Source organism: Streptomyces sp. NPDC000151 (genome assembly GCF_040301705.1).
Lineage (GTDB): Bacteria > Actinomycetota > Actinomycetes > Streptomycetales > Streptomycetaceae > Streptomyces.
The window spans coordinates 1-55,576 of record NZ_JBEPFC010000029.1 but is presented as its reverse complement, the minus strand read 5'-3'; the positions used below and the strand labels follow the sequence as shown (position 1 = coordinate 55,576).

The window sequence follows — 55,576 nt, the reverse complement described above, 5'->3', positions numbered from 1 at the left end:
CCCGCCAGCCGGCGCCGTCCCAGTAGCGCCAGGCGCGCGCTTCGGCGAGCCGGCCGACGGGGACCCGGGCGAGGTACGCCCGGGCGGCCGGGTGGTTGGTGGGGGCATCGCCGCCGTACACGTAGGTGTAGCGCCCCTCCGGTACGGCCGCCGTCCCGTACAGCACGCGGGCTCCGGGGTCGGGCACAGACGCGCGGTCGGCGACCGTGGTGACGCGTTCCAGGCGCAGCCGGGGCAGGGAGAGCGTGGCGACCTCGGTGGAGCGGGGCTCGCCGAAGAGCCAGGGGCCCGTTCCCGGGGCGCGGTTCCACAGCAGGACGCGGAGTACCCGTTCGGAGGAACCGGGTGTACGGGGTTCCACGCGCGCGGCCACCGGCCAGCGCCACGCCCCCGTCGGCGCGCGCCCACGCGGCGGGTCGGGGAAGTAGCCAGCGGGCCCGGCCGGAGTGTGGCGGACCAGGGTGTCGTACGGGCGTCCCGTCCGGTCCCCGACGACGAGGGAGTTGCGGAGCAGGGCGGGCGGGCCGCCGCCGTCGGCCTTCCGGCGCCAGGAGTGCGGCTGTCCCTTGGGGTTGGGCGGTCCCTCGACCCGGTCGAGGAAGGTGTCGGAGAACAGCCAGAGCACGCGGCCGTCGGGCAGCCGTACGGAGTGGGTGCCGTCGCCGCCCGTCCAGTCGTCCAGCCGGGAGTTGTCGTCGCCGTACCGGGCGAACGCGCTGGTGAGGCGGGGTTCGGGAGCCCAGGAGGCGATCTCCCTGGCGGCGCAGGGGGCGGCGTGTCCGCCTGTCGGTACGGTACCGAGCACGGCGGCCACGACGGTCGCGGCGAGCAGCGCCGCCAGGGCGGTGGTGCGCCGGGACACCTGGCCGACGGGACGTCTCATGCCCCGATCATGCCTCGGCGGGCCGCGCGCTTCGGTCCGACACAGGCTCTCAGTGGTGCCCGTCGTGTCCGGGAATCGTGCCGTCCGGCTTGGCGATCAGGAGCATGCCGGCCATGCCCATGTCGGAGTGGCTCTGGACGTGGCAGTGGTACATCCAGGCGCCGGCGCCGACGCCCTCGCCCGCCAGGAACTGGAAGCCGAAGGAGTCGGCCGGGCCGGTGATCTTGTTGTCGACGATCCGGCTGGGGTCGTCCGGGCCGGTCAGCAGGCCCGTGCGGTTGTCGGCCCAGCGGTGTCCGTGCACGTGGAACGTGTGGTAGTACTCGCCGTGCGTGATCATGATGATCTCGACGCGGTCGCCGATGGTGGCCTTGAAGTCGGGCCCCTTGGGCAGGTTGTTGATCGTCATGTCGTTGAAGACGATGGTGAACTGGCGGTCCGGGTCGGGCAGGATGTCGCCCTCCCTGCGGACCACGACCGGGCCGTAGAGGCCCTTGCGTATGCCGCCGGTGCCGTGTTCGGTGCCGACGACGTGGTCGTGGTAGTGCCAGTAACCGGCGCTGCCCGGGCGCCAGGTGCCGTCCTTGCGTCTGCCGGGGGTGTGCGTGCGCCAGGTGTAGGTGCGGGTGCCGCCCGGCTCGATGTGACTGCGGTTCATCTTCGTGCCGTCGCTGGCGGTGTCGTAGTCCACGCCGTGCACATGGAGGCTGGCCGCGACGTCGAGGGTGTTGGTGACCTCGATGTGCAGGGTGTCGCCTTCGGTGCACTCGATGAGCGGGCCGGGGACGGTGGCCTTGCCCTTTTCCAGGCCGTAGCCGAGCTTTCCGTCGGGGAGTTGCTCCATGTAGAGCTTCAGGTGTTTCACCTCGCCGCCGGCGCCTGCCCTGCGTACGGTCCCCTGGGGCGCGGCGGCCGTTGCCGCGGGGGCCAGGCCGATCGTGCCGAGTGCCGCGGCGGCGGCCCCGCCCGCGAACAGCCGGCGGCTGACCGCCCCGGGCACGGCGGTGTTGACGGAGTCCTCGGTCATCGTGCTCCCCTCGCAGAAAGCGCTCTCGGCAGTGAGCCGTCCGGAACGGTAGCGCCGTGATCTTCGTTTATCCACGCCAAGGACAAAGTTTGTTGACTTGCGGTCATAGCTCTTGGCGGGCCGCCGAAAGAGGTCTAGCTTCGTCGGCTGTCGCTGTGTGCTCACAGCTGTGTCCTCAGAGGGGTGGGTGAACCATGCGTCGCGCACCACGTCAGAAACGCACCACCACCGGGCGGCTGAGACGGACGGCCGGGCTGTCCGCGCTGGCCGTCACGGCGGCCCTGCTGGGCGGGACCCCCGCGCTGGCCGGGGCCCCGCCGGAACCGTCCGTACCGAAGCTCGCACTGCCCTCGCCGCCCGGCGGCGAGAACGTCCGCGTACTGGTCTTCCACGCCTCGGCGGGCGAGGAGCCGCCGACGGTGAACGCCGGCATCGAGGCGATCGAGAAGATCGGGCGGCAGGGGCCGGCCGCCGAGCACTTCGCGATCGACGCCACGGCCGACCCGTCGGTCTTCGCCAAGCCCCGGCTCGGCCGGTACAACGCGGTCGTCTTCCTGACCGGCGGCGGCGATGTGCTCGATCCCGAGCAGGAAGCGGGCCTGGAGAGCTACATGGAGGCCGGCGGCGGGTTCGTCGGCATCCACGACGCGGCCCGCGCCGAGCCGTACTCCGACTGGTTCACCGGCCTGATCGGCGCCCGCCCCACGGGCGGCACCGACAACATCCAGCGCGCCACCGTCGAGGTCGGCGACCGGGACAACCCGGCCACCAAGAGCCTGCCACTGGAGTGGAAGCGCCCCGACCGGTGGCTCAACTGGGCCGAGAATCCCAGCGGTTCGGTGCACACCGTGGCCCGCGTACGGGAGAACACCTTCCGGCCCGGCACGGGTGCGAACGGCGCCGACCATCCCATCTCCTGGTGCCGCGACTACGACGGCGGGCGGTCCTTCTACACCGGCATGGGCGGCACGGCCGCCGGCTTCCAGGAGTCCGACTTCCGGGCCCACCTGCGCGGCGCGCTGCTGTGGACCACCCGGCTCGCCCGCGCCGACTGCCGGGCGACCATCGCCTCGAACTACACCGCCGAGCGGGTCACCCGGCCCAACCAGCCGGGTCAGCACGACCAGATCGGCGAGCCGCACGGCGTAGTGACCGCCAAGGACGGCCGGGTGTTCTACATCGGCCGCGGCGGCGAGGGCTCGGACGCGCCCGTGATCACCGACTGGAACAACCCCGACATCGGCAAGGGCAAGGGCACCGTCCACGTCTACGACCCGAAGACACAGCAGGTCACGCTCGCGGGCGAGGTCACCGTCTTCGGCAACAAGGGCGGCGGCGACGAGCTGGTCAAGAACGAGGAGGGGCTGCTCGGCATCGAGCTGGACCCGCACTTCCTCGACAACGGCTGGGTGTACCTGCACTACACGCCGCACTCGAAGATCGACCGCGAGACGCACATGGCCGAGCGCCGCGTCTCCCGCTTCACCATGGACCTGAAGACGGACAAGCTGGACATGTCCTCGGAGAAGGTGCTGCTGAAGTGGCCGGTGCAGATCCACAGCTGCTGCCACGCGGGCGGCGGCATGGCCTGGGACTCCAAGAACAACCTCTACATCGCCACGGGTGACAACAACTCCAGCCAGTTCAGCGACGGTTACTCGGGCAACAACCCGCAGCCCAACTTCAAGGGCGTCTCCTTCGCCGACGCCCGCCGGACCGCGGGCAACACGAACAACCTCAACGGGAAGATTCTGCGGATCCACCCCGAGGACGACGGCACGTACACCCTCCCCGAGGGCAATCTCTTCACCGGCAAGGAGACCGCCGAGGGCGGCGGCAAGACCCGCGGCGAGATCTACGTCATGGGCGTCCGCAACCCCTCCCGGATCTCCGTCGACAAGAAGACCGACACGCTCTACGCGGGCTGGGTCGGGCCGGACGCGACCGACCCGAGCGAGACCTGGGGACCGGCGAAGTACGACACGTTCGCCACGATCACCCACGCCTCCAACCGCGGCTGGCCGTTCTGCATGGGCAACAAGCAGCCCTACCGCGACCGCAACCTGCCGGACCCGGGCAAGCCGCTGGGCTGGTACGACTGCGACAACCTGAAGAACGAGTCGCCGAACAACGACGGGCTGGTCAACATCCCGCCCGCCGAGGCCAACAACATCTGGTACTCCCCCGCCGGCGGCGGCCCGGACTTCCCGCGGGACGCCAACGGCGTGCCGAGCTACAAGAAGTCCGAGCAGAAGTTCCTGCTGCCCTGGCTCAAGGGCGGTGGGCAGGCCGCGATGGACGGCCCGGTCTACCGTTACGACGCCGCCACGGCGGGCAAGGACGCCTGGCCCGCGTACTGGGACGGCAAGTGGTTCGTGGGCGACTTCTACGACGGTGAGCAGCCGCGGAACGCGGTCGTCATGGACCCGAAGACGGCCGGTTCGGGCGGGCTGCCCGTGCACGCCGAGACCCTCGACAAGATCATTCCGGTCGGGGCCGACGGCATCCGCAACCTGATGGGCTGGACGTTCGCGCCCGACGGCTCGCTCTACGTCCTGGACTACGGGCGCGGCTTCTTCACCCACGACGGCAAGTCGGCGCTGTGGCACATCACGTACCACGGCGGCCCGGCGACTCCGCTCCCCGCTGACCTGGCCCGGAAGGCGGTCCGATGAACCGGCGGCTGACCGCTCTGCTCTCCGTCCTGTTCCTGCTGCTCGGGGTCGGCGTCACGACGGCCCACGGGCAGCCGGCGCCCGCCGAGGTGCAGCAGACCCTGACCTGGACGGCGGGCGACGACATCACCAAGTACGCCTCGGCGCCCACCACAGCCGTGGCCGGGAAGACGACCATCGTCTTCGAGAACAGCGAGGCCACCGGCAACACCATGGGGATGCCGCACACCCTGACCTTCGTCACCTCCGACCCGGAGTACAACCAGGACGTCAGCCTCAACATCATGGCGAATCCCGGTGACTCCTCCGGCGGCAAGCACACCGCCGAAGTCACGCTCAGCCCCGGCAAGTACCGCTACCACTGCACCATCCCCGGCCACGAGCAGATGCAGGGCATCCTCGTCGTCACCGACGGCGGCAACGAGGACACCACGGCGCCGGAGACCTCGGCGAAGGTCGAGGGACAGAAGAATGCCGACGGCGCGTACGTCGGCAGTGCCACCGTCAGCGTCTCGGCGACGGACGGCGGCTCGGGCGTGGACCGGATCGAGTACGCGGTGGGCGACGCCGGCTTCCAGCCGTACACCGCGCCCCTCGTGGTCGACCAGGTCGGCACGCACAAGATCCGTTACCGCGCTGCCGACAAGGCGGGCAATGTCGCGGCGGAGAAGTCGGTGGACTTCACCGTCGTCGCGCCGCCGACGGACGACACCACGCCGCCGGAGACCAGCGCGACCGTGACCGGCGAGAAGAACGCGGACGGCGCCTACGTCGGCATGGCGACGGTGACCGTCACCGCGTCCGACACCGGGTCCGGGGTCAACACCATCGAGTACGCGCTCGGGGACGGCGCCTGGCAGCCGTACACCGGGCCCGTCATGGTGCACGAGGCCGGTGCCCACAAGGTCCGCTACCGGGCCGCCGACAAGGCCGGCAACGCCGCGCCGGAGAAGTCCGTGGACTTCACCGTCGTCGCGCCGCCGCCCGAGGACACCACCCCGCCGGACACCGCGGCCAAGGTCGAGGGGGACAAGAACTCGGACGGCGCGTACATCGGGAAGGCGACGGTGACCCTCACGGCCACCGACGAGGGCTCCGGTGTGGCGAAGACCGAGTACTCGCTGGACGGCGGGCCGTATCTCGCGTACGAGAAGCCGGTGATCGTGGACCGGGTGGGATACCACTCGCTCGCGCACCGGGCGACCGACAAGGCGGGCAACACCTCGCCCGCGCGGACGGCCTCCTTCACCGTCGCCACGGGCGGCGGGGTGCCGGCGCCGCCCTGCCCGGAGCACGACGAGCGGCTGACCGTCATCGTCGGCACGGTCGACACCGGTGTACCGAACCGGGTCACCGGCAACCGCTGCATGATCAACGAGCTGATCGAGGACGAGAAGGACTGGTCCTCGCAGGCGCTCTTCCTCAAGCACGTCACGGAGGTGACCGACAAGCTCCTGAAGGAGGGTGTGATCGACAAGCGGGAGTACCGCGCGATCAACAAGGCGGCCCGCCAGTCCGGCATCGGCAAGCCCGGGCAGCACACCGGCTACCGCGACCTCTTCGACGGGACGCAGGCGTCCTTCGAGAAGTGGGAGCACGTGGGCGGCGGCGCCTTCTCGCTCACCGGTGACGGCGCCATGACCAGCAGCACCAAGGTCGACGGCATGGGCATGCTGTGGTTCCCCGAGCGCCGCTTCGACGACTTCTCGCTGAAGCTGCGCTTCCGGGACGACGCGCCGGGCACCGGCAACGCCAACGGCGGGGTCTTCGTCCGCTTCCCCGATGTCCACGACCACCCCGAGGAGTCCCGTCCCGAGTGGGTCGCCATCAAGTACGGACATGAGGTCCAGATCCTGGACCGTCCGGACGGCGACATGTACAAGACGGGCTCGATCTACGGGTTCGACCGGGTCGGCCTCGGCGGCGCCGGGGTCACGCCCAAGGGCACCTGGAACGACTACGAGATCCGGGTGACCGACCAGCACTACGAGATCTACCGCAACGGCAAGCTGATCAACGAGTTCGACAACACCGGCGGGCAGGTCTTCAACCCGCCGCGGGACGACGACCCGGGCACCGACGGCCGGCGCTACGCCTCCGGCTACATCGGCCTCCAGGTCCACAGTACGAGCGACGTCATCTCGTACCGCGATATCCGCATCCAGGAGCGGTGAGCGCGCGTACTGACGGCGGCGGCCGCCGGGGATCTTCCCTGGCGGCCGCCGCTTTCGTCCGTGTCAGGCGGTCAGCAGACGCCGTCCCCCGGCTTCGGGTTGCCGAGCCCGAAGGCCGGGCGCAGGCGGAGGCCCGCCCAGGTGCCGACGAGCGCCGCCGCGCCCCAGATCCAGCCGTGCAGGCTGCCGGAGGCGATGCCGGCGAGGTACGCGCCGATGTTGCAGCCGCCGGCCATCCGGGCGCCGACGCCCATCAGGACGCCACCGAGCACGGCGGCGAGCGCGGTGCGGGCGGGCAGGCCGCGGTGCAGCTTCCATACGCCACCCGCCGCGGCGGCGACAGCCGCGCCGATCATGATGCCGAGGTCCGTCAGGCTGGTCTTGTCGGCGAGGACCGGGCCCGCGTACGAGGCGGCGTTCTTCGGGTCCTGCCAGAACGCCCAGTGCTCGGGAGAGCCGCCGAGCGCGCCCACCAGCTTCGAGCCCCACAGCGCGAAGGCGCTGGTGATCCCCCAGGCGCCGCCGGAGACCAGCAGCACGCCCGCGCCGAGGACGGCGAGCGCCAGCGCGCCGGCCCACAGGGTCCAGGAGCCGCGGAAGACGCGGGCCGGGGTGGTGCGCGCGGACGGCGGGGTGCCGACCGGCGGCGGGTTGCGGCGGGCCTGGACGCGGCGGGAGACCAGGACGACCACGGCGAGCAACACCATGGTCACGGCCCAGGAGCCGGCCCAGCCCAGGTGGTCGGAGAACAGCACCGGGTCAAAGGCGGGCAGGTCGCGCCAGAGGTTGTACTGCCAGGCGGCGAGGGTCGAGCCGGCGATGAAGCCGCCGAGGGTGAGCACGATGGTGCTCTGGCCCGAGCCGACGGCGAAGAGCGTGCCGGAGGCGCAGGCGCCGCCGAGCTGCATGCCGACGGCGAAGAGGAAGGCGCCGACCAGCAGGGCGATGCCCAGCGGCCCCGCGCTGGGCGCGGGTACCGAGCCGAACAGGCCGGTGCCGGTGCCGATGAGCAGCGCGAAGAGCGTCGCCGTGGTGCCGAGCAGCAGGGCGTGGGCGCGCAGCCCGGTGCCGTTGCCGACGGCGATCAGCTGCCGCCAGGCGGAGGTGAAGCCGAAGCGGGAGTGGAAGAGGGCGAAGCCCAGGGCGATGCCCAGGAGCAGCAGGATGCCGGGCTTGGCGCCGTTGGCGGTCCACACGTAGGCGGTGAGGCCCGCGCCGATCAGGCCGGCGACCACCAGGGGCGTCCGGCGGACGGGCGGCGCGGGCTCGGCCTCGGGCGCGGGCGTGCGGGTGGGTGCCGGGGTGAGCAGGGTGCCGGTACGAGGCGGGGCCTCGGCCGCCCCGGCGGGGGGAGCGGTCGTCACGTGGGTCTCCGTGGGAGGGGATGCGGTACGTACGGACGTACCGGAAAGGGCCGGACCGGGGGCGTCAGCGGCTACAGAGCGCGTCGTCGACGTCCCACGGCGTCGCCGCGAAGAGCGCGAGCGTGAGCACACTGGCGGGTCCGAGCATGCCCTCCACGGTAATACCGGGTGTAAGCCCCACGTAACGCCGTCTCGTATGGCGAGACGATGTGTCCGCTCGGCGATATCACGGCCGTACCTCCGCGACCGGGCACAATGGGCGCATGCCCCGTCGTACCCCGCGCCCCCAGCACACCGCAGCCCCTGCGATCACCGCGTCCTCGCCCTGCCCCTGCGGCCTTTCCGCCCCGTACGGGGAGTGCTGCGGGCGGTGCCACGCCGGGACGGCGGCGGCGCCCACCGCCGAGCGGCTGATGCGCTCGCGCTACAGCGCCTTCGTGGTCCGCGACGAGGCCTATCTGCTGCGGACCTGGCATCCGGACACCCGGCCGCCCCGCATCGAGTTCGACGCGGGGCAGCGCTGGCTGGGCCTGGAGATCCTTCAGACGTCCGAGGGCAGCGCGTTCCACACCACCGGAGCCGTCGAATTCCGGGCGCGGTTCCTGTACGGCGGCACGGAGGACACGCTGCACGAGCACAGCCGCTTCGTCCGGCACGACGGCACGTGGGTGTACCTGGACGCGCTCTTCGCGGAGTGACCGTCGGCGGTCACCCGCCCGGTACGAGTGTGATCCGTCGCGTCGTGTGCCGCTCGATACGGTCGCGCGAGTACAGCAGTGGGAACGCCTCGTCCGCCGCCCATGGCTCGAACAGGTCCCGGTAGTGCGGGCCGGCCGGGTCGCCGGACTGGCCGGGCGCGTTCATCGCCACCGAGTCGTCCCACGAGCCGACGTCCACGACCAGCCGGAAGGTGGCGCCGCCGGACTGCCGGAAGCCGGGGCCGTACGCCGTCGCCGAGACCGTGTCGCCGCTGCCGCCGCGCGGCGCGGGGCCCACCGAGGACCAGTCCGCGGCCTCTTCGCCGAGGAGCGCGGCCAGGGGGTGGTGCGGATGCGCTTGGTGGAGCGCGCCCCAGCGCCACGCGCCGGGGTCGGGCCCGAGCAGCTCCGCGGTCTCCGCCATCGCGGGGCCGAGGCTGGTGAGGATCGCCGCGCGGATCGCCGCGTCCGGGTCGGGCCCGAGCCGGTCCCCCGGTGCGAGGAGGAGCGAGAGGTCGACCCGGGGGTCGGCGCTGGCGTCCTCGGCGGGCAGCACGCGGGCCAGCGCCGCTGCCACCCGCTCCGCAGGGAGCAGCCGGGCGAGGGCGCGGCGCAGCAGCTCGGCGCGTAGGTGGCGGCGGTACCAGATCTCGAAGAGCGCGGCGGCGGGCGAGTCCGCGTCGAGCGACGCGTCCCAGTCCCGCAGCAGCTTCAGCCCCTCGCTCACCTGCTGGTCGTCCGCTGTGAGGCCCGCCAGCAGCGGCTGGATCTCGCGCGCGGGCAGGCTCACGTAGTCGTTCTGCAGAGCCACGCAGTCCGGCACGGTCCAGTCCGACCGCGCGGCCAGCGCCTCGGCGAGGCGGTGGTGGCGGTGGGGCGCGTACCAGTCGTAGGTGACGGTCCGCTCGGCGTGGGGGTACTCCTCGGGGAGGTTGAGCTGGTTGGCCGTGGCGAACCAGCCGTCCTCCGGGTCCCGTACGGAGGGCAGCGCGCCGACCGGATGGTGCCCGTCCCATTCGTACCGGCCGTCGCCCGGCACCGGGAGGGTGCCGTCCCAGCCGCGGCGGACGGGGACGCGCCCGGCCGGGCGCCAGCCGGTCGTGCCGTCCGGGGCCGCGTAGACCTGGTTCTCGCCGGGCGCGCCCCACCGCTCCATGGCGGCGACGAAGGCGTCGGGCCCGGCCGCGCCCATGTAGTCCATGCTGCCGAGGTACGGGGCCATGCCCGGCTCCAGCCAGGCGGCCCGGACCGCGAACGCGGCGGCCCGGTCCGGGCGTTCGTCGATGACCGGGCCGTGCCGGGTGAACCACAGGTCGGTGGTGACGGGCTCGCCGCCGCGCACCGGAATGGTCTCGGTGACCTTCGTCATCGCCTCCCAGCCGTCCCCGTAGGCGTACCGCTTCGGGTCGGCGGGGTCGGTGCGGTAGACGTACAGGTCCTCCTGGTCGATGGGGAAGATCGTGAGGCCGAAGGCGAGGCGGCCGTTGTGGCCGATGGAGACGCCGGGCAGGGCCGGCTCGCCCGCGCCGATGACGTCGAGGCCAGGGGCCGAGAGGTGCGCGAGGTAGCGCAGCGCGGGCAGGGTGACGGCGCGGTGCGGGTCGTTGGCCAGCAGCGGGCGCCCGGTGGCGGTGCGGGACGGCCCGAGCACCCAGTTGTTGCTACCGTCGATGCCCTGGCGCGGCGCGTTCGCGGCCCACGGCGGGGTGGTGGCCATCCGGTACACGCGCAGCACGTCGTCCGGGATGACGGAGAGGTCCAGGCCCTCCGGTACGCGCAGCTCGTGGGCGGGCTCGCGGACCTTGCGCAGCTCCTCCACCTCCGGCCCGAAGTCCCGCAGGGTGAGGGCGCGTTGCACCTCGTCGTGGAGGTTGTAGTAGAGGCCGTGGCTGCGGATGCGGGCGACGTCGGCAGGCTGCCAGTACGCCGGTTCGTAGTCGAGCAGCCGGAACTCCGGCGGGAGGTACGCGCGCTGCTCGCGACAGAGGGTGACGAAGGCGTTGATGCCGTGCACGAAGGCGGTGGTGGTCCGCTCGGTGTCCGGGCCGTACGCCTGCCACTCCGCCGCCATGTCGCCGCGGTAGAGGAACAGCCGCGCCGCCCGGTCGTGTTCGGCGTACTCGGGGCCGAAGACCTCCGCCAGCAGGCCGAGGCCGCGCCGCCGCCACAGGTCGATCTGGAAGAGCCGGTCGCGGGCCGCGTTGAACCCCTGCGCGAGGAAGAGGTCGGCGCGCGAGGAAGCGTAGAGGTGCGGCACGCCCCAGCGGTCGACGAGGATCTCCACGGGGGCGGCGAGGCCCGGTACTTCAAAGGTGACCGCGGTGCCGGATGCCGTCATCGGGTGGCCTCCTCGTGTACGCGCTCGCCGCCCACGTATGTCGCGCGTACGGGGATCGCGGCGATGCCGTGGGGGTCGGTGGTCAGCGGGTTCTCCCCCAGGACGACGAAGTCGGCGAGGTGGCCGGGGGCGATCCGGCCCTTGTGGTGGGCCGTGCCCTCCGCCTCGGCCGAGCCGAGGGTGAAGATGCGCAGCGCCTCGGCGGCGGTGACCCGCTGCGAGGGTCCGACCGCCGCGCCGTCCTCGATGCCCTCGCGGGTGACCATCGACTGCAGGCCGAGGAGCGGTTCGTACGGGCCGCAGGGGTAGTCCGAGGACCCGGCGACGGTGACGCCCGCGTCCAGGAACGAGCGGTGCGCGAACATCCGCTCCGTGCGCTCGGGCCCGTACCAGGTGTTGAGCGCGCCGCCGTGGTAGCCCGCGTACCCGGCGAACGGCACGGCGATCGCGTCCAGCGCCTTCATGCGGGCGAGGATGGCGTCGTCGATGAGGGTGCAGTGTTCGATGCGGTGCCGCAGCCCGGGGCGCGGCAGCTCGCTGTGCGCCGCTTCGAAGGCGTCCAGGACGAGGCGGATCGCGGCGTCACCGTTGGCGTGCACGCCGATGCGGTTGCCGTCCGCGTGCACCTCCCGGACCTGCGCGAACAGCTCCTCGGTGGACGTGGTCTGGAGACCGTGCCCGTCCGGGCCGCCGCACTCGGGGTCGGCGTACGGCTCGGCCAGCAGACAGGTCCGGCCGCCGATCGCGCCGTCCAGGAACGCCTTGACGCCGACGAAGCGCAGCAGGTCGTCACCGAAGCCGCTGCCGACGCCGAGTGCCCGGGCCTTGGCGTAGTGGTCGATGGAGAGCAGCATGCCCGTACGCATCGTCAGCCGTCCCTGGCCGCGCGCGGTGCGCAGGAGGGCAATGTCATCCGGGGCGATCAGCGCGTCGCAGATGGAGGTGAGCCCGGCGGCGTGCCACAACTCCTGGGCGCGCAGCAGGCCGCGCAGCCGGTCCTGCGGGGAGCTGGGGGTGAGCGGGGAGTCGCCGCGGGCCGTGGCCGGATAGACGACGTTCATCAGGGCGCGTTCGATCAGCCGCCCGTCGAGGCGGCCGTCGGCGTCGCGGCCGAAGTCGCCGCCGTCCGGGGCCGGGGTGTCCTCGTCGACGCCCAGGGCGCGCAGCGCCGCCGAGTTGGCGACGCCCCAGTGCCCGGCGACCTGCACGACGAGGACGGGGTGGCCGGGCGCGGCCCGGTCCAGCTCCCGGCGGGTGATCCGGCCGGTCTTGACGTCGTCGTACCGGCTGCCGCGTATCCACTCCCCCGGTGCCGTGCGGGCCGCCTCGGCGGTGACGGCGGCGAGCAGGTCGTCGACGGTCGCGACCGCCGCGGCCGAGAGGTCGAGGTGGAGCAGGTCGGTGGCGGCCATCGCGAGGTGGATGTGGGCGTCGTTGAGGCCGGGGATGAGGGTGGCGTCACCGTGGTCGACCTCGCGGGCGCCGGGGAAGCGGTCGCGCAGCGCGGCGAGGGAGCCGGTGGCGCGTATCCGGCCGTCCGCGACGGCGAAGCCCTCGGGCTCGGGGGCGCCTGCCGGCCCGGCGGCACCGGGCACGCGCTGGCTGACGATGTGGGCGGCGCGGTGGAGCACGGGGGGCGTCTCGTCGATCACTTTGCCTCCTCGGTGGCCGCCTGGGCGGGGTCGTTGCCTTCCGTACGGGGTGCGTGCGGTGCGGGGCGCGCTCCCCCGGGCCCGGCGAGCGTGACCGCCACAGTGACCACAAGATTGACGGCCAGCCCGACGATGCCGCCGTTGACGCCGTACAGCGGGTCGTTGCCGCTGGCCCACAGCGCCACCACGACGGCGAGCCCGGCGAGCATCCCGGACACCGCGCCGGCCTTCGACATCCGCCGCCAGAACAGCGCGAGCAGTACCACCGGGACGAGCTGCGCCAGCCCCTCGTACGACAGGACCGACAGCTGGACCAGGGTGTTCGGGTAGAAGAGGGCGCCGCCCAGCGCGATCAGTCCGGCGATCAGACAGACCAGCTGGGAGAGCCGCTTGGTGCGGACGTCGTCGGCGGGCGTGCGGCCGGTGCGGCGGCTGCGCGGGTCGGCGCCGTTGCCGCCGCCGAGCAGCGTGCGGCCCCAGAGCGTGCCGATCGCGAGCATGAACACGCTCATCGGGACGATGGCGGAGAGCGCGCCCGCGACGCCGATGATGGCCACGGCGGGGGCCGGCAGCGAGTCGGTGACCAGGCTGAACAGCGCCAGGTCCGGATTGCCGAGGGCGGGCATGACGAACAGCGCGGTGGCGCCGATCATCATCGGGACGAAGAGCAGGAGTTGGTACCAGGGCAGCAGTACGGCGTTCCGGCGCAGCGCGTTGGGGTTCCGCGCGCTGAGGTAACCGGCGACGGTGGTCGGGAAGATCGTGATCGTCACGGCGTTGAGCAGCAGCGTGCTGATGAACCAGGCCGCGTCCCGGCCGCCGGACGCGTGCCCGGGGAAGGTCAGCCACTCGGGCTTCTCCGCGACCATACGGTGCATGAAGTCGCCGACACCGTCGAGGTAGTGCATCGGGACGTACACCGCGAGGAAGACCACCGCGGCGATGACCAGGACGTCCTTGAGCGCGCTGACCCACGCCGAGCCGCGCAGCCCGGACACCAGGATGAAGATCTCCGCGACGACGAACGAGATGACCGCGGCGACCCGCAGGTCCACGCTCCCGTACGTCATCGCGTTGACCACCACGCCCATGCCCTGGATCTGCACCTGGATGTAGGGCACGAGGAACACCGTGGCGATCACCGCGACGAGGATGCCCACCGGCCGGGAGCGGAAGCGGTGTTCGGCCATGTCCGCGATGGAGATCAGGCCGTGCCGGCTCGCGTACGTCCAGATGGCCGGGCCGACGACGTACGCCACGGCGAAGCCGACCGTGAGGTAGGCGACGAGGTAGAGGATCGGCACGCCGAAGGAGTACGACCAGCCGGCCGTGCCGAGGAAGGAGAAGCTGGTGTAGGTCTCGCCGGCCATCAGCAGCCAGATGAAGAGCACGCCCAGGCCCCGGCTGGAGACCGACCACTCGGCCAGGCCCTTGTCCCGGCCGCGGGCGCTGAGCACGCCGATGAGGATGGTCGCGACCATGGCGAGGCCAAAGATGGTCGTCGCGAGCGCCGCCGAGCCGCTCATGCGGTGCCTCCTTCGGATCCTTCGGGCCCTTCGGCTCTTTCGGTGCTTTCGGGCAGCGGTTCGGCCGCGCCCGTGCGGTACGCGGGGTCCAGGCGGGTGACGGCCCAGATGACGAGGGGGCTGACGACCGTGGCGGCGAGAATCCAGAACAGCAGGAACGGCACGCCGAGGACGCGCGGCTCGATGCGGTTCGCCACGAGCGGCGCCAGGCAGTACAGGACGGCCGGGACGAGCAGCAGCCACAGCGCGGGGCGCCGGGCGCTCACTTGGGGCAGGCCGTCGAGCGGGTGCGCGCCGGCCTCCGCCGGGCCCTCCCGCCCGCGGTCCTCAGGGGCGTGCGACATGGGGCTCCTTCGAGGGGTTTCGAAAGGGATCGAGGGGTACGGGACGACGTGCTGCGGTCGCTGGCCGCTCGGACGTTACCGCAGGTCAGGCCGAGGTCAGACCGTGGGTTCGTAGCGGCCGTCGACCGCGGTCCAGCCGCCGTCCACGGTCAGCACGCTGCCGGTGACGAAGGTGGACGCGTCCGAGACCAGGTAGTGCACGGCACCGGCCAGCTCCTCGGCGCCGGCCCACCGCCGCAGCGCGGACGCCTGCGCGTACGCGTCGTACCACTCGGGGTCGGCGGCGATCTGGTCGGTCAGCGGCGTGCGCACGACGCCGGGCGCGATGGCGTTGAACCGCAGCCCGCGCGGCCCCCATTCGGCGGCCGCCGTCCGCAGGAACTGCACCAGGCCCGCCTTGGACGCCGCGTACACGCTCTGGCCCGGCTCGACCTGTATCGCGCGCATGGAGGCGAGCCCGACGACGCTGCCGCTGCCGCGCTCGGCCATGGCCGGGGCGACGGCCTGTACGAGCGCGAAGTGCGCCCGGAGGTTGAGCGCGACCACCCGGTCGAACTCCTCCAGGGTGTAATCGACGATCCGCTTGCGGACGTTGGCGCCGACGGTGACGACCAGGCCGTCCGGCGCGCCCCACGCGGCGGCGGCAGCGCGCACCGCGTCGCCGTCCAGCACGTCGAGCTCGAACGGGGTGGCCGTGCCGGTGCGGCTGCCGGGCGCCGGCGGCTCCTCCCGCGCGAGCCGGGCGGTCTCCGCCGCGCCCTTGAGGTCGCGGTCGGCGACCGTCACGTCCGCGCCGTGCGCGGCCAGCGCCCGCACGGCCTCCCGGCCGATGCCACTGCCCCCGCCGACGACCACGATGTGCCGCCCGTCGAGGCGGAAGAGGTTCGCGTACGTCATGCCCGGCTCCTTCGCCTGCTGATCGAGTACTGGCCACTGATCAAGTACTGGCCATCTGACGTCATGCACGGATCACCATGTACGGATCGCCGCCATCCGCGTCACCGTCAGCTCCTCGATGGCGAAGCGCGGGCCCTCGCGGCCGATGCCGGAGTCCTTCACGCCGCCGTACGGGGCGACGTCACTGCGGTAGCCCGGTACGTCGTTGATGACGACACCGCCCACGTCGAGCGCGTCGATCGCTGTGAAGGCGGCGCCCAGGTCGCGGGTGAAGACCGCGGCGTGCAGCCCGTAGCGCGAGTCGTTGACCAGCGCGTACGCGGAGTCAAGGTCCGGTACCGCGCGCAGCGCGACGACCGGGCCGAAGATCTCCTCGGCCCAGGCGGGCAGCCCGCCGGGCACGTCGGCGAGCAGCGCGGGCGTGAGGCAGCGCCCGTCCCGCGTGCCGCCTGCGACCACCCGTGCGCCGGCCGCGCGGGCCTCCTCGACCCATGCCAGTACCCGGTCGGTGGCCGCCTCGTCGATGAGCGCGGAAACCCGCGTCGCCTCCTCGCGCGGGTCGCCGACCACGACCTCGGCGAGCCGTTCGGCGATCCGCTTCTCCAGCTCCTCGGCGATCTCCTCGACCGCGATCACCCGCTGGACGGCGATGCACGCCTGGCCCGAGGCGTAGTAGCCGCCGCGGAGCACGGCGTCGGCCGCCGCGTCCAGATCGGCGTCGGCGGCCACCACCAACGCGGCGTTCGAGCCCAGTTCGAGGACGACCTTGCGGGGCGCGGCGTCCCGGGCGATGCGGTGGCCGATCGCGGCGGAGCCGGTGAAGGAGACGGCGGCCACCGCGTCGTGCGTGGTGAGCGTGCGGCCGACCGCCGCGTCACCGGTGACCAGCTGGACCGCGCCGGCGGGCGCGCCGGCCGCGGCCAGCTGCTCGCGGACCAGGTGGACCAGCCAGAGCGTGGCGAGCGGGGTGGCGGGCGCGGGCTTGACGACCACGGGGCAGCCGGCCGCGAGCGCTGGCGCGATCTTGTGGGAGGCCAGCAGCATCGGGTAGTTGAAGCCCGCGATGCCCACCACGACGCCGATGGGGCGGCGGGTCCAGAAGCCGGTCATGCCGTCCCCGGAGGGCAGCAGGTCCAGCGGCACGGTCTCGCCGTGGATGTGGGCCACCTCGTCGGCCGCCGCCTCCCACGTGGAGACCGCGCGCTGCACCTCCGTACGGCAGTCCACGCGCGGCTTGCCGGTCTCCAGGACGAGCAGATCCTCCATGGGGCGCGCGACCTCGGCGAGCGCCGCCGCCACGCCCCCGAGCACCCGGCGCCGGACCCGAGTGGGCAGCCGTGCCACGTCCTTACGGAGCGCCGCCGCGTGCTCCACCGCCCGCCGCGCCAGCACCTCGTCGCCGACGGGCGCCCGCGCGACCTCGCTGCCGTCGTACGGGAAGGTGACGGCCTCCGTACGGGGCGCGGGCACCCAGCCGTCGCCGACCGGCAGCCCTTCGGGGAACAGGTCCTCCACTGCGTACAGGGTCATCGCGCCGCCCCTTCCCCGGTCGCTCCGCTCACCTCGGTTACGTCGGTCGCCCCGGTCACTCCGGTCGCTCCGGTCGCTCCGCTCAGGAAGTGGCGCGCCGCCTCGGCGTACACCCGGGTGTACTCGCCGATCTCGCGCACCTCCACGTACTCGTCCTTCTGGTGCGCGATCCACTTGCCGCCGGGTCCGTAGACGACCGTGGGCAGGCCCGCGTCCCGGGTGAGGACCGTGCCGTCGGTGGTGCCGGGCACGGCGCCGAACGGCGGTGGGCTGCCGTGCACCCGCTCGTGGGCCGCCACGATGCCGGCGACCACGGGGTGGTCCTCGGGGATCTCGATCGCCGGGCGGTCGTCGACGACGGTCAGCCCGACCGTGACGCCGGCCGTCGCCGCGGCCTCCTCGGCCTCGTGGCGGATGCGCGCGATCAGCTCGGCGTGGTCGGCGCCCGGGATGGTCCGTACGTCGACGCCTACCAGGCCGTGCGCCGGGATGACGTTGAGCTGGTCGGGGTCGCCGCCGTGCAGCACGGTCGGGGTGACGGTGACGCTGCCGGCGTGCGGGTGCGTGCCGAAGCGCACCTCGGCCCAGGTCTGGGCGCGGCCGAGCGCCTCGACGATGCGGGCGCCCGCGACGATCGGGTTCTTGCCCTCCTGCGGCATCGCGCCGTGCGCCATCACGCCGGTCAGCTCCAGCCGGAGCCGGATGCCACCGCGGGCCGAGGTGCACACCTCGTACCCCTCCGGCTCGCAGACGATCACTCCGTCGATCTCCGCGGCGAGCGGCGAGGCGGCGAACGCCTTGGCGCCGAGCATCATGCCCTCCTCGTCGCAGAGCACGCCGAGGACAATCCGCCCGGGGAACGGGCCGGCCTGCTGGAGCGCCCGTACGCCGTAAATCATGGCCGCCACGCCGGACTTCATGTCCGCGGCGCCCCGGCCCCACAGCCTGCCGTCGCGGATCTGCGCGCCGTACGGGTCGACGCTCCACGCCGCCGGGTCGCCCTCGGTGACCACGTCCGTGTGGCCCTCGAACATAAGGGTCGGGCCCTCGCCGCCCTTGCCGTCGACGACGGCGATGACGTTCGGCCGGCCCGGCGCGACCTCCACCACCTCGTGCTGCCAGCCGAACTCGGTGAACAGCGCGGCGACCAGGTCGGCGGCCGGCCGTTCGACGTCGGTGGCACCGGTGGCGTTGACCGTACGCAGCCGGATCAGGTCCTGGGTGAAGGCGACGGCCGCGGCTTCGTCGATCGCGATGCCGGTCGGCGGGTGGGTCTGGGCGGCGTGCATAGAACCTCCAAAACACCTGGCCGGGAGGCCAGTCCACTGGTCAGACCAGTTGATTTCCCGTACTCTGCTCGCACGTTCGTACGTTGGTCAAGAGCGGCAGAGGCAATCGCCGCACCAGGAGGGGGGCGAGCAGCACAATGTCCGACAGCGGTACTCCCTTCACCCCCATCCAGCCCGTGCGTGCCTACCAGCGCGTCGCCCAGCAGATAGAGGACCGCATCCTCAGCGGCGAACTGCCGCCCGGCGCCCGGCTTCCCGGCGAGCGGGACCTCGTCAGCCAGTTCGGTGTCGGCCGCTCGACCGTCCGCGAGGCCCTGCGAGTACTGCAGTCGGCGGGCCTGATCCGTTCCCGCCCCGGCGACCCGCTCGGCCCCGAGGTGCTCGGCGTCTCCGCCGACAATCTCAGCCAGGCGCTCGGCCGGCTCACCCGCTCCCACCTCTGCAGCCTCGGCGAACTGATCCAGTTCCGGATGGTCCTGGAGGCCGAGAGCAACCGGCTCGCGGCCCGGCTGCGCACCGAGGACGATCTGACCCGGATGGCCGAACTGATCGAGCGCATGCGGTCCCTGACCGGGGCCGGAGCGGGGCTGCGGGCGTTCAGCGAGGCCGACGCGCTGTTCCACCAGGCCGTCGCGGAAGCCAGCCGCAACGCCCTGCTCGGCCTCTGCGCCCGCGCCGTCCACGACGCCGTCGTGGAGATCATCGAGCACAAGATCGCGAACGCCGCGGACGCCACCGCCTGGATGGCACGCTCCGTCGACCACCACGAGCAGGTACTGGCCGCCATCCGCGCGGGCGACGCCCCGCACGCGGCCCAACTGGCCCGCCAGGCACTGCACGCCTACTACGCCGACCACGTCGAACCGGACACGCGAGCCCTCCTGACGGCCGCGCTGGAGGACTCCTGAGCAGAGGCCCGGCACGGCGGCCGCTGACGGGCGACACCTTGGCGGGCCGGACCGCCGCGGTCGAGCGGGGCCACCGGCGAAGCGGTCGGCGCCTCGCCACCGGCCTCGGGGAACATCGGTACAGCCGTTGGCGCTGAGAACAATCATGGTCGGACAGCGCACGGACTGGAGGCTCCGCCGGGGTTCTTGGACAAATCGCCGGACGGTGCCGGTGCTGGGTGGTCTGCGGCCGCTGCGCGATCCGGATGCGCCCGGCCGTTCTCGGTCAAGCTCTGGCCTGTTGTCCGTCTGAAGGTTTCCACGGCGTCATTCATCCGTTCGAGTGGCCAGCACGGAACGCTTTCCGGGAGTGATGTTGGCGGGGTGAGCATGTGTCTGACACCTCGTTACCATCCCTTTCACAGAAGGCGGGTACAGCCATGTCTGTTGACGGAACTGCGGAGACCCCGTTCGCGCTCGGCGCCGACGACCTCACGAAGCTGGGCGCGATCCGCGAAGCGCTGCTGGACCCGTCGCCGCGCCGGATCGGCCGGGTGGACCAGTGGGGCCTGGCCGACGAGTACGAGATGTACGCGGAGACCGCCCGGTACTCGGAGGTCTCGCTCACCATGCAGGACGGGACCGTCCTGGACGCGTCGCTGAGCGTCCCGCGCGACCTCGCACCCGGACAGACCTGTCCGGCGGTCGTCCTGCCCGCCCCGCTGATCAACATCGGGCACCGGGCCTACCTCGGCATGCTCTCCCGCTGGGCGCGGGGCGGCTACGCCGTCCTGGCCTACAGCCAGCGCGGCCTCGCCGAGTCCACGGGTGAGATCCACGTCGCCGGACCGCAGGACGTCGCCGACGCCACCGAGGTCATCGACTGGCTGATCCAGCAGGGCGATGTCGACTCGGACCGGATCGGGTTCTTCGGTTCCTCCTACGGCGCCGGGACGAGCCTGCTCGCGGCCGCGCGGGACCCGCGGATCAAGGCCGTCGCGGGCACCAGCGCCTGGGCCGACCTCTTCACCTCGCTGTACGAGAACGGCACCCGCCACCTCAAGGCGTTCGAGGCGCTCGTGCAGCTCTTCGGCGAGGACCGGTGCTCGAAGGAGTTCCGCGAGGTCATCCAGAAGATCCGCGCCAACACCATCGACGACAAGGTCAGGGAGTTCGCCGCGCAACGGTCGCCCAAGAACTACCTGGACGCCTACAACGACGCCGCGACGCCCATCCTGCTGACCACCTCCTGGCACGAGACCATCTTCTCGGTGCCCGCCGTCATCGACTTCCACAACCGTCTGACCGGGCCCAAGACGCTCCTCGTCCAGGTCGGCGACCACGGCAACGCCGAGCTCCCGGGCTTGGCCGGCCTCCCCGCCAAGCCCACCGACATGGCCTACCGGTGGATGGACCACCACCTCGGCGGCAGCGCCGGCGACGGGGAAACTCCGCGGTTCGACGTCCGCTCGGAGTACATGTTCAACCCCCTCTCCGACGTCCGCCACCCCTCCTGGGGCGACTTCGCCCTGCCGAAGCGGCGGTTCCACCTCGCCGACGCACCCGCCGGGGAGAGGGACGGGCAACTTTCCGAGAGCAACCCGCAGGCAGGCTGGACCCGCTCGGTGAAGGCCACCGGCAAGGGCACCGACATCGTCGTCGCCCCCAAGCTCGTCCAGACCGGCATGGCCGAACGCATGGGCCTGCCCCACGCCTACAAGACCACCGAAATCGACCGCGGCCTGGCCGCCGTCTTCACCACCACGCAGCTGCCGCAGTCCTCACGCGTCCGCGGCGAGCTGGAACTGCGGGTGACGGTCAAGTCGCAGCAGGCGGACGCCACGATCGTCGCCTACCTGCTCGACACCGACCCGGCCACCGGCAGGGCCCACATCATCACCCACGCCCCCTGCACCGTCACCGCCGCCGAGCACACGGGCCAGGCCACGACCGTGACCATCCCCCTCCAGCCCGCCGACTACGTCGTGGCCAAGGGCCACCAGCTCCAGCTGATCATCGACACCCACGACCCCTTCTTCGCCTACGACAACACCACCCCGGCGTTCACCATCGACATCACCTCCCCGACCGGCGCCGAGTCCTACCTCGACATCCCCCTCCACCCCATCGACTGACAGTGATGATGTTCGCGGGGCCGCTGCGGGTGGATCTGATCCGCCGACGAGCGGGAGGGGGCCTTGCGCGGGCGCGTAACGGCCGACGCCGTACCACCCGGTCTCCCGCCTCACCAGCCGAACGCTCTTCGAATCTACTTTGCTACAGCAAGTAAGGGGCGGTCGCGTCCCCCGTTGACACAGGAGGTCATGATGACCACGTCCGAGAACGAGCAGATCAGCCCCGCCGCCAAGCTGGGTCTTCAGAGCGGGCAAGTGGTTCAGGAATTCGGCCACGCCGACGACGCCGACGAGGAGCTGCGCGACGCCATCGTGGCAGTCACCGGCAATGAGCTGGTCGACGAGAACTACGAAGACGTGGCTGACGTGGTGCTCCAGTGGTTCCGCGACCAGGACGGCGACCTCGCCGACCAACTGGCCAACGCCCTCGGGTCGCTCGCCGATGGCGGGTGCATCTGGCTCCTCACGCCGAAGGCCGGGCAGGAAGGGGAGGTCGAGCCCAGCGACATCGGCGAGGCTGTGCCGACCGTCGGCCTCTCCCGGACCACGTCCATCAGCGCCGGACCTCAGTGGCGTGCCACCCGCCTCGTCAGCCCCAAAGCCTCCCGCAGTCGCTGATAGCCCGCTGAGGCACACTTCCACGAAGCCAACGGTTCGGCCCTGCACTCCCAAAGCTGCCGTGAAGTGACAAGTAGCTCTCTCTGTGAAGCTGAGGGCTCCATATCGTCCCGGCAAGCGCCAGCTGACCGGCGCTCCCTCCGCCTGTGGCGCCGCCGCCGAGCCCCGATGCGGGGCACTGGCGGGGGTGCCGCGGGTGGCAGAGCGGTCTGACCCATCTCGTTGCCGAAGCTCAACAGCGGATCGCGGATCAAGGACTGAACGGTCTTCCGCAAGGTAGTAAAAAATCCGCGCTGCCGCCGCCGGCAGCCCCACCAGGTCGCCGACTTCCTCCACACGGCGCCACGCGGCCTGCGTTACAGCTCCGCCGCCGCCCGCAGGCCCTCCAGGACCGCCTCCTCGACCGTCCGGGGTGACACGCAGTCGCCGATGGATATCAGGGACCCGGGCGGCAGCTCCGGCAGGTCGGTCTCCGCCGCGGGAGCGCGCACCGGCTCGTGCCCCTGGGCGAGGACGACCGACCCGACCCCTTCCAGCAGCACCGGCTCCTCGGTGAGGGTGTGCTGGAGGTAGACCGTGTCGCTGTCCGCGCCGTACAGCCGGACGTTCGGCACCACGTCCACCTTCGCCCGCACCGCCTCGCCGAGCATCGCCCCGCGTACGTACTGCTGCAGATGCTCGCCCGCGCCGAACCCCGTGACGCACAGCGTGACCTTCCGGCCCAGCCCGGCGAGCTGGACGGCCACGCCGAGCCCGATCCAGTCGCCGCGCCAGTCCGCCACGACCACCCGGCCCCGCGGCACCTCGGCGCCCCGTATGACGTCCCAGGCGTCCAGTACGACCGGCTCGTCCACGAGCTCCAGCGCCGGCCGGCGGGGCCGGGCGCCGGTCGCGACGATCACGGCGTCCGGCCGCTCGGCACTCAGCAGCTCCGCGTCGACCCGCGAGCCGGTGACGATACGGGCCCCGGCCTGCCGCGCCTCCCGCTCCAGGTTCGTCACCGCACCGCCGAACTCCGCGCGCCCCGGCAGCCGTTCGGCCAGCAGCACCTGCCCGCCGGTTCGGCGCGCCGCCTCGTGCAGCGTGACGTCGTGCCCGCGGGCCGCCGCGACCGCCGCCGCCTTCAGCCCGGCGGGCCCGCCGCCCGCGATCAGTACCCGCTTCCGGCGCGTGATCGTCGGCAGCACCCCGAAGCGCCGCTCCCGGCCCGTCTCCGGATGCTGGATGCAGGAGATCGGAAAGCCGCGCTGGAAGTGGCCGATGCACGCCTGGTTGCAGCCGATGCAGGCCCGGATGTCGTCCGCGCGCCCGGCGCCGGCCTTCTCCGGCATCTCCGGGTCGCAGATCAGCGCCCGGGTCATGGCGCAGGCGTCGGCCTGCCCCCGCTCGATGATCCGGTCCGCCTCCTGCGGCTGGTTGATCCGCCCCGCGACCATGACCGGCACGTTCACGGCGGCGCGCACCTTGGCGGCCAGCGGCGCGGTGTATCCGGCGGGCTCGGACATCGGGGGCGCGATGTGCAGGGCGCCGGACAGCGTGGCCGAGCTGCCGGCGCACACGCTGAGGTAGTCCAGCAGCCCGTCCTCGTCCAGCCGCGTCGCCACGTCCACGACCAGCGCGGACGACAGCCCGTCGTGGCTCAGCTCGTCACCGGAGATGCGCAGCCCGACCGTGAAGTCCCGCCCCGCGGCCTCCCGCACCGCCGTGATGATCTCGCGCAGGAAGCGCAGCCGCTTCGCGTCGCTGCCGCCGTAGTCGTCGGTGCGGCAGTTGACCTGTGGGTTCAGGAACTGGGCCGGGAGATAGCCGTGGCTGGCCACGATCTCCACGCCGTCCATGCCCGCGTCCCGCAGCCGCCGCGCCGCCGCGCCGTATCCCCGTACGACCTCCTGGATCTCCGCCACCGTCATGGCCCGCGGCATGACGTGGAACCGCTCGCTCGGGGTCGCCGACGGCGCCCAGGCGACCGGCGCCGAGCCGTCCCGCGACTCCAGGATCTCCCGGCCGGGGTGAAAGATCTGACCGACGGTCCGCGCGCCGTGCCGGTGCACGGCGTCCGCGAGACGGCGGTACCCCTCGATGCAGGTGTCGTCGGTCGCCATGAGGACGTGGGTGGTGTACCGCGCCGACTCGTGCACCCCGGCGACCTGCACGACGATCAGGCCGACCCCGCCCACGGCCCGCGCCTCGTGGTACGCCACGAGGTCGTCGGTCACCTGCCCGTCCCGGACGAGCACGGTGTCATGCCCTGAGGACACGATGCGGTTCTTCAACGTCGTGGACCCGATCCGCAACGGCCGGAACAGATGCGGAAACTGCTCACCACTCACCGGAGCTCCTCCCCTCTCCCCGCACCCCGAAGACCGCGCGGCCCGTGCCGAGGAGTACCTCGGCGTACCGCTCCGGTGTCAGGCCGCCGTCCGTCGCGATGGTCATGTCGCAGCCGTCGACCACCGCCATCACCGCGCCCACGACGGCCTCCTGGGACATGACCGGCGTGAACTCGCCGCTCGCCACGCCCTCGGCGAGGATGCCGGAGACCAGGGCCCGCCACTCGTCGTGGACCCGCCGTATCCCGTCCCGCAGCTCCTCGTGGCGGGCCGCGCTCGCGCAGAACTCGGTCCAGGTCGTGCAGCGCCGTATCAGGTCCGGGTCGCCGGTCAGCTCCCGTACGAGCAGCTCGAACCGGCGCCACGGGTCCGGCTCGCCGACGGCCGTGCACCGCCACCGGCCGATCAGCTCGCTTATCGACCACTCGAAGGCGTGCCGGAAGAGCGCGTCACGGGTCTCGAAGTGATGCTGTATCGACCCTATGGAGACCTGCGCGGAGTTGGCCACGTCGCGCAGCCGCGCGGCGTCGAAGCCGTGCTCCGCGAGGGCGAGGGCCGCCGCGCGCAGTATCCGCTCGCGCTGGACGTCCGCCCCGGCCGGCACCGCTCCCGTCCGCTCCGGCACCCCGCGCTCGGCCACCATGCCGCCCACCCCTTCACCGTTTTCCGTCCGGCCTCTTGCCTTCCAATAATACCCAATTATTGTGACGGCGAACACATTTTTGGCACGCCTGAACAACGGACGTGCGTCCGGCCGAAGTTCCTCAAGAGACGGGCGGCAGAGCATGGACAACCTGCGCAAGTCCCTCACCTGGCGCGACGGGTTCGCGATCGCCCTGGTGATCCCCAACGGCCTGCTGCTGACGGTCGGTTACGGCATCGGCGCGATCGGCGCCTGGACCGCGATCGCGCTCTGGGTCGGCGGCGCGCTGATCGGCCTGCTGCAGAACATGCTGTTCGCCGAGACCGCCGCGATGTTCCCCGGCAAGTCCGGCGGCGTCAGCCGGTACGCCTCGGAGGGCTGGAAGCGGTACTTCGCGCCGCTCGGCGCCGTCGCCGCGTACGGCTACTGGATCGGCTGGTCGTTCAGCATCGCGGTGAACGCGGCGGCGATCGGCGCGCTCGTCACCGCGCACTGGTTCCCCGGCACGCCCGAGGTGTCCCTCCTCCCCGGCCACGCGGTCGGCCTGGCCGAACTGATCGGTGTCGCCGCCGTCTTCGCCGCCTGGGCCTGCAACTACTTCGGCGCACGGCTCACCGCCCGCGCCTCGAAGATCACCAGCGGCATTGTGCTGTGCGGCCTCGTCGTGGTCGTCGCGGCGCCCTTCCTGAGCGGCCACACCTGGCACACGGCCAACCTGACCTGGTACCACGGCGGCAGCTGGACGACGCTGATCGTGTGGTTCTACGTCACCGCGTGGACCACGTACGGCACCGAGATCTGCGCCTCGTTCGCGCCCGAGTACAAGGACACGGTCCGCGACACCGCCAAGGCGCTGCGCGCCACCTCGCTCCTCTCCCTCGTCCTCTTCTTCGTCGTGCCGCTCGCCATGGTGGGGTCGGTCGGCGAGGATGCCATCCGGAAGGACCCGGTTGGCGCGTTCGCGATCGCCTTCGAGCAGGCGCTCGGCGGCTTCTCCTCGCTCGGCGTCCTCATCCTCGTCTCCTCGATGTTCCTCGGGATGGTGTCCACCACGGCGGACGGCGGCCGGGCGCTGTACGGGCTGGCCCGCGAGAGGATGACCGTCCGGCAGCTCGACCACCTGAACCGCTGGGGCGTACCGGGCCGCGCGCTCACCCTCGACGCCGTACTGAACAGCGCGATCCTGCTGCTCCTCGGGGAGCCGCTGAGCATCCTGATCGCCAGCAACTTCGGCTACCTGGTAGCGATCGTGCTGGCGGTCTCCGCCTTCCTGCTGCTGCGCAAGGACCGACCGGACTGGCCCCGCCCGATCCGCCGCGGCCGTATCTGGATACCGATCGCCTGGGCGGTGCTGGTCATCGATGTCGTGGTGGTCGCGGTGGGTGTCACGCATCCCTCGCTGGCCGCGCAGGGTGGCCCGAAGGACACGCTCATCGCGGTCGGCATCCTGCTGCTGTCCGTCGTGCTGTACGTGTACCGCCGCGTCGTCCAGGACAAGCAGCGCATCGCCTGGCGCATCGAGACGCCGGCCCTCCCGGAGCACGAGCCGCCGTCCGGGGACGGCGACGGCAGCCCGGCCGGAATCCACGCCTAGCCATCCCGCCCGCACCGTGGCCAACTTGCGCCTCTTTACGGCGCGTTGGCCACCCCCGTACGCTCCGGCCACCGTACGTACGCGCGAGGAGGGGCGGTCGACGTGAGCGCTGGACGCAGAGGGCGGGCCGCCGGGCTGCTGGCGGCCGTCGGGCTGCTGTGCGCGGCCGTACTGGTGCCGGTGCCGGCGGCCGGCGCGGCACCGCGGGAGAGGTCCGTCACGGCGACCGCCGAGGTACTGCCGATCCAGCGCACCGGGCCCGCGGAGAAGCGTTTCAACCTGGTCTTCCTCGGCGACGGTTACACCGCGGACGAGATGCCGGAGTTCCGGGCCGACGTCGCGAAGCACCTCAATGTGCTGTGGAGCACCGAGCCGTTCGCCTCGTACCGCTCGTACATCAATGTCTGGGCGGTGCAGACGCCGTCCGCCGAGTCCGGCGTCGACTGCGATCCGGGGCTGACCGCGCCGCGCCGTGACACCGCGCTGGACATGGGCTTCTGGGGCGGCTGCGACGCGCAGAGCGTGCAGCGGCTGATCACGATGGACGACGCCAAGGCCAAGGCGGTCAGCGATCTGGTGACCGGCACGTCGGCGGCCAACCGGCAGATCGTCGGGCTGGCGCACAGCGACACCTACGGCGGCGCGGGCGGCACGTACGCCACCGCGTCCGGCGGCAACTCGCTCTCCTCGCTGATCACCCCGCACGAGATCGGCCACTCGCTGGGGAAGCTGCAGGACGAGTACGACTACTACCAGCGCGGCGTCCCCGGCGGCCGGTATACGGAGGGCGAGCCCGCGTCGGCCCACCACACCGTGCTCACCGAACGGCAGATGCGGGAGCAGCGCAAGAAGTGGTGGCGCTGGCTGGGCGAGGAGAGCGAGTCCGGCGGCCGCATCGGGCGCCACGAAGGCGGGATGTACAGCACGAAGGGCGTCTGGCGGCCCAGCGCGCACTCGATGATGAAGACCCTCGGCTACCCCTTCGACCAGGTGGAGCGCGAGGTCATGACGCGGGCCATCGCCTCGAAGGTGAACCTGGTGCAGGGCCACACGCCGAACGACGCCCCCGTAGGCGCCGACCGCACCGTATGGGTCGACACGCTGCACCCCACGGGTGGCGAACTCCGCGTCACCTGGAGGGTGGACGGCAGGCCGCTCCCCGGGGCGGCCGGACTGCGCAGCCTGGACCTGCGCCGCTACGCACTCCCCGGTACGCGGCCGCGCCGCCTCACGGCCACCGTCACCGACCCGACCCCGTTCGTCCGCGACCCGGCCGTCCGCGGCTCGGCCGCGCTGACGCGGACGGTCGGCTGGACCGTGGACCCGTCCGTGACCACCGAGCCGGCGTCCGTCGCCGAAGAGTTCACCGGGCACACCGCCACCGACGCCCCCGTAGGCGCGTCGTCCGTCCTTTACGCCGACACCACCCACCCCGTACGGGGCGTGGCGCGGGTCTCCTGGGCGGTGGACGGCCGCCCGGTCGCCAACCGGGGCAACGACCGCGACCTCGATCTGCGCACGCTGCGTCTCCGCCCGGGGAGCCACACCGTCTCGGCCCGCATCAGCGGCACCCGTCCCTCGCCCGCCACCCGCCTGACCTGGGCCGTCGACGCCACTCCGGCCACCGTCGCGTACGCCCTCTCCGAGCCGCTGCGGACCGTGCGCCGCTCCGGCGAGCCCGTGGAGTACGTGTACGACGGGCCGTTCACGATGAAACTCACGGGAAGGGATGACCGCGACGGCTATGTGGTGACGCAGTTCCGGGTCGACGGGGACGGCTGGTTCACGTACTTCGGGTGGCCCACGGACGCGGACGCGCCGTTCCGCTTCTCCCCCGAGGGCACGGTGATCGACGACCTCGTGTACGGGAAGCTCGGCACGCCCCGTGCCGTCCCCTGGGACGACGCCACGCCGGACTACGGCACGCACACCGTCGAGTACCGGGCGCTGGACGCGGCCGGGAACGTCGGGCCGGCGCAGCGCTTCCGGGTCACGCTGCTGCCGCCCCGATAGGGCGCGCCGCACCTTCGTGGCGGGCGCTCCACCGGGCGAGTTGGGCAGTTCGCCCGCAAGATCAATATGATCCGGCGATGATCATAAGACGGCGACTGGCGGCCGCGGTGTGCGGCCTGCTGGTCACTTTGACGGGCGGGCTCGCACCGGCGACCGCCTCGGCCGGGGAACCGGCCACCGGACACACCGCCAAGGACGCCCCCAAGGTCGACCTCGTACTCGACGTCAGCGGCTCGATGCGGGCTCGCGACATCGACGGGCAGTCCCGGATGTCCGCGGCCAAGCAGGCGTTCAACGAGGTACTGGACGCGGTGCCCCAGGAGGTCCAGCTTGGCATCCGTACGCTCGGTGCCGAGTACCGCGGCGACGACCGCAAGGTGGGCTGCAAGGACACCCGCGCGCTGTACCCGGTGAGCCCGGTGGACCGCACCGAGGCCAAGACCGCGGTGGCGACGCTGACGCCGACCGGCTGGACCCCGATCGGCCCGGCCCTGCTCAAGGCAGCGGACGACCTGGAGGGCGGCGACGGGGCCCGCCGCATCGTGCTGATCAGCGACGGCGAGGACACCTGCCAGCCGCTCGATCCGTGCGAGGTGGCGCGCGAGATCGCGGCCAAGGGCATCCACCTCACCGTCGACACGCTCGGCCTGGTGCCGGACGCCAAGACGCGTACCCAGCTGAGCTGCATCGCCGAGGCCACCGGCGGCACGTACACCTCGGTGCAGCACAAGGACGAGCTCTCCGGCCGGGTCAAGCAGTTGGTGCACCGGACGGTCGAGCCGGCCGTCACTCCGGTGCCGGCGAAGGGCGCCGACAGCTGCGAGGGGGCACCGCAGCTGAAGGCCGGGCTCTACACCGACCGGGAGTCCTTCGGCGAGCACCGCTTCTACCGGGTGGACGTGCGGCCCGGTCAGGAGCTGCGCGCCTCGGTGAGCATCGCCGCCGACCGCGCCGTCAACGACGACTACGGGGTGCAGCTGCGCGCCTCGACACTGCGCGGCCGGGAGATCGTGCGCGGTGAGGCCACGGGTGACGGCCGTACGGACGTCCTCTCGACCGGCCTGCGCTACCCGAAGGCCGACGACGGCGAGGCGGCGGAGGACGCGGACGGCGAGCCGGTCCCCGAGACCGTCTGTCTGCGTGTCAGCAACGCCTTCTCCGCGCCCGCTTCGGTGAAGGCCGAGCCGGGGCTGCCCGTCGAGCTGTCCGTGGACGTGGTGGACGGTCCGTCCACGGCGTCCGACGCCGCGTTCCTCGGACTGGGCCACGGCTGGTGGTTCCTCATCGCACTCACCCTCATCGGCCTGGTCGCCGGGGTGCTGTGGGGCTGGATCTCGCGCTGGCGCGTCACCGTCTGGAGGACCAACTGATGTCTGCCGCAGCTTCCGTACGGCGGCGCTGGTCCGCCGCTCTGCTCGCCGGTGCGGCGCTCCTCGGCACGGCCGGGGCGGCCCAGCTCGCCCTTGCCGGGCCCGCGATGGCCGCGCCCGCCTCATCCGCCTCTCCCGTCTCACTCGCCTCACCCGCCGATGACCCGGCCCCGACCCCCTCCGCGTCCGCCTCCGAGACCGCCGACCCCGAGGACGCCCCCGCGCCCACCGAGGCCGGTACCTCCTTCCGTACCGCCACGGTCATCCGGCCGGGCCAGCAGGCCACCGCCCAGGCATCCACCGGTGACTACCTCTACTGGCAGTTCCCGGCCGACGCGGGCCAGGGCGCCACGGTGGACGCGACCGTCGAACTGCCCGACGCCGACGCGCGGCACGGCGACTCGACCTGGCAGCTGGACGTGTACGACGGGCTGCGCCGCCGGCAGGCGTGCCGGTACGGCACGCAGACCAGGACGGCCGCCGCCGACGCCACGACGGTCAAGCTCTCCTGCGCGCTGCGGACGGTCCGCGCCGACACCGAGCCCTGGTCGAACGACCCGCTCCCCGGCGCGTACTACGTCCGCCTCACCACCCTGCACACCGCGTCCGCCGACGCCGGCCTGCCGGTCGAGGCGGCGGTGACCGCCACCACCACGGACGCGGGCAGCGCCCAGGACGTGGACGGCTCGCTCGCCGCACCCCTGGTCCAGGGGTCGGCCGCGCAGCCCGAACCGGACGGCGGCTGGTCCTCGGGCTGGTGGTCGGCCCGCTGGCTGTGGACCGCTGCCGGTGCCGCGCTCGCGGCCCTCGCCGGGATTGCGGGCTACCGCGCCACCGCCGGGCGCGGGCGACCGTCCTACGTGCCGCCGGGCGCCTGACCGTCGTACCGCATCAACGGCCCCAGGGCGCGCATCAGCAGGTCCGCGGTCGGCCCCGCGGTGTGGTGCGCGTCACGGGAACTCCTCGGGCCGGCCGGAGAGGTAGGTGGTGTGAGATGTGATGAACAGGGAGATCCGGAGCGCATGCGCGCACGAATCAGGGCGGGCGACCACGAGGCGTTCGCCGCGCTCTACGAGGAATACGTGCGGGAGGTCTACAACCACGCCTACCGGCTGTCGGGCGACTGGTCGACGGCCGAGGAGGTGTTGTCCGAAACGTTCCTGGCGGCGTGGCGTACTCGTCACGCCGTCGAGCCGGAGGGCGACTCGCTGCGGCCGTGGTTGCTCGGGATCGCCACGAACAAGGCACGCAACGCCAACCGCGGTATCGGGCGGCGCCTGGCCTTCCTGGCCCGCCGCCCCGCACCGGAACTGGTGGCGGACATCGCGGATGCCACGGTCGGACGCGTCGACGACGCACGGCGGCTCGCCGCGGTCCGGCAGGCACTGGGCGGACTCCGCCGCCAGGAACGCGAGGTGCTGGCCCTCTGCGTCTGGTCCGGGCTGGACTATGCCGAGGCCGCCGAGGCCCTGGGCATCCCGGTGGGCACCGTGCGGTCGCGGCTGTCCCGCGCCCGTACCCGGCTGCGCCGGCTCACCGACGAGGAACTCGGCCGGACGCCGGGCGGGTCCGCGCGGGAAGCACGCCCCGGAGAAGCGGTCCGGTCCGGAAGGGAACCCCGTCCCGGCCGCGGAGAGGTAGAGAGCAGGGCCGCGTTCGTGGCCCTGCCCATCCAGGAGGAAGCCCGATGAACGACCGTACCTCCGGCCCCGAGCGGGACGCACGCGAGGAACTGGCCCGGCTGCTGCCGGCCCCGGCCGAACGGGACCTCCCCCCGGGCCGTCACCTCCACCACAAGGACACCCTGATGCGTCTGATCGACCAGGACGGCGACCGCGCCACCGCACGCCCCCGCCCCCGTCTCCTGCGCCCCGCCGTTCTGCTGCCCGCCGCCGGACTGGCTTTGGGCGGGGTGCTGCTGACCACGCTCGCCGTGACCGGCCAGGACAGCGCTCCGGCACCGTCCGCCGCGGGCAAGGGTTCCCATGCCACGGCTCCGCGTGGCGCGGCCGTGCTGCTCGACCGGATCGCCTCGGTCGCCGCGAAGAGCGGCGAACAGAAGGTCACCGGTGACCAGTTCGTGTACGTCAAGTCACTGCAGACCGAGGGGGACTTCGCATTCGGTGACCCGGTGAAGCTGACCGAGCCCCGCGAGCGTGAGGTCTGGATGTCGCAGCAGGCGGGACCGGTGATCGACGTCGGCCTGATCCACCAGGACGGCAGGTACTTCCCGATCGAGGTCGGCGTCCCGGACGGCGAGCCCGCCGTCGGCTACCCGGCGGGCCTCGACCGGCCGACTTACGCGTGGCTGGCCTCGCTGCCCACCGACCCCGACGTCCTGCTCCGGCGGCTCCACACCGAGATCACCCGGGACCAGGACACGCGCGACACCCCGGCCAAGGACCGGGACCAGGACCAGGACACCTTCGACGCCATCGGTGAGCTGCTGCGGGAGACAGTGATGCCGCCGAGGACCGCGGCCGCCCTCTACAAGGCCGCGGCGAAGATCCCCGGCGTGATCAAGGACCCCGACGCGGTGGACGCGGCCGGCCGGCACGGGATCGGCGTGGCGCGCGACAACACCCGCACCGGTGAGCGCACCACCTGGATCTTCGACTCGACCACCCTGGAGTACCTGGGCGAACGGAGCTACCTCATCAGGGACACCTCCATGGGCAAGAAGGGCACACTGATCAACAAGTCGGCGGTCCTGGAGCGCGCGGTCGTCGACGCCCTCCGCGAGAAGCCGTCGAGGGAGAAGCGGTCGAACGGCGTATCGACCGACCGACGCTCTGGGTAGAGTCGGGCAATGCCCGAGCTGAAGCGGCTGCATGCTCGTCATGCCCCGGCGGTCCTGGCCTTCGAGTTGGCCAACCGCGCCTACTTCGCTGCCTCGGTCCCCGACCGCGGCGACGACTTCTTCGACCGGTTCGCCGACCGGTACAACGCCCTGCTGGCCGAGCAGGAGGCCGGCATCTGTGCCTTCTACGTGCTCGTCGCCGAGGACGGTGCGGTACTGGGCAGGTTCAACTTGGTCGACATCGAAGAGCGCACTGCCGACCTCGGTTACCGGGTCGCGCAGCACGTCGCCGGCTGCGGCGTGGCGACCGCGACCGTCCAGGAGCTGTGCCGGCTGGCGGCAGCGCGGCACGGGCTGCACACGCTGCGGGCGGCCGCCGCCCACGAGAATGCCGCTTCCCGGAAGGTGCTGATCAAAGCCGGGTTCGTCCCGGTCGGCCCAGCCGGCCCGGCCGACCTCGGCGGTAAGCAAGGCACCTGGTATCGACGCGACCTGGCGCTCCAGCCGCAGTCCGCGGTCCCACTGGCGGACCGGCAGCGGGAAGGCCACGGCCACCGCTGATCACCGCGGGCCCGGCGCCACGCTGTTTCTCGTCGCCTTGTCCATACCCTTGTCGATACACGAATGCATCCCATACATTCGCGTATCGAACGGCGTACGGCGGAAGGCGGGACCGGTCATGACATCGGCGGAGGCGGCAGCCCGGCCGCGACGTGTCACCCGGCGGCGGGCGCAGACCCGGCAGCGGCTGCTCGACGCCGCGCTGGAGGTCTTCGCCGAAGAGGGCTTCGGCCGGTCCACCGTGGACCAGGTGTGTGAGCGGGCCGGGTACACCCGGGGCGCCTTCTACTCGAACTTCACCTCGCTCGACGAGCTGTTCCTCGCCATGTGGGAGCAGCGGTCGGCGACGATGGTGGCCGATCTGCGGGACGCCCTGGACCGGCTCGGCACCCTGGAGTCGGTGTCGGCGGACGAGGCGCTGCGGGCCGTGCTGGACGCCGTACCGATCGATGACGCGTGGTATCGCGTGACGGCGGAGTTCACCGCGCACGCGCTGCGCAATCCTTCTCTGCGCCGGGTGATGGCCGCGCGCGAGCAGGCCATCCACGACACCCTGCTGCCGATCGTCGAGGCCGCGCTGGCCCGCGGCGGGCGGGTGGTCACCGACCGTACGGGGCTCGGGCACGCGCTGGTCGCCGTGCACGACGGCACCACCGTGCAGTGCTTGATGGAGCCGGACGACGCGGCCGTACGGCGGCGCCGCGAGGAGCTGTACCGGCATGTGGTCAACGCCTACAGCACCCCGGAACACCAGCAGGGGCAGTAACAGCCGGAGCGGGAGCGTCCAGAGCGAAGGGGCTCGGAATGAGTGAGCGCGAACAGGCCGATGTGATCGTCGTGGGGGCCGGACTGGCCGGGCTCGTCGCGACGTACGAGCTGGTCAGGGCCGGGCGCAAGGTGCTCGTCGTGGATCAGGAGAGCGCGGCGAACCTGGGCGGCCAGGCGTTCTGGTCGCTCGGCGGGCTGTTCCTCGTGAACAGCCCCGAGCAGCGCCGGATGGGCATCAAGGACTCCTACGAGCTGGCGCTGAAGGACTGGTTGGGCTCGGCCGGTTTTGACCGGGAGCGGGAGGACCACTGGCCGCGCCAGTGGGCGCAGGCGTACGTCCAGTTCGCCGCCGGGGAGAAGCGCGCCTACCTGCACGAGCTGGGGCTGCGGCTGATGCCGAACGTCGGCTGGGCCGAGCGGGGTTCCGGACTCGCCTCCGGGCACGGCAATTCGGTGCCGCGCTTCCATCTGACGTGGGGCACGGGGCCGGAGGTCGTACGCGTCTTCCGCGACCCGGTGCTGGCGGCCGAGCACCGCGGGCTGGTGACGTTCAAGCACCGGCACCAGGTGGACGAGCTGATCGTGGAGAACGGTGCGGCGGTCGGCGTCCGGGGCACGGTGCTGGAGCCATCGGACGCGGCGCGGGGTGTGAAGTCCTCGCGTACGGCGGCCGGTTCGTTCGAGCTGCGGGCGCAGGCCGTGGTCGTCACCTCGGGCGGCATCGGCGGCAACCCGGACCTGGTGCGCAAGAACTGGCCGGTGGACCGGCTCGGCCCGGCGCCGGAGCGGATGATCAGCGGGGTGCCCGCGCACGTCGACGGGCGGATGCTGGAGATCACCGAGAGCGCGGGCGGCAGCATCGTCAACCGCGACCGCATGTGGCACTACGTCGAGGGCATCCGGAACTGGGACCCGATCTGGCCGGACCACGCCATCCGGATCATCCCCGGCCCGTCCTCGCTCTGGCTGGACGCCACGGGCCGGCGGCTGCCGCCCCCGTACTTCCCCGGCTTCGACACGCTCGGCACGCTCCGGCACATCCGGGCCGGCGGCCACGATCACAGCTGGTTCATCCTCACGCAGTCGATCATCGAGAAGGAGTTCGCGCTCTCGGGGTCCGAGCAGAACCCGGACTTCACCGGCAAGGACCTCAAGATGACGCTCGGCCGGACGAAGAAGGGTCCGACCGGCCCGGTGGCCGCGTTCATGCAGCACGGCGCGGACTTCGTCGTCCGCGACAACCTGCGCGACCTGGTGAGCGGGATGAACGCGCTGGGCAGCGGCCCCGAGCTGGACTACGACCAGGTGCGGCGGGAGGTCGTGGCCCGCGACAGCGAGGTGGGCTCGGCGTACTCCAAGGACATGCAGCTGATGGCGGTGCGCAACGCGCGTGCCTACTTGGCGGACAAGATCGTGCGGGTGGCCAAGCCGCACCGGCTGCTGGACCCGGCGCACGGCCCGCTGATCGCCGTACGGCTGAACCTGCTCACCCGTAAGACGCTCGGCGGCCTGGAAACCACGCTGGACGCGCAGGTCGTACGCCCTGACGGCACGCCCTTCGAGGGGCTGTACGCGGCGGGCGAGGTGGCCGGCTTCGGCGGCGGCGGGGTGCACGGCTACAACGCGCTGGAGGGCACGTTCCTCGGCGGCTGCATCTTCTCCGGCCGCGCGGCGGGCCGGGCGCTGGCGAAGGACCTGGCGTGACGGGCGACGCGGCACGTGACACACGCGGTGCGGTACGTGACACGGCTCGGCGTACGGCGCTGGTCACCGGTGCCTCCTCCGGCATCGGCCGGGCCGTCTGCCGGGCCCTGCTGGACCGCGGTTACCACGTGATCGCCACCAGCCGCGCGCCCGAGAAGATCTCCGAGGCCGAGCGGCTGCCCGGCGCGGCCTATCTCGCGCTCGACCTCACCGACCCGGCGAGCATCGAGGCGTGCGCGGCGGCGGCGGGACCGGTCGACGTACTGGTCAACAACGCGGGCGAGAGCCAGCTCGCCGCCCTCGAAGAGCTGCCGATGGACGCGCTGGAGCGGCTCTTTCAGCTCAATGTCTTCGGTGCGGTGCGGCTGACCCAACTGCTGCTGCCGGGGATGCGGGAGCGGCGCAGCGGCCGGGTCGTCATGGTCGGCTCCATGCTGGCCAGCTTCCCGCTGGCCTTCCGCTCCTCGTACGTGGCCTCGAAGGCGGCCGTCAAGGCGTTCGCGACCGCCGCCCGCCGCGAACTCTCCCCGTACGGCGTCTGGTTGACCACCGTCGAGCCGGGCTCCATCAACACCGGCATCAGCGAGCGCCGCACCCGCTACCTCGCCGACGGCTCCCCGTACACCGACGCCTTCCGTACGGTCTCGACCCATCTCGACCGCAACGAGGCGACGGGCATCAGCGCCGCGACCGTGGCGGCGACGGTCCTCAAGGCCGTCGAGGCGCCCAGCCCCAAGCCCCTGTACGCGGTGGGCAGCCGCGCCCCGCTCGTCTTCACCCTCCGCCGCCTGATCTCCCGCCGCCTCGCCGAGTCCCTGGTGTCCCGGACGCACGGCCTGAAGTAGGGCAGACCGACGAGTGGGGTGACGACTCAGGGCCCTGGTGGGCGGAGCTCGGGACGCTGGCGGCTGCCGCACTGATCATCTTGGGGGTGCTTGCGGCAGCGGGGGGTGTTTCTCACGTACTGCGCGGAGCGCGGTGCAGGAGGAGACACGTCGCGCTGAGCGCGGCCATCGCGGCGAAGGCGAGGGCGACCGGGGTCCAGGAGTTGCCTGTTGACGCGAAGAGCCACGTCGCCGCGGACGGGGCCGCGCTGCCGAGCAGGCCCGCGAGCTGGAAGCTCATCGAGAGGCCGGTGTAGCGGACGCGGGGCGCGAACCAGCCCGACAGCAGCGTGCCGATCGACGCGTACGCGATCGTGCTGGCGAGCATCGGCAGGCACATCGCCGCCCACAGGCCGCCCAGCGTACGGGTGTCGGCGAGCCAGAACATTGGGAAGGCGACGACGAGGTGCAGCAGGATGCCCGCCAGGGTCAGCCTGCGCATTCCGAAGCGGTCGGCGGCGAGCGCGGCCAGCGGCGTGCAGACGATGACGACGACGGAGGCCGCCGTGCCGGCGCCCGCGGCCTCGGACTCGGAGAAGCCGAGCTGCCCGACCGCGTACGTCGACATGAACGTGACGATCACGTAGTAGCCGCCGACCGTGATCAGGAAGGCGCCGGTGGCCAGCAGCCAGGTGCGCCAGGCGTCGCGCACCACGCCGACGACCGGCGCCGCCTGCTTCGCCTCGCTCTCCCCCGCCGCGCGCGCCGCTTCGAATTCGGGTGACTCCTCGATCGAGGAGCGGATGACGAGGCCGAGCAGGACGAGGACGGCGGAGAGCAGGAAGGGGACGCGCCAGGCCCAGTCCACCAGGGCGTCGTGCCCGAGGAGGGCGACCAGCGAGAAGACGCCGGTGGAGAGGAAGTAGCCGACGCCGTCGCCGACTTGGGGGAAGGAGCCGAAGAAGGCGCGGCGGCGGGGCGGGGCGTGTTCGACGGCGAAGAGCACCGCGCCGCCCCATTCGCCGCCGACGGCGAGCGACTGCGTCATCCGTATCAGGACGAGGAGGAGCGGCGCCGCGACGCCGAGCGTGGCGTAGCCGGGCAGCAGGCCGACGGCGACGGTGGCGAGCCCCATGAGCAGCATCGACCAGATCAGTGCCTTCTTGCGGCCGTACCGGTCGCCGATGTGCCCGAAGATGATCGCGCCGAGCGGGCGGCCGAGCGAGCCGACGAAGAGCGTGGTGAACGAGAGCAGGGTGCCGAGCGCCGGGCCGGCCTCGGGGAAGAAGAGATCGGGGAAGACCAGCGCGGACGCGGTCGCGTAGATACCGAAGTCGTACCATTCCACGCTGGTACCGATCAGCGAGGCGCCGGCGACCTTCCAGGGGTTGGCGCGGCGGGGTGGGGCGTCGCCCGGTGGTGGTGCGGAGTCCTCGGCACCTTCGGCGTTCTCGGCGGATGCGGCTGCAGTCATGCTCCCGTGCTCCTTCCGAATGGGTCCGTGCGGACCCGAATAAGATGCACGGGACGGTATGGTCGCTCCGGAAGGCTGTCAATAGGGTCCGAGAAAAGCCCTTTAATCGACCGGGGGTCGCAGGTGAACGGCACGGACGCGGAACGGGACGGGGCGCGGCGGTCCGCCTCGCGGGACCTCGTCGCCGAGGCGCTGCGCAAACGCATCGCGCTCGGCGGCTTCGAGCCCGGCGACCGGCTGCCCAGCGAGCGGGAGCTGGCCGCGGCGTTCGGTGCGGGCCGCAACACGGTGCGCCAGGCCCTGCGGCTGCTCGCCGAGGAGGGCCTGGTCGTCACCACGCTCGGCCGCAGCGGCGGGACCCGGGTGGCCGAGGCCGCCCCCGTGGGCACCGCCGGCACCGGAGCGCAGGGCGCGGTGGCCGCCGAGATCCGGGCCACGCTGCGCGACTACATGGAGTACCGGCAGGCCATCGAGCCGCTCGCGGCCCGGCTCGCCGCCGAGCGCGGCTCCACCGGCGCCCGCCGGGACCTGGTGAAGCTGCTGGACGCGGAGGTCGGCGAGCTGCCCGACATCGGCGCGTACCACCGCGTGGACAGCCGCTTCCACCTCGCCGTCGCGGCCGCCGGCGGCAACGAGGTGCTGCACGAGGCGGTGGCCAGGGCCCGCTCGGAGATGTTCGCGGGCGGCAATGCGCTGTGGCTGCGCTCGGACTGGCATGTGGTGTACGGCGCCGAGGCGGAGCTGGGCTGCGTCTTCCGTGACGAGCACGAGGCGATCGCGCTGGCCGTGCTCGCCGGGGACGGGGCGGCGGCGGAGCGCCGCATGCGGGAGCATCTGCAGGACTCCTACCGGCAGTTCCTGACTCTGCTCGACCACTTCGAGGGCCAGGGCTGAGGGGCCGGGAGCGGCTTGACCTTGCTCGGGCGGCGCCATACCCTCCGAATTGGATCCGATTGGATCCAATCAGAGAATCCTTACGGCGATGCCGACGCCCGCTCAGGAGGTAGGAGCCCATGCACACCCACGACGAGGACCTCACCCGTCAGGTCATGGACCACCTCCGCCACCGCATCGCCCTGCCCGAGCCGCCGCTCGGCCGCCCCGGCGACCACGCCGAACTCGGCGTCGCCCTCAAGGGGGCGATCGGCGCGGGCCCGCGGCCGGCCGCCGAGGTCCTGCGTACGTACGCCGAGGACATCGAGCCGGCCGTCATATCCTGCGACCACCCCGCCTTCCTCGCCTTCATCCCCGGCGCGCCCACCAAGGCGGCGGCCCTCTTCGACATGGTCGTCTCCGGGGCGTCCCTGCACGGCGTGTCCTGGCTGGAGGCCGCCGGCGCCATCGCCGCCGAGAACCAGGTGCTGCGCCTCTTCGCGGATCTCGCCGGGCTTCCCGAGAGCGCCGGCGGCTGCTTCGTCAGCGGCGGCTCGGCCGGCAACCTCTCCGCACTCGTCGTCGCCCGCGACACCGGCCGGCGCCGGCTCGGGCTCACCGGACACGCGCCCGTACGCGTCGCCGTCAGCGACCAGGTGCACTCCTCCGTCGGCAACACCCTGCGCATCCTCGGCATCGACGCCCTCGTCGTACCGACCGAGGACCACCGGCTCACCGGCGAGGCCGTCCGCATCGCCCTGGCGGCCGCCGAGCACGACGGCGGCGCGCCTGTCGTCGCCGTCGTCGCCACCGCGGGCACCACCAACGCCGGGATACTCGACGACCTCGCGGGCGTCGCCGCGCAGGCGCGCGCCCGCGACCTGTGGTTCCACGTGGACGCGGCGTACGGGGGCGGCGGCCTCTTCGTCCCCGAACTGCGCGCCCGGATGGCCGGTATCGAGCACGCCGACTCGCTCGTCGTCGACCCGCACAAGTGGATGTTCGCGCCCTTCGACTGCGGCGCGCTGCTCTACCGGGACCCGCGCCTGGCCAAGGCCGTCCACACCCAGGACGCCGCGTACCTCGACGCGATCCACGGGGACGGCGCGGGCGCCGACGACCTGGAGTGGAACCCGAGCGACTACGCGTACCACCTCACGCGGCGCCCGCGCGGCCTGCCCCTGTGGTTCTCGCTCGCCGTGCACGGCACGGACGCGTACCGGGACGCGGTCGCCCGCGGCGTCCGGCTCGCCCAGTACACCGCCCGGCTCGCCGAGCGCACCGACGGCCTCGAACTCCTCCGCGAGCCCGAGCTGTCCGTCGTCCTGCTCCGCCGCACCGGCTGGCAGCCGCGCGACTACTACGCCTGGTCCAAGCGGCTGCTCGCCGCCGGCACGGCCTTCGTCACGCCGACCGTGTGGGAGGGCGAGACCGTCGTACGCATCGCCTTCCTGCACCCCGGCCTCACGGAGCAGACCGTCGACCACATCCTCGACTCGCTGACCGCCGACGGCTGATGGGGCGCGGCTCGACGGGCACGCGGGTCAGCGGGGGCGCGGCCGGTAGCCGAGGCTGACCGACAGGTCGTTCGCGCCCTTCAGTGCCAGCTCGGCGAGCTCGGACTCCCGGTCGGCCGTCCAGCGGATCATGGGGGCCGAGACGGAGAGGGCGGCGACGACGCGGCCGGCGCTGTCGCGGACCGGGGCCGCGACGCAGGAGACGTCCGGGTTGGACTCTCGGTGCTCGGTGGCGGTGCCGCGCTCCCGGATGGCGGCGAGTTCGGTACGCAGCGCGTCCGGCGCAGTAATGCTGCCGGGGGTCAGGGCGACCAGTTCGCGGCCCTCGATGCGGGCGGCCAGCTCCGCATCGGGGAGCGCGGCGAGCAGCATCTTGCCGACGGCCGTGCAGTGCGCCGGCAGCCGGCGGCCGGCCGCCGAGACCATGCGGACGGCGTGCGTGGAGTCGACCTTGGCGATGTAGATGACGTCGGTGTCCTCCAGGATCGCGACGTGCACCGTCTCGTCGCAGGTGGCGGCCACCTCGCGGGCCACCCGCTGCCCCTCGGCCGCCAGGTCGAGCTGTTCGGCGTACCGGCTGCCGAGCTGGTACGCGCGGACGCCGAGGCGGTAGCGGCCCGGCTGGTCGGGGACGGGGACCAGGTAGGAGCGGGCCGCCAGGGTGGTGAGCAGTTCGTGCACGGTGGTGCGCGGCAGCTGGAGCTTGCGCACCACGTCGGGGGCCGACTGCGGGCCGTCCGCCTCCAGGAACAGTTCGAGTATGTCCAGTGCCCGGGTCACCGCTGGGACCAGTCGCCCCATGCCGTTCACCCACCCTCCGCCGCCGTCGCCAGTGTTCGTCATTCCGGTCGATGGTCGGAATGACGAACACAGGGTAGGGGGATGAGGGTTCGGCTGTCGACGGCCGGGACGTACCGGCCGCCGGCCGTCGACCGCCGGTCTCACCGCCCGTCCCGTGCCTACCGCGCTTCCAGCGCCTCCAAGCCCGCCGGGAGCGCCTCGGTGTGCAGCACGCCCATGCGCTGCGTGGCCCGGGTGAGGGCGACATAGAGGTCGCTCACGCCGAACTCGGCCGGTTCCGTCACGAGTACCGTGTCGAACTCCAGGCCCTTGGCCTGCCGCGGGTCCAGAAGGACGACCGGGCTGGTCAGGTCGGGGGTCGGACCGGCGGACGCGGCGGGGAGCGCGGCCAGCAGGGCTTCGTGGTGGTGCCGCTGGGCGATGACCGCGAGGCGGCCCTCGGCGTCGGCCTCCCGGGCGACCGCTTCGGCGACCGCGCGCGGCAGGTCGTCGGTGCGGTGGGACCAGGGCGGTACGCCGGTGGAGCGGACCGAGCGCGGCGGCTCGAACGCCTCGGCCGTCGGAGTCCCGGCGTACGCGGCCCGGATCACCGCCGCCGCGACCGCCATGATCTCGGCGGGGGTGCGGTAGTTGACGCCGAGGCGTACGTGCTCCCAGCGGTCGCCGACGTACGGCGCGAGGATCGACTCCCACGTCCCGCAGCTGCCGGGTTCGGCGGTCTGCGCCGGGTCGCCGACCAGCGTCATCGAGCGGGTCGGGCAGCGGCGCATCAGCAGCCGCCACATCATCGCGGACAGCTCCTGCGCCTCGTCGACGATGATGTGGCCGAAGGCCCAGGTGCGGTCGGCGGCGGCGCGTTCGGCGGCGGTGCGGTGGTCGGCCTCCTCGTGCCGGTCGGCGAGGCGTTCGGCGTCGACCAGGTCGTGCGCGGCCAGCACCTCCGAGTCCTCGTCGTCCTTGTCCTCGAACTCCTGGGTGCGGGAGCCGTACGAGAGGTCCAGCACGCCCTGCGCGTACGCGATGCGCTCCTGGCGCTCGGCCTCGGCGGCGGCCTGGGCCGCGGAGTCGTCCTCGCCGAGCAGTTCGGCGGCCTCGTCCAGCAGCGGGATGTCGGCGGCGGTCCACTCGCCGCCCTCGCGACGGATCGCGGCGGCGTCGGCCTCGGGGAGATGCGCCGGGTCGGCGAGGAAGTCGGCGACCAGTTCCTGCGGGGTGAGGACGGGCCACAGTTCGCCGATCGCGCGGTGCACTTCGCCGCTGGCCGCGATGGCCTTGCCGAGCTGCGCGATGTCGTCGGGGCCGAGGAAGTTGGGGCCACCGTACGGGTCGGCGCCGAGCCGGTCGGCGAGCTGGGCGGTCAGCGAGTCGATGATGCGGAAGGCGAAGTGCGGGCGGGCGAGGTTGTGCGGCAGCTTCGTCTCGCGCGCCTGGTGCCGGGCCTCCAGGACGATGTCCGCGTCCAGCAGCAGGTCGCCGTCCTCGTGCGGGATGACGGTGACGGGATCGGGCAGGGTCTGCCGGTCCCGTACGTACGCGGCCAGGGCATCGGCCATCGCGGCGTCGCCCTTGACCGCGGCGGCCTCGGGCGTGTCCGTGCCGGTGGCGTGGACGCCCGGGAAGAGCTCGCCGGGCGAGGCGAGCAGCACGCCGGTCTCGCCGAGCGCGGGCAGCACCTCTCCGATGTAGCCGAGGAACGCCGGGTTGGGGCCGACGATCAGTACCGCGCGGCGGGCGAGCAGCTCGCGGTGCGCGTACAGCAGGTACGCGGCGCGGTGCAGGGCGACGACGGTCTTGCCGGTGCCGGGGCCGCCCTCGACGACCATGACGCCGCGGTGCGGGGCGCGGATGATGCGGTCCTGCTCGGCCTGGATGGTCTGCACGATGTCGTGCATCCGGCCGGTGCGCGCCGCGTCCAGCGCGGCGAGCAGCACGGTGTCCGCGTCGGTACCTTCGTGGCCGGTGCGCACCGTGTCGGCGAGGTCCATGATCTCGTCGTGCAGGGCGGTGACCCGCCGGCCCTCGGTGGAGATGTGGCGCCTGCGGCGCAGCCCCATCGGGGTGTGGCCGGTGGCGAGGTAGAAGGGGCGGGCGACATCGGCGCGCCAGTCGATGACCAGGGGCGTGCGCTCGGCGTCGTCGCGCCGGATGCCGATGCGCCCGATGTGGTGGTCGGCGCCGTCGCGGAAGGAGAGCCGGCCGAAGCACAGGCCGTTCTCACCGGAGTCGAAGGCGGCGAGCAGCCCGGCCTGTTCGGCCACGGTCACGTCCCGCTCCAGCCGCGCCTGCAGCGTGCCGGTGTCGGCCGCCGCCAGGGCGCCCTCCACCGCGGCACCCGCCCCGGCGCGCAGCTCGCCGAGGCGCTCGTAGAGCATGTCGATGAATTCCTGCTCGCGGCGCGTTTCCGCGTGGGCTGTCTCCTCGTCGGCGGACCGGCCCGGCCGCACGTCCGACTCTTCGCCCGGCACCTGGATTGACAATTCGGCTCCCGCCTGGTTAAGATGACTCCATAAAGCTTCGCCATGCCCAGGTTTCTATCGAGGCATGGAAACTCCCAATATACGCGGAGACCCACCCCGGCCGCCAATGCGACCGGGGTTTTGTTGTGCCCGGGCTTCCGTTACCGCGGTCGGTCACCGCGGACGCGGCGCAGCCGCAGCGGGGCGTACACGGCGACCGAGACCACGAAGGCCACGAAGTACGCCAGGTCGCCGCCGTGCAGCGCCTCCGCGACCGGGCCGACGTACAGGGACGTGTCCATGAACGGCACGGCGACGGCGAAGGCCGCGACGAAGGCGAGGGCCGCCGGCCACCAGGGCTGCGGCCGGTCGAACTCCGCGTGCACGTCGACCGGAGCGCCGCCGCGCGCCCTCCTTCGGGCGAGCCAGTCGATCGCGACGACGCCGATGAAGCCGGGGATCCAGTAGCCGACGAAGAGCAGCACGTTCTGGAAGCGGGCCGTGGTGTCGGCGGCGTGCATCCACAGCACGAGCAGGAAGCCGAGCACGGCGGCAACGGCCGCGGCGAGCGGGCGCGGGATGCGGACCCCGGCCGTCTGGAGCGCCAGCGAACCGCTGTAGTCGTTCATGGCGTTGCTGCACACCGCCGAGGCGGCGATGGCCAGCAGCCCGAAGGCGCCCAGCGCCCCGCCGCCGAGCAGCTTCTGCACGCCCGCCGCCGTCTGGTCGGTGAACAGGCCCGCCGCCCACAGGCCGAGCGTCTGCACCCAGAGGTACGCGGCGGCCATGCCGAGGAGCGTGTACCAGAACATCCGCTGCCGGGACGCGGAGCGCGGCAGGTACCGGCTGAAGTCCGAGGCGTACGGGGCCCAGGAGATCGCCAGGCTCAGCGCGACCGCGGTGGTCAGCAGGAAGGCGCCGGCCCGGTCGGCGCCGTGCGCGGTGGATGCCGACGGCAGCGGGACGCCGTCGAGCAGCTTGACGCTGAGCGCGAGGAAGGCCGCGCCGAGCACGAAGGTCATCACGGTCTGGAGGCGGTGAATGGCCTCGTATCCGAGGACGCCGACGACGCCCTGGAGAAGCAGCACGGTCAGCGCGCCCAGCCAGAAGGGCCAGCCGGCCAGGCGGGCCAGCGCGTCGCCGCCGAAGAGGCCGATCAGCGCGTCCCAGGCGATGGAGGACAGCCACTGCAGGACGCCGGGCAGCACGACGCCGCGGCCGAAGGCGAGCCGGGCCAGCGGCAGCTGCCCCGTGCCGGTGAGGCTGCCCCACGTACCGAGGTAGGCGGAGGGCGCCGCGCCGAGCAGCGTGCCGAGCGCCATCGCGGCGAACGCGGTCCAGAAGTCGAGCCCGAGGCCGATGCCCACGGTGCCGGTGAACACCCCGGTCATGGTCAGGTTGGGCGCGAACCAGACGGTGAACAGGCGGCCGGGGCGGCCGTAGCGGTTGTTCTCGGGCACCGGGCCGATGCCGTGCCGTTCGACGGACAGGTCGCCGGCGCCGGCGGGCATACGCCCGTCGAACACGGGACGCTCGATGGTCATGGGGATTCCAGCGGAGGTCGGGGTTCCGGATCGGGAACGGGGTGCGAGTAGCATGAGGGGCACACGAGACACGGGGTGCCCCCTCTCAAGGGCTGAGATCACACCCGTCGAACCTGATCTGGCTCGCACCAGCGAAGGGATGTCACAGAAGGAATGCCCCTATGACGCGTCCGGCCGCCGCCGACGACCTGCTTGCCACTGCCCGGCAAGCGCTCATCCGCGTACGCCATGAAACACCACTGGTGCAGTGCCTCACCAACCAGGTCGTTGCCAACTTCACCGCGAACGTGCTGCTCGCGCTGGGCGCCGCCCCGGCCATGGTGGACATCCCCGAGGAGGCCGGCCCGTTCGCCGGGGCGGCTTCCGGGCTGCTGGTCAACGTGGGTACGCCGCACGCCGAGCAGCGCGCGGCCATGACCGAGGCGGTGGCGTCCGCGGCCGCCGCGGGAACACCATGGGTGCTGGACCCGGTGGCGATCGGCTCGCTGCCGGTACGGACCGCGCTGGCGCACCGGCTGGCCGCGCAGGGCCCGGCCGTCGTACGCGGCAACGCCTCGGAGATCATCGCGCTGTCCGGTACCGGGGGCGGCGGGCGCGGGGTGGACGCCACCGACGAGGTCGAGTCGGCGGCCGAAGCCGCGGGCACGCTGGCCCGCGCCACGGGCGCCGTGGTCGCGGTCTCCGGACCGGTCGACCTGCTCACCGACGGCGAGCGGACGGTACGGGTCGCCAACGGGGACCCGCTGCTGACCCGGGTGACCGGCGGCGGGTGCGCGCTCGGCGCGGTGCTGGCGGCCTTCGCCCCGCCCGCTTCGACGTCCCCGGCCCCGTCCGGTGACCGGCTCGTCGCCGCGGTCGCCGCCGTGACGGTCTACACCGTGGCCGCCGAGGTCGCGGCCGAGCGCAGCAACGGTCCCGGCACCTTCGCCGCCGCCTTCCTGGACGCGCTGTACGGCCTCGACGAGGACACGCTCACCAAGCGGGCGGCGGTCTCGTGGGCGTGAGCGGGAACGAGGATCTGCCCGCGCCGCCGGACCTCTCCGTGTACCTGGTCACCGACGCGGCGCAGGCCGCCGCGTGCGGCCGGGACGTGGCGGGCACGGTCGCCGAGGCCGTGGCCGGCGGGGTGACCGCGGTCCAGGTACGGGAGAAGGACGGTGCCGCCCGGGACTTCCTCGGCACGGTGCTGCGCATCGCCGCGGTACTGCCGGAGCGGGTCGCACTGTTCGTCAACGACCGGGTGGACGTGTACTTGGCGGCGCGCGCGGCCGGCGCGCGGGTGACCGGGGTGCACGTCGGCCAGTCCGATCTGCCGGTGGCCGCCGTCCGCGCGCTGACCGGGCCGGAAGCGGTGATCGGGCTGAGCGCCGCCACGGAGGACGAGCTGCGGGCCGCGGCCGGGGAACGGGCCCGGGTCGACTACGTCGGCATCGGCGCGCTGCACGCGACCCGCACCAAGGCGGACGCGCCGCCGGAGCTGGGCATCGAGGGCTTCGCCCGGCTGGCGCCGCCCACGCCGCTCCCGGCGGTGGCGATCGGCGGGGTGACAGTGGCGGACATGGCGCCGCTGCGGGCCGCGGGCGCGGCGGGCGGCGCGGTCGTCTCGGGCATCTGCGCGGCCGCCGACCCCCGTACGGCGGCGCGCGCTTACGCGGAGGCGTGGGGCCGGGCCTCCTGAGCCACCGTGCCCCGCCCCCGACGGGCCGTCAGCCGGCGCGCGGTCTCCAGTACGGTCACGATCACCAGCGCCAGGGCGAAGGCCAGCAGCAGTCCGCTGACCGGTTCCTCGGTGAAGGCCGCGCCGCCGACGTACCCGATGGCGGTGCTGGTGACGGCCCACAGCGCGGCGCCGGCCGCGTCCAGCAGGACGAAGCGGCGCAGCGGGAACCGCAGGCTGCCGGTGGACAGCGCGGACGCCACCCGACCGCCCGGCAGGAAGCGGCCCGCCACCACCAGCGTCGTGGCGTGCCGCCCGACCATGGCCCGCGCCCACGCGTACCGTCGCCGGCCCTTCTCGCCGCGCAGCAGCCGGTCGATGGCCCGCGGTCCCGCCCAGCGGCCGATGGCGTGGCCGAGGCAGTCGCCGCCCAGCGCGCCCAGCGCCGCCACCAGGGCCAGCAGCGCGAGCTGTTGGAGGTCGGCGCCGGTCAGCACGGCCACCGTCACCACCGTCGTCTCGCTCGGCATGAACGGCAGCAGCGCGTCCAGGCCGGCCACCAGCAGCACGATCAGCCAGAGCCAGGGCGAGTCCAGCTGCGTCCTGACCAGCTCCGCGAACTGGTCGAACAGCTCAGACATGGACCGGCGGCCGGGTGCCGCAGATCGCCGCGTGCGCCTCGGCGGCCAGCGCCCGCCGGTCCCGTCGCCCGGGGTCCAGCTCCGGGTGGGCGGTGACCCGTACCGTGAGGTCTCTCGCGCCGATCACTCTGTGCAGCGAGGTCGCGAAGTCCTCGTCCCCGAGGAACGCGGCCACCGTACTGGGCCTGCCGTGCTGCAGGTACGTGATCGTCACCGGCCGGACCGGCGCCCCCGCGTCGATCGCGGCCTGGAACGTCGCCCGCCGGAAGCCGCCGCCCGACTCTGTGCACCAGGTCGTGCCCTGCGGGAACACCAGCATCGAACGGCCGCCGCGCAACGTGGCCGCGAGCTGTGCCACGTCCCCCGGCAGCGTGCGCAGCCCGTCCCGGTCGATGAACTGCGCCCCCGCCTTGCGCGCCAGCTCCCCGAAGACCGGCCACTGGCCCACCTCCCGCTTGGCCAGCGGCATCGACGGCTCCACCGCCAGCAGGGCGATGACGTCGAGCCAGGAGATGTGGTCCGCCACGATGAGCGTCCCCGGGCCGCCGGGTCCGCGCGGCACGCTCAGCGACGGCGTACTGCTCTCCAGCCGCAGCCCGAGGGCGCGGAGCACCGCGCGCGCCCTGACCCGCATCACCCGCGGGTCGGCGAGGCGCGGCCCGGCCGCCATGCCGCGCCCCAAGGCGCAGGCCAGAGCCGCGTACCGCCCGGCCCGCTCTCCGCCGGAGAGGTGCGGCACGGCGTGTACGGCGCAGCCGGGCGTGCAGGGTGACGTGACGCCCCAGGGGCTCATCGTGACTCTCCGAGGAAATAGCGGTAATAGCGGTCGTTGAGCTGCTCCATGTCCAGTACGACGAAGAAGTCGGCGACGCCGAACTCCGGGTCGTGCGCGGGCGGCCCGCACACCCAGGCGCCCAGCCGCAGATATCCCCGGAACAGCGGGGGCAGCCCGGCGTATCCGGGCTCGGCGTCCGCCGACCGCCCGGCGGGCTGCCAGGGGCGGTGCGGGCGGACGGCCATGCCGGCGGGCGGGGCGTGCTTGTCGGCGCACAGGGACCAGGCGTTCGCCGCCGCCCGGCCCCCGTCGCCCAGCGGCACCGAGGCGCAGCCCGCGAGGTAGCGGTGGCCGAAGAGCAGGACGTACCGGGCGAGCGCGGCCCACATCAGGTTGATCACCGCGCCGGAGCGGTGGTCGGGGTGGACGCAGGAGCGGCCCGCCTCGATCGTCCGGGACCGGATGCCGGCCAGTGCGCTCAGGTCGAACTCGCCCTCCGAGTACGAGCGTTCGCTGCGTCCCGGCGGCAGCAGCCGGTAGGTGCCGACCACTTCGCCGGTCACCGTCTCGGTGACGATCAGGTGGTCGGCGAGGCCGTCGAAGCTGTCCGTGTCGTGGCCCGCCAGCGACGGGTCGAGGGTGGCGCCCAGCTCCTCGCCGAACACCTTGTGGCGGAGCCGCTGGGCGGCGCGTATCTGCTCGGTGGAGTCCGCGAGGGAGGTGACGTAGGAGCGGGTTTCCTGCACGGTCGACGGCGTCGCGGTCGATGACGTCACGGTCGAAGGCGTCGCGGTCGATGGCGTCGTGGTCATGGGTGTGGGGTCTCCGTTCGCTGGGTGTCCACGGCGTGGGAACGGGTACTCGAAGTCCCCGCACCGTTCCCGACCGACGGTAGGAGCCGGGTGAGCCGCGCCGCAGTGCCCGAAGGTCCGAGGCGGCCCCTGACCTTCGTCAGGGGTCCCGTTCCGTCGGCCGGAGGAGCCCGGCACCGGTACGTACCAGGGTTATCCCTACTCCCCCAGGAAGAAGCGCCGGTAGCGGTCGTCGATCCGCTCCATGTCCAGCAGCACAAAGAAGTCCGCGACGTCGGACTCCGGGTCGTGGGCCGGTGCCCCGCACATCCAGGCGCCGACCCGGAGGTAGCCGCGGAGCAGCGGCGGCAGCAGCGCGTAACTCGGCTCGTTCTCGATCACGCCCGGCGGTGTCCACGCGCGGTGCGGGTGGACCCGCAGATCGGCCGGGGAGGCATGCTTCGCCGTCCCCAACAGCCAGGCGTGGCAGGCCGCCTGGCCGCCGTCGGCCAGCGGTACGGAGGCGCAGCCCGCGAGGTAGCGGTGGCCGGAGAGCAGGACGTACCGGGCGAGCGCCGCCCACATCAGGTTGATCACCGCGCCGGTCCGGTGGTCCGGGTGCACGCACGAGCGCCCGGCCTCCACCATCCGCCCGCGCAGCTCGTGCAGCGCCCGCAGGTCGAACTCGCCCTCCGAGTACGAGCGTTCGCTGCGCCCCGGGGGCAGCAGGCGGTAGGTGCCGACCACCTCGCCGCTGGCGGTGTCCGTCACGATCAGGTGGTCCGCCGACGCGTCGAAGCCGTCGACGTCGTGGCCGGCCAGCGGGGTGCGCAGCCGGGCCCCCAGCTCCCCGCCGAAGACCCGGTGGCGCAGCCGCTGCGCGGCCCGTATCTCCTCCGTCGTGTCCGCGATGGAGGTGACGTAGGAACCGGTGGCCGCGGCAGCGGTGGATACCGAGAGCATGAGAAATGTTCTCCCTTCCTGGGGACGGCCGGCGCCGGCACGCACGCCCGGCGGACGAGCACCGCCGGAACGGCGGGTGCGCCGCTCGACCATGAAAGCTACGAGTGCCCCTCCGGACCCGGCATCGGCCGAAAGACACCGTTCGTCCCCGCCATTCGGCAGGCTCCCCTACCGCGCCCCGGCGCCGGGCCCAACAGAGCCTGCCGGTCCCAGTACGAGGCCGAGCGGCCCTGTCCGCCGGGCGCGGAGGGGTGGCAGAATCCCACTCGCTCCCGCGTCGCGGCACGGCGGGCCGCGACGGCTTGTCCCACAGGTCTTGATGCCGAGGGAGACCGCGATGACGTGGACCGCCCCTACCCTGCACCCGTTGTGGAGCTCTGTCCTCCGCCGGCTCCGGCCGGCCTACTTATCGGTGCCCTCCCGGGTGGCCCGACCGGCCGGTACCGCCGTGGCGGCCGGCCGCGCGGACGCCGGGATCGGCCCGTCCCCGGTCGCGGTACGCCGGTACGCCGACCGCACCGTCATCGAGGTGCACCGGCCGATCCGTCCGGCCGCCGAACCGCACCTGGGACGGCTCCTCAACGCCGTCATCCGCCCGGGCAGCGGCGCGGTCGTCGTCGACCTGCACCGGGTGGGCCGGGCGGACGGTGCCGCCGCCCTCGTCCGGCTGGCCCAGGTCCTCTGCGCCCACCACGAGGTGGACTGCTCGGTCGAGTACGACGCCTCGGACACCGTGGCCCCGTCCCCGAGCAGACGCCTGCCCGACGCGCGGGCAGCGCCGCGCCGAAGCGGCCTCCGTATGCCGGGATCGCTATCTGATAACGGACTTCCGTTCGAACGTCCCTTTCATCGCGTCCGCCCCGTACCGTGCTTCTCAATGCCCCTTTGATCTTGTTCAAGGGGCTTCGGGGAGGGGGACGCGGAATGCGCAGCGGGGTGAAGGCCACCATTGTCGGCGGGGTGTGCGTCGTGGTGGGCGGGGTCGTGCTGTACGGCGGCTACAACCTGGTGAACGGGATCACCGGGTACGGCGGCACGGGCGGCACCACGCAGGCGGTACCGACCGGCCCGCCCAGCGCCGAGGAGACCTCGGAGACGGCGAAGGACTTCCTCGCCGCCTGGGCGAAGGGTGACAGCGCGGCCGCCGCCGCGCTCACCGACAACCGGGAGGTCGCCCGGACCGAACTGGCCGGATTCCACCACCAGGCGCACCTCACTCACCTGGTGATCACGCCGGGTGAGCGGTCCGGCACGACCGTTCCGTACAAGGTCACGGCGAAGGTGTCGTACAAGGGGCGGACCGCACCCCTGTCGTACGCCTCCCAGCTGCGGGTCGTCCGCGGCCGGACCACGCACAAGCCGCTGGTGGACTGGCGGCCCGCGGTGCTGCACCCGCGGCTCGAGGAGGGCGAGAACCTGATCACGGACGCGGGCGCGGCGCCGGAGATCAAGGCCGTCGACCACCGCGGCCGGCCACTGACCAAGGAGCGCTACCCCTCGCTCGGGCCCGTCCTGGACGGCCTGCGGGAGAAGTACGGCAGTGAGGCCGGCGGCACGCGGAGCATCGGGCTGCGGATCGAGGACGAGGAGGGCGAGACCACCCGCACCCTGGTCACCCTCCGGAAGGGCCGGGCCGGGACGCTGCACACGACGCTGGACGCGGACGTGCAGGCGGCGGCGGAGCTGGCGGTGAAGGAGTACGACGAGTCGTCGGTCGTGGCCGTCCGGCCGAGCACGGGCGAGATCCGCGCGGTGGCCAACAACCGTACGGACGGCTACGACGCGGCGATGCTGGGCAGAGTGGCGCCGGGCTCCACGATGAAGATCGTCACGGCCGCGATGATCCTGCAGAACGGCGTGGGCGACGCGGCGGGCCGGGCCGCCTGCCCGCCGACCGTGTCCTGGGAGGGCTACACCTTCCACAACCTCGACGACTTGTCGATACCGGACGGCACGCTCACCGACGCGTTCGCCCGGTCCTGCAACACCGCGTTCATCAAGGCCGTCAAGCCGCTCAACGACAAGGGCGTCGCGGGCACCGCGCTGGGCACAACGGCCCGGGACTCCTTCGGGCTCGGCGGCGACGACTGGCAGACCGGCATACCGTCCTTCGACGGCAGCATCCCGGAGTCGTCCGGGGTGGAGACCGCCGCCTCGTACATCGGCCAGGGCAAGGTCCAGATGAGCCCGCTGGCCATGGCGTCCGTCACCGCGACCGTGGTCAACGGCGGCTTCCGGCAGCCCGTTCTCGTACCGCAGGGGCTCGACGGCCGGCCCCTGGCCACCGCGCACCCACTGGCCCCCTCCGTCGCCCGGCAGCTGCGGCAGATGATGCACGCGGCGACCGTCGGCCGGGGCACGGCGGTCGCCGCGATGGCGGGCGTCGGCGGGGACAAGGGCGCGAAGACCGGCTCCGCCGAGAAGGACGGGCAGGCCCGGTCCAACAGCTGGTTCACCGGCTACAGCGACGACCTCGCGGCCGCCGCCCTGGTCCAGTCCGGCGGCCACGGCGGCGACGCGGCGGGCCCGGTCGTGGCGCGGGTACTGCGCGCGGGTTAGGGCCTGTTCTTCGGCTCTTCGGCCAGGGCTTCAGCTCAGGGGCGCTTCGGCTCAGGCCGGCTTCAGCGTGCGCGCGAAGAGGTCCAGCAGCGCGTCCCAGTGCCGGGCCAGGCCCGCCTCGCTGTAGGCGGCGGTGTCGGACATGGTGAAGCCGTGGATGGTGTCCGGGTACACCTCGGAGCGGTACGTCGTGCCCGCGGCCGCCAGCGCCGCCTCCAGCTCGGCGATGTGCCCGGCGTTCATGCTGTCGTCCTGGGACGCGTGCCCGAAGTACAGCTCCGCCTCGACGTCACCGGCCAGCCGGTGCGGGCTGTCCGGCGCCTCGGTGACGAGGTGGCCGCCGTGGAAGCTCGCCGCGGCGGCGACCCGGTCCGGGTACCGCGCCGCGGTGCGCAGCGAGAGTACGCCGCCCATGCAGTAGCCCGTCAGGCCCACCGCACCGGGACGCACCTCCTCCTGACCGGCCAGGAAGTCGAGGAAACAGCCGGCGTCGCGCATCCCGAGCTCCGGGGTCAGCTCGTGGACCATCGGCATGATCTTCGCCAGGAACGCCTCCCGGCCCTCCGGCCTGCTGAGGTCGGGGAGTTCGGCGACGGGCGCCTTCCCGTGCCGGTAGAAGAGGTTCGGCAGCAGCACGTAGTACCCGTGCGAGGCGAGCTCGCGGGCCATGTTCTCCAGCACCGGACGCAGGCCGATGGCGTCCATGTAGAACAGCACGGCGGGGTGGCTGCCGCCCCCTTCCGGGTACGCGACGAACGCGTCGCACGCCCCGTCCGGCGTGCTGATCGTCACCGACCTGGATTCCGTCTTCGCCGTGTTCCCCGTGTTCCCCGTGTTCTCCGTCTGCGCTGCCATGCCCTCTCCTCACCGTTTCCCGGGTCACCGTTCCCCGGGCGACCATCGTGCCTCATGCGGGGGCCTCGAAGGCGTCCGGGGCGATGTGCGGCAGGGCTTGGCTGGTAATGCGATAGCGCCCGTTGGGGAGCCGGTGCCTGGTCTCGGCGACATGGACGGCGAGCGGCCCCGCCCACTCGTAGCCGTGGTCCGCCGCGTGCCGGGCCAGGGCGTCCGTCAGCGCGCGTCCGACGTGCTCGTCCCGCTCGCCGAGCTCCTGGTGGACGTAGCGGGCGAGCTCGATGTCGTAGGCGTTGGGCACCAGTATCCGGCTCTCGCTGCACACGACGGCGTGGTCGTCGCACTCGCGCCGCAGGGCATCGACCAACCGCACCGGATCACTCCGGAACACCCGATTGACCAGGGTGTGTTCCCAGTGCTCCACCGCGTCTTCCATTTGCGTGAGCAGTCCCATGCCACGCCGGGTGCCCGCCGCCCGCGCTTGTCATGCCCAGGGAGCCGTTGTCATGCCCGGAGCACTCTTGTCATGCCCAGGGAGCCATTCCGGCCATTGGCACGCTTGGCAGGAAATCACACGCTTTCCAAGAACAAGACCCGCTACTGTCAGCAACGTGAGAGTCGCTCACCTCTCCCCACATCTCCCCGCACGATGAGGTTGCCAGATGCCGCTTCCCGACGGCTTAGAGATGACCGCGCTCGCCTCCTGTGAGGCGGGCGCGGTGCTGCGGATCAGCGGCGAGCTCGATCACTTTACCGAGCAGCTCTTCCGCGCCTCCGTCGGTACTTTCCTGGACCGCGGCCACCGCCATGTCGTCCTGGACTGCGCCGCTCTCACCTTCTGCGACTCCCGCGGCCTGAACTGCCTGCTCAGCCTGCAATGGCTCCTGGAGCGGCGACAGGGCCGGCTGCTGCTGGCCCGCGTACGCCACAACGTCGCCCGCGTACTGCACCTCACCGGCTCCGACGAGCTGCTGCGCGCGTTCCCCACGGTGGCCCAGGCGCTGGCCACGCTGCCCCGGGAGGAGCGACCCGGCTGGCCGGGCCCGCCGGGGTCGCCGGGTCCGCCGGAATCGAGCCCCTTGGAGCAGACGTGCCCGTCGGGGCCGGCGTACGGGTACCGGTCCGGGTCGGCACCGGCCTGAAAGCAGGCGGTCCACGGCCCTCGCCGCGCTCCTGGAATTCCTCACCCCTCCGGCATGAGATCCCTCGCGCACAGCCCGGCGGCCCGCTCCGCCGCGGCGGCGACGGCGAGGAGGAGGGTTTCGCCGCCGTGCGCGGCCACGAGCTGCAGGCCCGCGGGGCAGCCGTCCGAACCGAAACCGGCCGGAATGCTCGCCGCCGGATGCCCACTGAGGTTGAACGCCCAGGTCAGCGCGGTGCTGTAGCGGTCGCCCGGACCCTCGTGACCGTGCGGCGGATTCGGGGTGGCGGGCGTCAGCAGGAGCGGAGCGCGCGCGAAGAGGACGGCGAGCCGGCGGTCGTTGTCCGCGCGTACCCGCTCGGCGGCGGTCGGGTCCGCTCCCGGTGTACGCAGGGCGAGCCAGGCGGAGCCGGGGTCGGTCAGGCGGACCGCGTCCTCGGCCACGAGCCGGACGACGCCCGCCTCGGCGAGCCGGCCGGCCGCCCGACGGACGATCTCCACCCGTTCGGGATCCGGCTCGGCGAAGCCGAGATCGGCGGACCAGAGGGCGGGAAGAGGCGCACTGCCGGTGAGGGCGGCGCCACCGCCCTCGTCCACGGGCGGCGTGCGCAACGCCCCCCGCACCACACCCCAATACGCCGCCGCGTCCGCCGCGCACCGGGTGAGTACTCCTGGCGCGGCGAGGCCCGTGCGGTCGGGCGAGGGCAGCAGGCCGTTGGTGACCTTCAGGCCGAACACGCCGCACCAGGCAGCGGGAATCCGGATCGAACCCGCGCCGTCGCTGCCCGTGGCCAGCGGTACGAGACCGGCCGCGACCGCCGCGGCGGACCCGGCCGAGGAGCCGCCGGGCGTCCGGTCGGCGCGCCAGGGGTTACGCGTATGTCC

General features: G+C 72.7%; 46 protein-coding genes and 1 riboswitch. Of the genes, 23 read left to right on the top strand and 23 right to left on the bottom strand.

Annotated features, from left to right (window positions below; genetic code table 11):
- On the bottom strand, positions 1-883 hold an 883-nt coding region (locus ABT381_RS12035; protein WP_351591619.1), incomplete at its 3' end, for a DUF5005 domain-containing protein.
- Positions 884-932: 49 nt separating this feature from the next.
- Entirely contained in the window at positions 933-1,910 is a 978-nt protein-coding gene (locus ABT381_RS12030; protein WP_351591616.1) for a multicopper oxidase domain-containing protein, read from the bottom strand.
- A 194-nt stretch (positions 1,911-2,104) separates the two neighbouring features.
- Here ABT381_RS12030 and ABT381_RS12025 point away from each other — a divergent pair, with 194 nt between their 5' ends.
- Together ABT381_RS12025 and ABT381_RS12020 are read left to right on the top strand one after the other, a co-directional pair.
- Positions 2,105-4,585 carry a ThuA domain-containing protein gene (locus ABT381_RS12025; protein ID WP_351591613.1) on the top strand — a complete coding sequence of 827 codons (2,481 nt, stop codon included), beginning with the start codon at positions 2,105-2,107 and terminating at the stop codon, positions 4,583-4,585.
- Positions 4,582-6,759 (top strand): OmpL47-type beta-barrel domain-containing protein, encoded by a 2,178-nt coding sequence (locus ABT381_RS12020; protein WP_351591611.1) that lies wholly within the window; start codon positions 4,582-4,584, stop codon positions 6,757-6,759. Before ABT381_RS12025 ends, ABT381_RS12020 begins: the two co-directional genes overlap by 4 nt.
- Positions 6,760-6,830: 71 nt before the next feature.
- Here the strand turns inward: ABT381_RS12020 and ABT381_RS12015 are convergent, their stop codons facing one another.
- On the bottom strand, positions 6,831-8,123 hold the full coding sequence (locus tag ABT381_RS12015; protein ID WP_351591608.1) for a YeeE/YedE family protein: 1,293 nt from the start codon (positions 8,121-8,123) through the stop codon (positions 6,831-6,833).
- Positions 8,124-8,386: 263 nt separating this feature from the next.
- On the opposite strand from ABT381_RS12015, the gene ABT381_RS12010 reads away from it, so the two are divergent.
- On the top strand, positions 8,387-8,821 hold the full coding sequence (locus tag ABT381_RS12010; RefSeq protein WP_351591605.1) for a YchJ family protein: 435 nt from the start codon (positions 8,387-8,389) through the stop codon (positions 8,819-8,821).
- Between the two features lie 10 nt (positions 8,822-8,831).
- Here ABT381_RS12010 and ABT381_RS12005 read toward each other — a convergent pair whose 3' ends face one another.
- The 7 genes from ABT381_RS12005 to ABT381_RS11975 form a co-directional block, all read right to left on the bottom strand.
- A complete protein-coding gene (locus ABT381_RS12005) occupies positions 8,832-11,159 on the bottom strand; it encodes a penicillin acylase family protein (protein WP_351591602.1) in 2,328 nt (775 codons plus the stop codon).
- Entirely contained in the window at positions 11,156-12,811 is a 1,656-nt protein-coding gene (locus ABT381_RS12000; protein WP_351591599.1) for an amidohydrolase, read from the bottom strand. The genes ABT381_RS12005 and ABT381_RS12000 overlap by 4 nt, the downstream gene beginning before the upstream one ends.
- Entirely contained in the window at positions 12,808-14,337 is a 1,530-nt protein-coding gene (locus ABT381_RS11995; RefSeq protein WP_351591596.1) for a sodium:solute symporter family protein, read from the bottom strand. The genes ABT381_RS12000 and ABT381_RS11995 overlap by 4 nt, the downstream gene beginning before the upstream one ends.
- A complete protein-coding gene (locus ABT381_RS11990; RefSeq protein WP_351591593.1) occupies positions 14,334-14,681 on the bottom strand; it encodes a DUF3311 domain-containing protein in 348 nt (115 codons plus the stop codon). The genes ABT381_RS11995 and ABT381_RS11990 overlap by 4 nt, the downstream gene beginning before the upstream one ends.
- A gap of 96 nt (positions 14,682-14,777) precedes the next feature.
- Entirely contained in the window at positions 14,778-15,578 is an 801-nt protein-coding gene (locus tag ABT381_RS11985) for an SDR family NAD(P)-dependent oxidoreductase (RefSeq protein WP_351591591.1), read from the bottom strand.
- 72 nt (positions 15,579-15,650) lie between these two features.
- On the bottom strand, positions 15,651-17,108 hold the full coding sequence (locus ABT381_RS11980) for an aldehyde dehydrogenase family protein (RefSeq protein WP_351591589.1): 1,458 nt from the start codon (positions 17,106-17,108) through the stop codon (positions 15,651-15,653).
- Positions 17,105-18,397 (bottom strand): M20 family metallopeptidase, encoded by a 1,293-nt coding sequence (locus tag ABT381_RS11975; protein ID WP_351591586.1) that lies wholly within the window; start codon positions 18,395-18,397, stop codon positions 17,105-17,107. Before ABT381_RS11975 ends, ABT381_RS11980 begins: the two co-directional genes overlap by 4 nt.
- A gap of 137 nt (positions 18,398-18,534) precedes the next feature.
- On the opposite strand from ABT381_RS11975, the gene ABT381_RS11970 reads away from it, so the two are divergent.
- The 3 genes from ABT381_RS11970 to ABT381_RS11960 all read left to right on the top strand — a co-directional run bounded on the left by ABT381_RS11970 (position 18,535) and on the right by ABT381_RS11960 (position 22,037).
- Positions 18,535-19,305 carry a FadR/GntR family transcriptional regulator gene (locus ABT381_RS11970; RefSeq protein ID WP_351591584.1) on the top strand — a complete coding sequence of 257 codons (771 nt, stop codon included), beginning with the start codon at positions 18,535-18,537 and terminating at the stop codon, positions 19,303-19,305.
- Between the two features lie 419 nt (positions 19,306-19,724).
- Positions 19,725-21,419: a CocE/NonD family hydrolase gene (locus ABT381_RS11965; protein ID WP_351591581.1), complete on the top strand. Its 1,695-nt coding sequence runs from the start codon at positions 19,725-19,727 to the stop codon at positions 21,417-21,419.
- A 189-nt stretch (positions 21,420-21,608) separates the two neighbouring features.
- Complete coding sequence (locus ABT381_RS11960; RefSeq protein ID WP_351591578.1) at positions 21,609-22,037, top strand: DUF3052 domain-containing protein; 429 nt, start codon at positions 21,609-21,611, stop codon at positions 22,035-22,037.
- Positions 22,038-22,393: 356 nt separating this feature from the next.
- Here ABT381_RS11960 and ABT381_RS11955 read toward each other — a convergent pair whose 3' ends face one another.
- On the bottom strand, positions 22,394-24,367 hold the full coding sequence (locus ABT381_RS11955) for an oxidoreductase (protein WP_351591575.1): 1,974 nt from the start codon (positions 24,365-24,367) through the stop codon (positions 22,394-22,396).
- Positions 24,357-25,010: a TetR/AcrR family transcriptional regulator gene (locus tag ABT381_RS11950; protein WP_351591572.1), complete on the bottom strand. Its 654-nt coding sequence runs from the start codon at positions 25,008-25,010 to the stop codon at positions 24,357-24,359. Before ABT381_RS11950 ends, ABT381_RS11955 begins: the two co-directional genes overlap by 11 nt.
- Positions 25,011-25,152: 142 nt before the next feature.
- Between ABT381_RS11950 and ABT381_RS11945 the strand changes: the two genes are divergently transcribed.
- The 10 genes from ABT381_RS11945 to ABT381_RS11900 all read left to right on the top strand — a co-directional run bounded on the left by ABT381_RS11945 (position 25,153) and on the right by ABT381_RS11900 (position 36,665).
- Entirely contained in the window at positions 25,153-26,604 is a 1,452-nt protein-coding gene (locus ABT381_RS11945) for an APC family permease (protein WP_351591569.1), read from the top strand.
- 102 nt (positions 26,605-26,706) lie between these two features.
- Positions 26,707-28,617, top strand: coding sequence for a M64 family metallopeptidase (locus ABT381_RS11940; RefSeq protein ID WP_351591566.1), 1,911 nt, complete (start codon positions 26,707-26,709; stop codon positions 28,615-28,617).
- Positions 28,618-28,694: 77 nt separating this feature from the next.
- On the top strand, positions 28,695-29,987 hold the full coding sequence (locus ABT381_RS11935) for a VWA domain-containing protein (protein WP_351591563.1): 1,293 nt from the start codon (positions 28,695-28,697) through the stop codon (positions 29,985-29,987).
- Complete coding sequence (locus ABT381_RS11930) at positions 29,987-30,865, top strand: hypothetical protein (protein WP_351591560.1); 879 nt, start codon at positions 29,987-29,989, stop codon at positions 30,863-30,865. Before ABT381_RS11935 ends, ABT381_RS11930 begins: the two co-directional genes overlap by 1 nt.
- A gap of 144 nt (positions 30,866-31,009) precedes the next feature.
- The gene (locus ABT381_RS11925; RefSeq protein ID WP_351591557.1) at positions 31,010-31,678 is read left to right on the top strand and encodes an RNA polymerase sigma factor; all 669 of its coding nucleotides are present in this window, start codon (positions 31,010-31,012) and stop codon (positions 31,676-31,678) included.
- Complete coding sequence (locus tag ABT381_RS11920) at positions 31,675-32,787, top strand: CU044_5270 family protein (protein ID WP_351591554.1); 1,113 nt, start codon at positions 31,675-31,677, stop codon at positions 32,785-32,787. The genes ABT381_RS11925 and ABT381_RS11920 overlap by 4 nt, the downstream gene beginning before the upstream one ends.
- A 9-nt stretch (positions 32,788-32,796) precedes the next feature.
- Positions 32,797-33,348 (top strand): GNAT family N-acetyltransferase, encoded by a 552-nt coding sequence (locus ABT381_RS11915; RefSeq protein WP_351591551.1) that lies wholly within the window; start codon positions 32,797-32,799, stop codon positions 33,346-33,348.
- Positions 33,349-33,466: 118 nt separating this feature from the next.
- A complete protein-coding gene (locus ABT381_RS11910; RefSeq protein ID WP_351591548.1) occupies positions 33,467-34,114 on the top strand; it encodes a TetR/AcrR family transcriptional regulator in 648 nt (215 codons plus the stop codon).
- A gap of 38 nt (positions 34,115-34,152) precedes the next feature.
- A complete protein-coding gene (locus ABT381_RS11905; RefSeq protein WP_351591545.1) occupies positions 34,153-35,820 on the top strand; it encodes an FAD-binding dehydrogenase in 1,668 nt (555 codons plus the stop codon).
- Positions 35,817-36,665: an SDR family oxidoreductase gene (locus tag ABT381_RS11900; RefSeq protein ID WP_351591542.1), complete on the top strand. Its 849-nt coding sequence runs from the start codon at positions 35,817-35,819 to the stop codon at positions 36,663-36,665. Before ABT381_RS11905 ends, ABT381_RS11900 begins: the two co-directional genes overlap by 4 nt.
- Positions 36,666-36,777: 112 nt before the next feature.
- Here ABT381_RS11900 and ABT381_RS11895 read toward each other — a convergent pair whose 3' ends face one another.
- Positions 36,778-38,118: an MFS transporter gene (locus tag ABT381_RS11895; RefSeq protein ID WP_351591539.1), complete on the bottom strand. Its 1,341-nt coding sequence runs from the start codon at positions 38,116-38,118 to the stop codon at positions 36,778-36,780.
- Between the two features lie 123 nt (positions 38,119-38,241).
- On the opposite strand from ABT381_RS11895, the gene ABT381_RS11890 reads away from it, so the two are divergent.
- Together ABT381_RS11890 and ABT381_RS11885 are read left to right on the top strand one after the other, a co-directional pair.
- On the top strand, positions 38,242-39,012 hold the full coding sequence (locus ABT381_RS11890; RefSeq protein ID WP_351591536.1) for a FadR/GntR family transcriptional regulator: 771 nt from the start codon (positions 38,242-38,244) through the stop codon (positions 39,010-39,012).
- Positions 39,013-39,131: 119 nt separating this feature from the next.
- A complete protein-coding gene (locus ABT381_RS11885; RefSeq protein WP_351591533.1) occupies positions 39,132-40,508 on the top strand; it encodes a pyridoxal phosphate-dependent decarboxylase family protein in 1,377 nt (458 codons plus the stop codon).
- Positions 40,509-40,535: 27 nt separating this feature from the next.
- Here ABT381_RS11885 and ABT381_RS11880 read toward each other — a convergent pair whose 3' ends face one another.
- The 3 genes from ABT381_RS11880 to ABT381_RS11870 form a co-directional block, all read right to left on the bottom strand.
- The gene (locus ABT381_RS11880; protein ID WP_351591625.1) at positions 40,536-41,309 is read right to left on the bottom strand and encodes an IclR family transcriptional regulator; all 774 of its coding nucleotides are present in this window, start codon (positions 41,307-41,309) and stop codon (positions 40,536-40,538) included.
- A 158-nt stretch (positions 41,310-41,467) separates the two neighbouring features.
- The gene (locus ABT381_RS11875) at positions 41,468-43,753 is read right to left on the bottom strand and encodes a HelD family protein (RefSeq protein WP_502965705.1); all 2,286 of its coding nucleotides are present in this window, start codon (positions 43,751-43,753) and stop codon (positions 41,468-41,470) included.
- Between the two features lie 173 nt (positions 43,754-43,926).
- Positions 43,927-45,309 carry a purine-cytosine permease family protein gene (locus ABT381_RS11870; RefSeq protein ID WP_351591530.1) on the bottom strand — a complete coding sequence of 461 codons (1,383 nt, stop codon included), beginning with the start codon at positions 45,307-45,309 and terminating at the stop codon, positions 43,927-43,929.
- Between the two features lie 61 nt (positions 45,310-45,370).
- Positions 45,371-45,466, top strand: a riboswitch (TPP riboswitch).
- Positions 45,467-45,470: 4 nt separating this feature from the next.
- Between ABT381_RS11870 and thiM the strand changes: the two genes are divergently transcribed.
- Positions 45,471-46,313: a hydroxyethylthiazole kinase gene (thiM, locus tag ABT381_RS11865; RefSeq protein ID WP_351591527.1), complete on the top strand. Its 843-nt coding sequence runs from the start codon at positions 45,471-45,473 to the stop codon at positions 46,311-46,313.
- On the top strand, positions 46,310-46,987 hold the full coding sequence (gene thiE, locus ABT381_RS11860; RefSeq protein ID WP_351591524.1) for a thiamine phosphate synthase: 678 nt from the start codon (positions 46,310-46,312) through the stop codon (positions 46,985-46,987). The genes thiM and thiE overlap by 4 nt, the downstream gene beginning before the upstream one ends.
- Here the strand turns inward: thiE and ABT381_RS11855 are convergent.
- The 4 genes from ABT381_RS11855 to ABT381_RS11840 all read right to left on the bottom strand — a co-directional run bounded on the left by ABT381_RS11855 (position 46,957) and on the right by ABT381_RS11840 (position 50,136).
- On the bottom strand, positions 46,957-47,607 hold the full coding sequence (locus ABT381_RS11855; RefSeq protein ID WP_351591521.1) for a DedA family protein: 651 nt from the start codon (positions 47,605-47,607) through the stop codon (positions 46,957-46,959). The two genes, thiE and ABT381_RS11855, sit on opposite strands and share 31 nt — an antisense overlap.
- The gene (locus ABT381_RS11850; RefSeq protein WP_351591518.1) at positions 47,600-48,400 is read right to left on the bottom strand and encodes a lysophospholipid acyltransferase family protein; all 801 of its coding nucleotides are present in this window, start codon (positions 48,398-48,400) and stop codon (positions 47,600-47,602) included. The genes ABT381_RS11855 and ABT381_RS11850 overlap by 8 nt, the downstream gene beginning before the upstream one ends.
- A complete protein-coding gene (locus ABT381_RS11845) occupies positions 48,397-49,194 on the bottom strand; it encodes a GNAT family N-acetyltransferase (protein ID WP_351591515.1) in 798 nt (265 codons plus the stop codon). The genes ABT381_RS11850 and ABT381_RS11845 overlap by 4 nt, the downstream gene beginning before the upstream one ends.
- 198 nt (positions 49,195-49,392) lie before the next feature.
- Positions 49,393-50,136: a GNAT family N-acetyltransferase gene (locus ABT381_RS11840; RefSeq protein ID WP_351591512.1), complete on the bottom strand. Its 744-nt coding sequence runs from the start codon at positions 50,134-50,136 to the stop codon at positions 49,393-49,395.
- A 448-nt stretch (positions 50,137-50,584) separates the two neighbouring features.
- On the opposite strand from ABT381_RS11840, the gene ABT381_RS11835 reads away from it, so the two are divergent.
- Positions 50,585-51,025: a hypothetical protein gene (locus ABT381_RS11835; RefSeq protein WP_351591509.1), complete on the top strand. Its 441-nt coding sequence runs from the start codon at positions 50,585-50,587 to the stop codon at positions 51,023-51,025.
- Between the two features lie 35 nt (positions 51,026-51,060).
- The gene (locus tag ABT381_RS11830; protein WP_351591506.1) at positions 51,061-52,695 is read left to right on the top strand and encodes a penicillin-binding transpeptidase domain-containing protein; all 1,635 of its coding nucleotides are present in this window, start codon (positions 51,061-51,063) and stop codon (positions 52,693-52,695) included.
- 51 nt (positions 52,696-52,746) lie between these two features.
- Here ABT381_RS11830 and ABT381_RS11825 read toward each other — a convergent pair whose 3' ends face one another.
- Both ABT381_RS11825 and ABT381_RS11820 read right to left on the bottom strand, forming a co-directional pair.
- Positions 52,747-53,550 (bottom strand): dienelactone hydrolase family protein, encoded by an 804-nt coding sequence (locus tag ABT381_RS11825; RefSeq protein ID WP_351591503.1) that lies wholly within the window; start codon positions 53,548-53,550, stop codon positions 52,747-52,749.
- A 52-nt stretch (positions 53,551-53,602) separates the two neighbouring features.
- Entirely contained in the window at positions 53,603-53,986 is a 384-nt protein-coding gene (locus ABT381_RS11820; RefSeq protein ID WP_351591500.1) for a DUF3662 domain-containing protein, read from the bottom strand.
- A 226-nt stretch (positions 53,987-54,212) separates the two neighbouring features.
- Between ABT381_RS11820 and ABT381_RS11815 the strand changes: the two genes are divergently transcribed.
- Complete coding sequence (locus tag ABT381_RS11815; RefSeq protein ID WP_351591497.1) at positions 54,213-54,692, top strand: STAS domain-containing protein; 480 nt, start codon at positions 54,213-54,215, stop codon at positions 54,690-54,692.
- Between the two features lie 41 nt (positions 54,693-54,733).
- Here the strand turns inward: ABT381_RS11815 and ABT381_RS11810 are convergent.
- The coding region (locus ABT381_RS11810; RefSeq protein WP_351591494.1) for an amidase family protein at positions 54,734-55,576 on the bottom strand (843 nt) is incomplete at its 5' end.

Excerpts from the sequence above, each read along its gene's own strand:
- ABT381_RS12030 (WP_351591616.1), bottom strand. The coding sequence starts at position 1,910 with ATGACCGAGGACTCCGTCAACACCGCCGTGCCCGGGGCGGTCAGCCGC.
- ABT381_RS12025 (WP_351591613.1), top strand. The coding sequence starts at position 2,105 with ATGCGTCGCGCACCACGTCAGAAACGCACCACCACCGGGCGGCTGAGA.
- ABT381_RS12020 (WP_351591611.1), top strand. The coding sequence starts at position 4,582 with ATGAACCGGCGGCTGACCGCTCTGCTCTCCGTCCTGTTCCTGCTGCTC.
- ABT381_RS12010 (WP_351591605.1), top strand. The coding sequence starts at position 8,387 with ATGCCCCGTCGTACCCCGCGCCCCCAGCACACCGCAGCCCCTGCGATC.
- ABT381_RS12005 (WP_351591602.1), bottom strand. The coding sequence starts at position 11,159 with ATGACGGCATCCGGCACCGCGGTCACCTTTGAAGTACCGGGCCTCGCC.
- ABT381_RS11995 (WP_351591596.1), bottom strand. The coding sequence starts at position 14,337 with ATGAGCGGCTCGGCGGCGCTCGCGACGACCATCTTTGGCCTCGCCATG.
- ABT381_RS11990 (WP_351591593.1), bottom strand. The coding sequence starts at position 14,681 with ATGTCGCACGCCCCTGAGGACCGCGGGCGGGAGGGCCCGGCGGAGGCC.
- ABT381_RS11985 (WP_351591591.1), bottom strand. The coding sequence starts at position 15,578 with ATGACGTACGCGAACCTCTTCCGCCTCGACGGGCGGCACATCGTGGTC.
- ABT381_RS11980 (WP_351591589.1), bottom strand. The coding sequence starts at position 17,108 with ATGACCCTGTACGCAGTGGAGGACCTGTTCCCCGAAGGGCTGCCGGTC.
- ABT381_RS11975 (WP_351591586.1), bottom strand. The coding sequence starts at position 18,397 with ATGCACGCCGCCCAGACCCACCCGCCGACCGGCATCGCGATCGACGAA.
- ABT381_RS11970 (WP_351591584.1), top strand. The coding sequence starts at position 18,535 with ATGTCCGACAGCGGTACTCCCTTCACCCCCATCCAGCCCGTGCGTGCC.
- ABT381_RS11965 (WP_351591581.1), top strand. The coding sequence starts at position 19,725 with ATGTCTGTTGACGGAACTGCGGAGACCCCGTTCGCGCTCGGCGCCGAC.
- ABT381_RS11960 (WP_351591578.1), top strand. The coding sequence starts at position 21,609 with ATGATGACCACGTCCGAGAACGAGCAGATCAGCCCCGCCGCCAAGCTG.
- ABT381_RS11950 (WP_351591572.1), bottom strand. The coding sequence starts at position 25,010 with ATGGTGGCCGAGCGCGGGGTGCCGGAGCGGACGGGAGCGGTGCCGGCC.
- ABT381_RS11945 (WP_351591569.1), top strand. The coding sequence starts at position 25,153 with ATGGACAACCTGCGCAAGTCCCTCACCTGGCGCGACGGGTTCGCGATC.
- ABT381_RS11935 (WP_351591563.1), top strand. The coding sequence starts at position 28,695 with ATGATCATAAGACGGCGACTGGCGGCCGCGGTGTGCGGCCTGCTGGTC.
- ABT381_RS11930 (WP_351591560.1), top strand. The coding sequence starts at position 29,987 with ATGTCTGCCGCAGCTTCCGTACGGCGGCGCTGGTCCGCCGCTCTGCTC.
- ABT381_RS11925 (WP_351591557.1), top strand. The coding sequence starts at position 31,010 with ATGCGCGCACGAATCAGGGCGGGCGACCACGAGGCGTTCGCCGCGCTC.
- ABT381_RS11920 (WP_351591554.1), top strand. The coding sequence starts at position 31,675 with ATGAACGACCGTACCTCCGGCCCCGAGCGGGACGCACGCGAGGAACTG.
- ABT381_RS11915 (WP_351591551.1), top strand. The coding sequence starts at position 32,797 with ATGCCCGAGCTGAAGCGGCTGCATGCTCGTCATGCCCCGGCGGTCCTG.
- ABT381_RS11910 (WP_351591548.1), top strand. The coding sequence starts at position 33,467 with ATGACATCGGCGGAGGCGGCAGCCCGGCCGCGACGTGTCACCCGGCGG.
- ABT381_RS11905 (WP_351591545.1), top strand. The coding sequence starts at position 34,153 with ATGAGTGAGCGCGAACAGGCCGATGTGATCGTCGTGGGGGCCGGACTG.
- ABT381_RS11895 (WP_351591539.1), bottom strand. The coding sequence starts at position 38,118 with ATGACTGCAGCCGCATCCGCCGAGAACGCCGAAGGTGCCGAGGACTCC.
- ABT381_RS11885 (WP_351591533.1), top strand. The coding sequence starts at position 39,132 with ATGCACACCCACGACGAGGACCTCACCCGTCAGGTCATGGACCACCTC.
- ABT381_RS11880 (WP_351591625.1), bottom strand. The coding sequence starts at position 41,309 with ATGGGGCGACTGGTCCCAGCGGTGACCCGGGCACTGGACATACTCGAA.
- ABT381_RS11870 (WP_351591530.1), bottom strand. The coding sequence starts at position 45,309 with ATGACCATCGAGCGTCCCGTGTTCGACGGGCGTATGCCCGCCGGCGCC.
- thiM (WP_351591527.1), top strand. The coding sequence starts at position 45,471 with ATGACGCGTCCGGCCGCCGCCGACGACCTGCTTGCCACTGCCCGGCAA.
- ABT381_RS11855 (WP_351591521.1), bottom strand. The coding sequence starts at position 47,607 with ATGTCTGAGCTGTTCGACCAGTTCGCGGAGCTGGTCAGGACGCAGCTG.
- ABT381_RS11850 (WP_351591518.1), bottom strand. The coding sequence starts at position 48,400 with ATGAGCCCCTGGGGCGTCACGTCACCCTGCACGCCCGGCTGCGCCGTA.
- ABT381_RS11845 (WP_351591515.1), bottom strand. The coding sequence starts at position 49,194 with ATGACCACGACGCCATCGACCGCGACGCCTTCGACCGTGACGTCATCG.
- ABT381_RS11840 (WP_351591512.1), bottom strand. The coding sequence starts at position 50,136 with ATGCTCTCGGTATCCACCGCTGCCGCGGCCACCGGTTCCTACGTCACC.
- ABT381_RS11830 (WP_351591506.1), top strand. The coding sequence starts at position 51,061 with ATGCGCAGCGGGGTGAAGGCCACCATTGTCGGCGGGGTGTGCGTCGTG.
- ABT381_RS11825 (WP_351591503.1), bottom strand. The coding sequence starts at position 53,550 with ATGGCAGCGCAGACGGAGAACACGGGGAACACGGGGAACACGGCGAAG.
- ABT381_RS11820 (WP_351591500.1), bottom strand. The coding sequence starts at position 53,986 with ATGGAAGACGCGGTGGAGCACTGGGAACACACCCTGGTCAATCGGGTG.
- ABT381_RS11815 (WP_351591497.1), top strand. The coding sequence starts at position 54,213 with ATGCCGCTTCCCGACGGCTTAGAGATGACCGCGCTCGCCTCCTGTGAG.